Genomic DNA, 57,100 nt, shown 5'->3' with positions numbered 1-57,100 from the left:
GGGAGATCAAGGTCCTGGTGGACGATTCCCTCTTCCCGGGCCCCGCCCTGAACCCGGCGTGGGAGCCAGGGGACGTGGCCGCCGGTGAAGTCGCTCCCGTATATCCCCTGGCATTGAACTCCGCCCGCTACGATCCCGCCGTCACCACCGGCCCCCGCCCGCAGGACGCGGCAATGACGGCGGCGGAGGAATTCGCGGCCCGGCTGCGCACGGCAGGCGCCGGCGCGGGACTTACCGTGGCAGCCGCCGTCGAACGCCTGCCCCGGACGACAGCCGGCGCGACGGTCCCACCCGGCCCGGAGGGGAACAGCCAGCCGGCAGTGCTGGGCGAGGTTCATTCCGCCACTGTTGCGGAGCAGGTGGACCTGATGCTCCAGGACTCGGACAACTACCTGGCGGAGGCGCTGGGCCGGCTCACAGCGCTGGCTGACGGGCTGCCGGGAAGTAACGACGGCGCCACGGCGGCGGTGGGTGCGCAGCTGGCCGCTGCCGGACTGGCTGCGGAGGGGATGAAGCTGGTGGACGTGTGCGGCCTGGCCATGGGCAACCAGGTCCCGGCCCGGCAGTTTTCCGAGGTGGTGCGGGCCATCACGTCCGGCACGGACACCAGGCTCCGGGCGGCGCTGGACGGCTTCCCGGTGGCGGGCCTCTCCGGAACCCTGGATACCCGGTACGGTGATGCCGCCACCGCGCGGGGTGCGGGACTGGTGCGCGCCAAGACCGGCACCCTCAACACCGTGCTGGCACTGAGCGGCTACGTGGTGGACGCGGACGGCCGGCTCCTGGTCTTTTCCTTTATTGGTAACGGGCTGACCCCCGGTGCCGCGGGGAACAAGGAGGCGCTGGACCGCGCCGCCACCGCGCTCGCCGGTTGCGGCTGCCGCTAAGGGGGCCGGAAGGGCAGTCCTGCCCCGCAAGGGCGGCCCTGACACGCAGGGGGCCAGCACCGCCCATGCGGCGCCGGGCCGTTCATGGTGGGCAGATGGTTCGCCGGTGAGCGAACTTAAGGACTATCCCAAGCATGCTGTGTTCTGATGGGAACCATGGAGCCCACAGCACGCGAGTCGTCAGCCCAGACGTTGTCCGCCACGGCACAGTCCCTGATCAACTGGGACCTCGCCGCCTCCACCGCCGCGCGCCTGGCCCCGGCCGGGCCTGTGCTGGACCAGGCCGCCATCAGCGAGGCCGTGGACAGCCTGCGGCGCCTGGCGGATGTGTCCGTTGACCATGTCCACGAGATCACCGGGCTGGAAGCAGCGCGCGACCTCCGCGACTCCTCCGTGCTGGTGGTGGACCGCGCATCCTGGGCCAAAGCCAACACGCAGAGCTTCGCCGTGATGCTCAAACCCGCCATGGAAAAGATGCTGGAAAACAGGCAGGGCACGCTGAGCCCGGGCGCCGCCAGCGTCAGCGGGGCCATCACCGGAAGCCAGCTCGGCGCCGTCCTGGCTTTCCTGTCCAGCAAGGTCCTTGGCCAGTACGATCCCTTCGCCGCCCTCGCCGAAGGCTCCACCGCGCCTCCGGCCGGCAGGCTCCTGCTCGTGGCCCCGAACATTGTGGCCGTGGAACGCGAACTCAACGTCACCCCGGAGGATTTCCGGCTCTGGGTGTGCCTGCACGAACAGACCCACCGCGTGCAGTTCGCCGCGGCACCGTGGCTTCGGCACCACATGCTCGAGCAGATCGACCAGCTCAGCGTGCACCTGCTGGGCAACGTCGATTCCCTGATGGAGCGTGCCACCGCGGCTGCCCGCTCGCTTAAGGACCGTACCGCCTCGGGGAACACTCCCGGCCGGGGCGCCATCCTGGACCTCCTCCAGGACCCGGAGGAGAAGGCCGCCATCTCGCACCTCACGGCCGTGATGAGCCTCCTGGAAGGCCACGCCAACGTGGTGATGGACGCCGTGGACGCCAGCATCATCCCGTCCGTGAAGACCATCCGGCAGCGGTTCAACGACCGCGGCAAGGACCGCGGCGTGATCGAAAAGTTCATCCGCAGCCTCCTGGGCCTGGACGCGAAGATGCGCCAGTACTCGGACGGCGCCAGGTTCGTCCGCGCCGTGGTGGACGCCGCCGGCATGGAAGGCTTCAACAGGGTCTGGGAGTCCGCGGACCACCTGCCCACCGAACCCGAGATCCACGACGCCAAGCTGTGGCTTGAGCGGATGGGACTCTGATTGCCGCGCAGCCAGCCACCTGAGGCCGCTTCCGACGTCGAAGCCACCGCCGGGAGCTCCACTGCGGGCTGTACTGCGGGCACCGCCGCGGGTGCCATGAGCGGCGGTTTCAGCAGCGGACGACGACGGCCCGGCAGGCTGGCGCCCGTCGTCGGCACAGCGCGCAAGGCGCTGGGGGACGCCCTGGCCCAGGCCGGCTATCCGCGCCATGTCCTGGTTGCCTGCAGCGGCGGCCCGGACTCCCTGGCCCTGGCAGCCGTGGCCGCGTACTTTGCCCGGCGCGGGCATGTGGACGGCCACCCGGTGACGGTCGGGGCGGCAGTGGTTGACCACCAGCTGCAGGAAGGGTCCGCGCAGGTCGCCGCCAGGACCGCGGAAATGCTGCAGGAGCTGGGCCTGTCCCCGGTGGAAGTCCGGCCCGTAACGGTGGACGGCACCGGCATGGGGCCCGAGGCCGCGGCCCGCGAGGCCCGGCACGCCGCACTGGAAGCGGCAGCGGCAAGCCAGGGAGCGGCGGCAATCCTGCTGGGCCACACCCTGGACGACCAGGCCGAACAGGTGCTCCTGGGCCTGGCGCGCGGCTCAGGCACGCGCTCGCTGGCCGGCATGAGGCCCGCGAAGGGTGCCCTGCTGCGGCCGTTCCTGGGGCTTCGCCGGGCCGACACGGAAGAGATCTGCGAGGTGGAGCAACTCCAGCCGTGGCACGACCCCACCAATTCGGACCCGTCCTATGCCCGCTCCCGGACGCGCGTGGAGGTACTGCCGCACCTGGAGGCAAGACTCGGTCCCGGCGTCGCGGAATCCCTCGCCCGCACAGCATCCATCCTGCAGCTTGACGCCGACTACCTCGAGGATGTGGCGGAAGCCACCTTCGCGTCCCTCGTGGAGCGGAACGGTCCCGAGGTGAGCCTTCCGGAGGAGGCGTTGCGCGCCCTCCCCCCTGCCATCAGGTACCGCGTGATCGCCAAGGCCGCGGCCGACGTCGGCGGGCAGCAGCCCAGCTACCAGCGCCTTTTGGCGGCGGAGGCGCTGCTGCGGCGGCACGGCTCGGCAGGGCCGGTGGAACTCCCCGGCGGAGTGAGCGCCTACCGCCTGTCCCTCGCGCAGCTGGCCGGCGCGGAAGCCGCGGACAGCCCGGCTGCCGGCGGTAAAGCCAAACCCGTTCCCCGCGAAGCCGCACGCTGTGGGAAGCTAGTACTCCGGCCTCAAAAGCCGCCCGCAAAATAGTCGCACCCCGCATCTACACAGGAGCCATTGGTGGATTCAAACGACGTCCAGGCAGACCTCAAGCACGTTCTCTACACCAAGGAACAGATCCAGCAGCGGATCACCGAACTCGCTGCCCAGATCGACAAGGACTACGAGGGCCGCGAAATCCTCATCGTGGGCGTGCTCAAGGGCGCGGTGATGGTCATGGCTGACCTGGCCCGGGCGCTGCACAGCCACATTTCCATGGACTGGATGGCTGTGTCCTCCTACGGTTCGGGCACCCAGTCCTCCGGGGTTGTCCGCATCCTTAAGGACCTGGACACGGACCTCATGGGCAAGGACGTGCTGATTGTCGAGGACATCATCGACTCCGGCCTCACCCTGTCCTGGCTGAAGACCAACCTGGAATCGCGCGGCACGGCCTCGGTGGAGATCTGCACCGCGTTCCGCAAGCCCACCGCCGCCAAGGTGGAGATCGACGTCAAGTACGTTGGCTACGACATCCCCAACGAATTCGTGGTTGGCTACGGCCTGGACTACGCCGAGAAGTACCGCAACCTGGACTTCGTGGGCACCCTGGCGCCGCACGTTTACGAGTAGGCTGCCCCGCCCGATACGCCGCCCGCGCCGGCGTCGGCATTGACCTGCACAACCCCGCCCTTTGACCAGGCCCGCCGCCGTCCTGGCAGCGCTACGCCCACAGGGAACTTTTGCCGTCAATCATGCGTGATCTACTCCGGACGGTGTATAGCTAGAAGCTGACGCAGCACCATCACGCGCGCAGACTATTCGCCGTGCAGCACTACCAGAAGGGACGGGGCCAGCCCCCGAACAGATGAAAGCTAAGAACTTCTTCAAAGGCCCGGGCATCTGGATCGTCGTCGTGGTCGGCCTGCTCCTGGTGGCCTTTGCAACGCTTGCCCCCGGTGGTGCGGCACGGATTGACACGGACAAGGGCCTTGAACTGCTCTCCGGGGACCAGGTGGAGCAGGCCAAGATCTTCGACGGAGAAAACCGCGTTGACCTGACTTTGAAGGACAACCTGCAGCTCGACGGGCAGGACAAGGGCAAGAGCGTCCAGTTCTTCTTCGTGGACGCCCGCGCCGAGGACGTGGTCAAGGCCGTCACGGACGCCAGGCCGGCCCAGGGCTACACGGACCAGCCGATTGAGAGCAACTGGTTCTCCGGCCTGCTCTCCCTGCTGATTCCCGTCATCCTCCTGGGCGCCCTTTTCTGGTTCCTCATGACCCGCATGCAGGGCGGCGGCTCCAAGATCATGCAGTTCGGCAAGTCCAAGGCCAAGATGGTCAGCAAGGACATGCCGCAGGTAACCTTCGCCGACGTCGCCGGATCCGACGAAGCCGTCGAAGAGCTCCAGGAGATCAAGGAATTCCTCCAGGAGCCCGCCAAGTTCCAGGCCGTGGGCGCCAAGATCCCCAAGGGCGTGCTGCTGTACGGCCCTCCGGGTACCGGTAAAACCCTCCTGGCCCGCGCCGTCGCAGGCGAGGCAGGCGTCCCGTTCTTCTCCATCTCCGGCTCCGACTTCGTGGAAATGTTCGTGGGTGTGGGTGCCTCACGCGTCCGCGACCTGTTCGAGCAGGCCAAGGCCAACTCCCCGGCCATCATCTTCGTGGACGAGATCGACGCCGTTGGCCGCCACCGCGGTGCCGGCATCGGCGGCGGCAACGACGAACGCGAGCAGACGCTCAACCAGCTCCTGGTGGAGATGGACGGCTTCGACGTCAAGACCAACGTCATCCTCATCGCCGCCACAAACCGCCCGGACGTGCTGGACCCCGCACTGCTCCGCCCCGGACGTTTCGACCGGCAGATCGGCGTGGAAGCACCGGACCTGATCGGGCGCGACCAGATCCTGCAGGTCCATTCAAAGGGCAAGCCGATGGCACCCGGAGTGGACCTCAAGGCCGTGGCCAAGAAGACTCCCGGGTACACCGGCGCAGACCTGGCCAACGTCCTGAACGAGGCCGCGCTGCTCACCGCGCGCTCCAACGCGAACCTCATCGACGACCGTGCGCTGGACGAGGCCATTGACCGTGTCATGGCCGGACCCCAGAAGCGCAGCCGCGTGATGAAGGAGCACGAACGCAAGATCACCGCCTACCACGAAGGCGGCCACGCCCTGGTGGCGGCAGCGCTGCGGAACTCCAGCCCGGTCACCAAGATCACCATCCTGCCCCGCGGCCGCGCCCTGGGCTACACCATGGTGGTCCCGGACAACGACAAGTACTCCGTGACCCGCAACGAACTGCTGGACCAGATGGCCTACGCCATGGGCGGCCGCGTTGCGGAAGAAATCGTGTTCCACGACCCGTCCACCGGCGCGTCCAACGACATCGAAAAGGCCACCGGCACCGCACGCAAGATGGTCACCGAGTACGGCATGAGCGAACGCGTCGGCGCAGTCCGGCTGGGCCAGGGCGGCGGTGAGCCCTTCCTGGGCCGCGACGCCGGTCACGAGCGCAACTACTCGGACCAGATCGCCTACGTGGTGGACGAGGAAGTGCGCCGGCTCATCGACCAGGCCCACGACGAGGCCTATGCCATCCTCACCGAAAACCGCGACGTCCTGGACCGGCTGGCCCTCGAGCTTCTGGAACGCGAAACCCTGAACCAGGCCGAGATCGCCGACATCTTCCGTGACATCCGCAAACGCGATTTCCGCGAAGTGTGGCTGTCCAAGGAGTCCCGTCCAGTCCAGATGGCGGGCCCGGTGGAGTCGCGCCAGGAAAGGGCGGAGCGCGAGGCCCAGGAGGAGGCAAAGCAGGCGCGCCTGGATGAGCCGCTGGACGCCCAGCCGCCGCACCCGCAGGGTGTTCCGGAGGATGCTCCGTTCCAGGGCGGCGTCACCGACGCGGGCCCGGACACCCTTCGCGGCTAAGCTTTCTACGTGACCCACTTCGACGACGACGACGTTCCCGCCTCCGCCGGATATCCGGCGGAGGGCGGATCCCACCACTCAAAGCACCACAAGGTGGACCGGCCCCGGATTGAGGCGGCCGTCCGTGAGATTCTCATTGCCATCGGAGAGGACCCGGACCGCGGCGGCCTCATCGACACCCCCAAGCGCGTGGCCAAGGCCTACGCAGAGGTGTTTGCCGGGCTGCACCACGACCCCGCGGACGTCCTGTCCACCACCTTCGACCTTGACCATGAGGAACTCGTCCTGGTCAAGGACATCCCGTTCTATTCCACCTGCGAGCACCACCTGGTGCCGTTCCACGGGGTGGCCCACGTGGGTTACATCCCGTCTCACGAGGGCAAGGTGACGGGCCTGAGCAAACTGGCCCGGCTCGTGGACATTTACGCCCGCCGCCCGCAGGTGCAGGAGCGGCTCACCACTGAGATCGTCGAGGCGATGGTCCGCTACCTCAAACCCCGTGGCGCCATCGTCGTTGTTGAATGCGAACACATGTGCATGTCAATGCGCGGTATCCGCAAGCCCGGAGCGAAGACCGTCACCAGCGCGGTCCGCGGGCAGCTCCATGACCCGGCCACCCGTGCCGAAGCCATGAGCCTCATCCTCGGAAGGTAAACCCCAGACCATGGACTCACTCGCTGCAGCGCCGGGAACCGGCCCCGCAACATCCCCCCTGCCCATCCTTCGCAAACCGCGGCCGGCGGCCCGGTTCGAAGACCTCCCCACGGACCGCACGCTGGTCATGGGCATCCTGAACGTCACCCCGGATTCGTTCAGCGACGGCGGCCGCCACGTCACCGCGGACACCGCCATCGCGGCGGGGCTGCGGATGTTCTACGCCGGTGCGGACATCATTGACGTCGGCGGTGAATCCACCCGGCCCGGTGCCGAGGACGTCAGCCCGGAAGAAGAACAGCAGCGTGTGGTCCCCGTCATCCAGGCACTGGTGAAGGCAGGGGCGCTCGTCAGCATCGACACCACGCACGCCTCCACCGCCGCCGCCGCGGTGGAAGCCGGTGCTGCCATTGTCAATGACATCTCAGGCCTCAGCATCGAACCGGAAATGGCGGAGTTCGTGGCGGCCGCCAAGGTTCCGTACATCCTTACCCACCGCCGCGGGGACGCGCGCACCATGAATTCGCTCGCCGACTACAAGGATGTGGCGGGGGAAGTGGTGGCCGAACTCGCAGGCGTGCGGGACAAGCTGTACGCCGCCGGTGTCACCGCGGAAAAGATCATCGTGGACCCGGGCCTGGGGTTCGCCAAGAACGACGCCCAGAACTGGGAGCTCCTGCAGAACCTGGACCAGCTGGACAGCCTGGGCCACCGCATCCTGGTGGGCGCCTCACGCAAGCGGTTCCTCGGCACCCTGCTCACGGTGGCCGGCAAGGCCGCCGCCCCGGAGGAGCGCGACGCCGCCACCGCCGCCATCACCGCCATCAGCGCCTACCGCGGCGCCTGGGCCGTCCGCGTGCACGACGTCGGCCCCAGCCTTGACGCCGTCAAGGTTGCCGCGCGCATGGCCGCACCCCGCGCCGACAGCTAAGCCGCGCACCATGGACAGGATTACGCTGAGCGGGGTGACCGCCGTCGGCCATCACGGCGTGTTTGATTTCGAACGCCGCGAGGGCCAGCCTTTTGTTGTGGACGCAGTGCTGTACCTGGATTTCGCCAAGGCGGCGGAGTCCGACGACGTCCGGGACACCGCGCACTACGGCGAGGTGGCGCAGCGTATTACCGAGTGGATCTCCGGCGAGCCGCTGAACCTGATTGAAGCCCTGGCTGTTCGGATCGCTGACGGCCTGCTGTCCGAGTTCCAGCTGGAGGCCGTGGACATCACCGTCCACAAGCCGCAGGCGCCCATCGAGGTGCCCTTCGGCGACGTGGCGGTCAGCGTCCACCGCGCCCGGCGCGTTGGGGAAATGCGCGATGGGGAAATGCGCGATGGGGAAATGCGCCATGGGGATAAGCAAGCCCAGGGGGAGGGGCCATGAACAGCGGCTATACCAAGGCAGTCCTGGCGCTCGGCAGCAACCTGGGCGAGCGCAACGACACCCTGTCCGAGGCTGTGGCGGACCTCGTTGATCCGCCGGAGGTGCGGCTGCTCGCCGTGTCGCCGGTTGTGCAGACGAAGGCGGTGGGCGGTCCCCCCAACCAGCCGGACTTCCTCAACATGGTCATCACGGTGGAAACCAGCCTGGCTCCGCACGAGCTGCTGGACCACTGCCAGGCCGTGGAGAACAAGCACCACCGCGTGCGGGAGGTGCGCTGGGGGCCGCGGACGCTCGACGTCGACATCATCACCTACGGCGACCTCCGCAGCGACGACCCGACCCTGACCCTGCCCCACCCCCGCGCCGCCGTCCGCGCCTTTGTCCTCTACCCGTGGTCGCTCATCGAGCCTGCTGCCACCCTGGACGGGGAACGGATCAGCGCCCTGGCCGCCCGGGCTGACGATTTTGGCGACCTCGCACCGTTCGACGGCTTCGGTGACTTCGACGGCGTGCCCACGGCCGGGGCGGTGGAAGAACGATGAAACCCATCAATCCGCTGCGCCTCCTGCTGATCGGCTTCATCCTGGCCGTGGCGGGCTGGTCCGCCACGGTAGTGACCAGCCGGTTCAGCATGTCCACCCCCGTCCTCCCGGCCACCGCCCTGGCCACCATGGGCGTGATCGTTGCCATCACCTTGATCCTGGGCATCCGGGTGCTGAAGTGGCGCAACAGCCTCAACGGCACCGGTGCCAGGACGGGCGCAAAGAACGGAACCCGGAAAAGGCCCGTGCTTGACCCGCTCCTGGCCGCGCGGACCCTGGTCCTGGCACAGGCCTGCGCCTACGCCGGAACCGTGCTCCTGGGCTGGCATGTGGGCATCTTCCTGGACCAGCTCCGCATCTGGAGCCTGCGCAGCAACCAGGGCATCACCTGGCTGGCACTTGCCATGGCCGGCGGGGGACTGGTGATGATCGTGGTGGGCCTGCTGGTGGAGCGGTTCTGCAAGATTCCGCCGGAGGACGGCGACACCAAGGGCATCGAGGGAAAACCCGGCCGTACCGTGCATGGTGAAGCCGCCGGGGAAGGCGAATATGCGTACCGAGGCGATTGACCCTCCCGGCATCACCTGGCAGCGCGTGTCCCCGAAGTACGTCACCGTCAGGATGGTGCAGTGGGCCCTGGCCAACGTGGCCACCGTGCTGGTGCTGGCCCTTCCGCTGGTGCTTGTCCTGGCGGGCGTGTGGGCCTGGCCGCCGCTGTGGCTTGCAGTTGCCGTGCCCGCGGTGGCATTGGTGTCAGCCCTCTGGCGGCTGGCGCTCATCCCGCGGCAGGTCCGTGCCATCGGTTATGCCGAACGCGATGACGACCTCCTGATCAGGACCGGCATCTTCTTCCAGCGCACCATGGCCGTCCCCTACGGGCGCATGCAGTATGTGGACATCGGCGTGGGCCCGGTGGAGCGCGGACTGGGCCTGTGCACGCTCAAGCTCCACACCGCATCACCCGGCACCAACGCCCAGATCCCGGGCCTGCCCGCCGCAGAAGGTGCCCGGCTGCGCGAGCAGCTGGCGGCGCGGGGCGAAGCCAGGCTGGCAGGGCTGTGACTGCGGAGGAACCGCGTCCCGGGCCCGCCGCCTCCCTCCCTGATGCAGGCGGCGCCGCGGCTGCAGCGCAGCCGGACACCGCGCAGCCAGCCATCTCGTCCGACGGCGAGTGGCTGCGCGTGCACCCGGCCTCGCCCTTTATCCGCGGCTGGGTAGCCCTGGCCGCCATAGCTTTCTTCTTCGGCCGTGACATCTTCGAACGCTCGCTGCAGGGCAGGCCGGTCTTCGAGGAAGAGCTCGCCGGCCGGGCTTCCTGGCTGCTGGCGGGCGGCGGCACGGTGCTGCTGGTTTCGGTGCTGGGCTTCCTCCTCACCTGGTACTTCACCAAGTACCAGGTGTCCGGCGGCTACGTGAGGGTCAATACCGGTTTCCTTTTCCGGCAGCAGCGCCAGGCGAGGCTGGACCGGGTCCAGGCCATCGACATCGTGCAGCCCCTGCTTGCCCGGATCTTCGGCCTCGCCGAACTCAAGTTCGAGGTGGCCGACGCAGGAGAGTCGGCGGTGCGCCTGGCCTACCTGAAAATCGACGACGCCCGGCAGCTCCGCGCCACCATCCTGGCCCGTGCCGCGGGCGTGGCCGTTGACCCCGCCAACCCGGAGCAGCCGTCACCCGAGGCGCCCGAATTCCAGGTCCTGTCCGTGCCGCCGCAGCGCCTTGTGGGTTCCCTGCTGCTCAGCGAGCAGAGCTTCTTCGTGGTGGCGGGCGGCATTGCCTCCGTGGTGCTCGCAGCCGCCACGGACAGCCAGGCGTTCTACCTCTACCTCATTCCTGCGGGCCTTGGCCTGGCAGCCAGTTACTGGGGACTGTTCAACAAGGGCTACAACTTCACGGCCGCGATCTCCCCGGACGGCATCCGGCTCCGCTACGGCCTGCTGGACACCCAGGCGCAGACCCTTCCGCCCGGGCGGATCCAGGCCCTGAAGGTCACCCAGCCGCCGCTGTGGCGTCCGCTGGGCTGGTACCGGATGCAGGTCAACGTGGCAGGCTACGGTGTGGTGGAGAACGCGGGAGAAGGCTCCGCCCGGACCACCCTCCTGCCCGTCGGCACGCTGGCGGACGTGATGGGCATGCTCGCACTGGTGCTGCCGGACCCTGGAACCCCGCAGCCCGCCGTCGTCTTCGGTGCGGGGCTGACCGGACTGGATTCCGACGGCGGATTCGTCACCACGCCGCGGAGGGCCCGCTGGCTCGCCCCCCTGGGCTGGCGGCGGAACGGGTTCGCGGCCACGGACACCGCCCTGCTGCTCCGCTCGGGGCGCTGGTGGCGGCAGCTTGTGGTGGTTCCGCACCAGCGCACTCAGTCCATCGCCCTGCACCAGGGTCCGCTGGCACGCAGGTTCCGCGTTGCCGACCTGGTGCTCCACACCACCCCCGGACCCGTGGTGCCGCGGCTGGCCCAGGCCACTACGGAGGTGGCCCTGTCCTTGTTCGACGAACAGTCTGCGCGCGCACGGCTGGCCAGGAAGCGGCAAACAACCGAACAATGGCTCCGGCAGGTGGCGCCTGGTGACCCGGCGGCCGGCACCGGGCCAGTGGCCGGGCCCCTGGAAGTCCCAACCCCCTTGGAAACCCCAACCCCAACCCCACAGCAACAGGAAGGCGGGCAGCATGGCTAAGCCGGGACGCCTCGGCGTCGGAATCATCGGCGCGGGCAAAGTGGGGGCGGTCCTTGGCGCCGCCCTGCGCGCCGCGGAACACGCCGTCGTCGGTGTTTCGGCGGTGTCCGAGGCGAGCCGTGAGCGCGCAGAAACGTTGCTCCCCGGCGTGCCCGTCCTGGAAGTGCAGGAGATTGTTGAGCGGGCGGAGCTGGTCCTGCTGGCCGTCCCCGACGACGCCCTCCCGGGCTTGGTGGACGGGCTCGCGAAGCTGGGCGCATGGCAGCCGGGCCAGCTGGTTGCGCACACCTCCGGCCGGTTTGGCGTGGGCGTCCTGCACCCGGTCAGGGCCGCCGGAGCCGTCCCGCTGGCGCTGCACCCCGCCATGACGTTCACGGGGATGAGCCTGGACCTCACCCGGCTGCTGGACTGCACCTTCGGCGTCACGGCCGATGCCGCCATGCTTCCCATCGCGCAGGCGCTGGTGGTGGAGATGGGCGCCGAACCGGTGGCCATTGCTGAGGCGGACCGGACGCTGTACCACGCAGCCCTGGCGCACGGTTCCAACCACCTGGTCACCCTCGTTGCGCAGGCGTCCGAGCTCCTGCGCTCGGTGGGAGTGGAGTTGCCGGAACGCATGCTGGGCCCGCTCCTGCGGGCCACGATGGAGAATGCGCTGGCCTCAGGGGAGTCCGCCCTGACCGGTCCTGTGGCGCGCGGTGACGTTGGCACGGTCGCGGCGCACGCCGAGGCGCTGCGGGAGTTCGACGGCGGCGGGCACGGCGATGTGCTGGCCGCCTACCTTGCCATGGCACGCGCCACCGCCCTGCGGGCAGAGGGGCGCGGACTGCTGAAGCCGGACCAGCTGGAGGGGCTGCGCCACGCCCTCGATCCCAAGGAGGACTGACGATGCCCATCAAACTTGCCACCACGGTGGCCGGCCTTCGAACCGAAGGTGCCCGGCTGCTGGGCTCCGGGCAGGGCAGATCCCAGGGGCTCGTGCCCACCATGGGTGCGCTCCACGAGGGCCATGCCGCCCTGGCGCGTGCCGCCGTCGAACAGAACGATGTTGTGGTGGCCACCATTTTCGTCAACCCGCTGCAGTTCGGCGACGCCGTGGACCTGGACCGCTACCCGCGCACGCTGGACGCCGACCTTGCACTGCTGGAGGAGCAGGGCGTGGACCTGGTCTTCGCGCCGCCGGTAGAGGAGGTCTACCCCGGCGGGGAGCCGCTGGTGCGCATCACCTCTGGCCGGCTGGGCGAAAAATGGGAGGGCGCCTCCCGGCCGGGCCATTTTGACGGTGCCCTGACGGTGGTGGCCAAGCTCCTCCACTACGGCCTGCCCGCCGCGGGGCTGCCTGCCGCAGGTGCGGCACCGGGAGGCCTGCCCGCCTACCGGGGGTACTTCGGCCAGAAGGACGCGCAGCAGCTGGCCCTGGTCCGGCGCATGGTGGCGGACCTCAATTTCCCGGTGGAGATCGTGGGCGTACCAACGGTGCGTGCTGTCGACGGGCTGGCGCTGTCCAGCCGCAACCGTTTCTTGTCTGACGAAGAGCGGGAGGCTGCCCTGGTGCTGGCGCGGGCCCTCCGGCTGTTGGAGGAACGGGCAAACACCCGGAAACCGCTGGACCTTGACTCAGCCCGGGCCCTGGTGGAATCCCAGCCGCTGGTGGCGCTGGACTACTTCGACGTGGTGGACCCGGTCACCCTGGAGCCGCTCGCGGAGAACTGCCGGGAGACGCCGTTCAGCGGTGAGGCGCTGGCGCTCATTGCCGCCAAGGTGGGGCCGGTGCGGCTGATCGACAACGCACCGCTGAGTTCCTGACCCCGGGCTGCGCTACATGCACGGCTCTTCGCGGTTGGTCATCAGCTGTTCGAGCAACGCGCGCTCCGGCCTGCCGGGGTGCTTGGCAACGCAGCGGCGCAGCCGGGCCCTGGCCAGCTCTTCGCCGGGTTCGCGGCTGCAGAGAACTTCATCGATGATTTCCTGGGCCTGCCACCGGAGGGACTCAATGGCGAACTCCCGGATCTCGGACGGGGTGTCATCGGCCATCCACGGATCAGGGTCTGAGGGAACGCTCTGGAACATCCGCTCTGCTGACATCGGGGCCTCCTTGCACCTGTCCGAAGCGGCCTGTGTGGGGGCCTCCACGGCGTCGAAGCACTGCGCTACGGGAAACATTACAGGTGGGAAGACCGGTCTGTCTTCCCCCGGAGTAGACTGATTTTGCGATGAATCCAGAGGCTAAAGTCCCGGCGTTCCCCGAAGCTGCCGCGGTGGCGGAATCCGGTCCTGCCCATTCGGTGGACAGGATCCTGGCTGTTGCCTACGAGCTGTTTTCCACGCGCGGCGTGCGGGACGTTGGCGTCAACGAGCTCATTGAGCGGTCCGGGGTTGCCAAAGCCACTTTTTACCGGCATTTTCCGTCCAAGGACTCGCTGGTCTTCGCATTCCTGGAGCAGCGGGACAAACAGTGGACCATGGACGGGATCCTCGCCGAGGCGCGCCGCCGGGGCACCACTCCCGAGGAGCAGCTGCTGGCGATCTTCGACGTGTTCGGGGACTGGTTCCTGCGGGAGGACTTCGAGGCCTGTTCGTTTGTGAGGGTCATGCTGGAGATGGGGCCGGCCCATCCGCTGGGGCAGGCCAGCATCGATTACCTGGCAAAGATCCGCGGCCATGTCCAGGCCGTGGCGGAAGAGGCCGGGCTGGTGCGCCCCGAAGAGTTTGCCCGCTCGCTGCTGATCCTGATGAAGGGGTCCGTCATCCAGGCCGTCGAGGGTGACACGCTGGCCGCCGACCGTGCCCGGCAGATGGCGGTCTGGCTGATCGGACACCACAGCGGCTGACTCCCCGCTGCTCTCAAACGAACCGTTGTCCGGGGGCCAACCGCTGTCAGGCGCTGGGCTGCCCGGCGGGGATGCGGGGTGCGGAGGTGCTGGAGCGGACCACCAGCCGGGTCTCCATCAGCTCATCCGCCGGCCCTGCGGCGGCGGCGTCCCCGTCATCCTGCACCAGCGCCAGCAGGCGCTCCACCGCCCGCGTACCTTGGCTCCGCGGAAACTGGTCGATGGTGGTCAGTCCCAGGATCTCGCCCATTTCGTGGCCGTCCACCCCGATGACGGACAGCTCCTCGGGGATCCGCAACCCGAGGTCGCGGGCCGCCAGCATTGCGCCGAAGGCCATCTCGTCGGATGCGCAGAAGATGGCGGTGGGCCGTTCCTCTGCATCCGCCAGCAGCTGCTTCGTTTCCTTGTACGCATCGTTCGCCGAGTAATCGGAAATGAGGGACCAGGCTTCGCGCAGGGGCAGGCCTGCCGCCGCCATCGCGTCCTCATACCCGGCACGGCGGCCGCTGGAGATCTCGAAGTTCCTGCCGTATTCGTGCTCGCCGCCGAGGTGCGCCACCCGCGTATGCCCCAGGCTGATCAGGTGGTTGGTGGCGCGCCGGCCCACCTCCACGTCGTCAATCCGGAGGGTGGGGATCCCAGGCAGCGGACCGCCCACGCCGACCACCGGGATTCCGGCCGCGAGGATCTGTTCGGTCTCGTGCGCGTTGAGCTGGAGCGAAACTGCCAAAACGCCGTCGAGCCGCTTGCGCAGGAGGAAATCCCCCAGCACCGATTCCCGGTACCGGTCGCCTTGGAAGTCGTACAGGGTGAGGTCGTAGCCGGCGTCCATCAGCGCTGAATTGGCGCCCTCGAGCAGCGTGGCGAAGTACCACCTGTTGACGAAGGGGAGGACCACCCCGATGTTGTGGCTGCGCCCGCTCGCCAGGCTGGAGGCGTGGTAGGACATGACGAAGCCGAGTTCGCTGGCGGCGGCGGTCACGGCCTCCCTGGACCGGGCGGACACACTGCCCTTCCCGCTCAGAGCCCGCGACGCCGTCGCCTGCGAAACACCCGCCAAACGGGCTACATCCCTGATTCCTGCCACTGACCCTCTGATGTTCCGCTTGGCCCCATGCGCAGCCAGATGCACTGCGCAGGACCCAGTTTACGCTGGGCGGCTGCGTCCCCGTCCGTGCTGAGCAGGATCTCCAGGCCGGGCAGGCCAACCGGCGCCTCACCCATGTTCATCATCACCAGGACTCCGTTGTTCACGAACGTCACGCAATCCGAAGCCGAGGACCCTTCAAACCAGTCCAGGGAGCCGGCTCCGAGCTTCATGGAGCGGCGGAGCCCCAGCGCCCGGCGGTACAGGGACAGGACAGAGGATCCGTCCCGGTCCTGCACATCCCGGGACAGCGCTGCCCATTCCTCCGGCTGCGGCAGCCAGGACTCGCCGGTGCTGTTGAAGCCGAAAGCTGGTGCGGCCGCCTCCCAGGGCAGGGGCACCCGGCAGCCGTCCCGGCCGATGCGTTCTCCCGCGGTGCGCTTGAATGACGGGTCCTGGCGGAACGTGTGGTCCATCGTGGTGTGATCGGGCAGCCCCAGTTCTTCGCCCTGGTACAGGTACACGCCGCCCGGCAGCGCGAGCATCAGCATCGAGGCCGCGGCGGCCCGTTGCAGGCCAAGCTCCGCGTCGGGCTGGACATCCTCGGCACCCAGGCCGTCGCCGGGGCGGGCCGCAGGCTCCACGATGCCGAAGCGCGTTGCGTGCCGGACGACGTCGTGGTTTGAAAGTACCCAGGTGGTGGGCGCCCCGACCGAATCGAACATCCGCAGCGAGCTTTCGATCACGGCACGCAGCCGGGCCGGGTCCCATGGGGTGCCAAGGTAGGCGAAGTTGAACGCCTGGTGCATCTGGTCCGGCAGGACCCAGTTCGTCAGCCGGGACAGGGGATCGATGCTGGCTTCGGCGCAGAGGATGCGGTCGCCGTCGAACTCGGCCAGGACCTCGCGCCACCTGCGGTAGATGTCGTGGATTTCAGGCTGCCCGAACATCGGCGCAAGGTTGCCAGGGAAATCGTCGGTGCTGATGCCGTCGGGCCGGCCATGCCAGTCCGGCAGGCCTTCGGCTTTGACCAGGGCGTGGGCCACGTCCACGCGGAAGCCCGCAACGCCACGCTGGAGCCAGAAGCGGAGGACGCGTTCGAACTCGGCGTGCACGGCCGGGTTGTCCCAGTTGAAGTCCGGCTGGGAGGAATCGAAAAGGTGCACGTACCACTGGCCGGGCTCGCCGGAGGGCTCGGTAATGCGGGTCCAGGCCGGGCCGCCAAAGTGCGACTGCCAGTTGTTGGGCGGGAGCTCCCCGGAGGCCCCGCGGCCGTCCCGGAAGATGAACATCTCCCGTTCGGGGCTTCCCGGCCCTGCCTGGAGTGCGGCCTGGAACAGGGCGTGGTCCGAGGAGCAGTGGTTCGGCACCAGATCGATGATTACCCGGATGCCCAGCGAATCTGCCCGGGCAACCAGTGCGTCAAAGTCCGCCAGGGTGCCGAACACGGGATCGACGTCGCAGTAATCGGCGACGTCGTACCCGCCGTCCCGCTGCGGCGAAACATAGAAGGGTGAGAGCCAGACGGCGTCGACGTCAAGCGCCGCCAGCTGGTGCAGCTCGGCCGTGATGCCGGGCAGGTCGCCCTGGCCGTCGCCGTTGAGGTCCCGGAACGAGCGGGGATAGATCTGGTAAATCACCGAGGACCGCCACCATTCCGTGCCGTGGTCGGCGGGGTGGACCGGCACCAGCCGGAGTGCGGATACGTCGGACTCATCGAGGGTGAGTGTGTTGGTCATCCGGTTATGCTAGCGGTATTTGCGGTAGAAATGGAACAGCTTCCATTCAGTATCCACGCGGAAAACTTTAATTCGCGGATCGTGTGGACGTTCTCAATGGAATCGCTTACAGTTGTGACTTGTCTCACCGCCAGGGTTGGCATCTGACAGCCGACATCTCACAGGGCGGGCATTTCTTACACCGGGCAGTTGCCCAAATTCATGAAGGAGGCGCATCGGTGCGCACAGCTCTTACCAAGCCCTTGGCCCGCAAGGCCAGGCTTTCACTCACGACGGCGGCCGCCGTCTCCCTGATGCTTCTCGCCTCAGGCTGCTCCGGCGGACAGGCCCCGGCAGGCGGCGCATCAGGCGCTGCCTCCGAAAGTGCGGCAGCTTCCTCCCAAGCTGGAGAAGCAGCCACCGGCGAGGCACCCGCACGCGGGGACGCCGATCTCGTCATCTGGGCCAACGGCCCCGTGGTCCAGGCACTGCAGCCCATCGCCGACAAGTTCGGCGAAGAGAACGGCATCACGGTGGAAGTCCAGACCGTCGCCACGGAGCTGCAGACCAACTTCGTCACGGCCAACGCCTCAGGCAACGGCCCGGACATTGTCATGGGTGCGCACGACTGGATCGGGAACCTGGTCCAGAACGGCGCCATCGATCCCGTCCAGATCACCGCCGAGCAGAAGGCCGACCTCCTGCCTGTGGCCACGGACGCCGTGACCTACAACGGCCAGACCTACGGCATGCCCGCTTCCGTTGAATCCCTGGTCCTCATCCGTAACAAGGCCCTTGCCCCCGAGGCGCCTGCTTCCTTCGAGGACCTGCTGGCGGCCGGCAACGCGGCAGTGGCCGCCGGGACCGCCGAGCGGGCGCTGAACCTGCAGGTGGGCCCCAAGGGCGACGCCTACTTCATGCAGCCCCTGTACTCGTCCGCGGGAGGCTACCTCTTCGGCAAGAAGGCCGACGGCAGCTTCGACACCGCAGACCTCGGTGTTGGCAAGGAAGGCTCCATCGCGGCTGCCGGGAAGATCGCTGAGCTCGGCGAAAAGGGCTCCAAGGTCCTCAGCACCTCCGTCAGCGCCGACAACTCCATCGCACTGTTCAACCAGGGCAAGACCGCCTTCATGGTGAACGGCCCATGGGCGCTCGGCGACGTGAAGAAAGCCGGGATTGACTACGGCCTGAGCGCCGTCCCGGGCTTCGCGGGCATGGAGCCCGCGCAGCCCTTCACCGGCGTGCAGTCGTTCTACGTCGCGTCCAAGGGCAAGAACAAGTCCTTCGCCGAAACCTTCGTCCAGACCGCCGCATCGCAGAAGGAAACCCAGCGCGCGCTGTACGAGGCAGTCCGCATCCCGCCGGCGATCGCATCCCTGGTGGAAGAGGTGGCACAGACCGATCCTGACACCAAGATCGCTGCCGATGCCGCTGCTGCAGGCATCCCCATGCCTTCGCTGCCCCAGATGGCTGCCGTGTGGGCCCCGCTGGGCCAGGCAGAGGCCGCCATCGCCGGTGGCGCAGACCCCGCGGCCACCATGGAGCAGGCCGGCCAGACAATCGCCGGTGCACTGAAGTAACACCCCGATGACCACCCGAACTAAGAACTCCTCGGGGAAGGCGGTGGGGCCCGGACTTTCGCTGGGCTCCACCGCGTCGGTCCCCGCCCTGCTGGCCAAGATCCTTGGACTGGGGGCCGTGCTCGGCGCCGCCGTATCCCTGACGCCGCTGCTGCTTGCCGGCGGCGAATGGGCCATGCTCATAGGACTGTGGGCCGGTGCCACAGGGCTCCTGGCCGTCTATTCCACCAAGCGCCTGGTGCCGCTGAAGTACCTGCTGCCGGGCACCCTGCTCCTCACCGTCTTTGTCCTCCTGCCGATTCTTTCCACCGTGCAGTTGTCCTTCACCAACTCAGGCGACGGAACCCGCGGATCCAAGGAGGACGCGGTTTCCACCATTGTCCGGAACTCCGTGACCCAGCTGCCGGAGTCCAGGACCTTCAACCTCACAGTGGGCACCAAGGGGTCCGTTGCGGACGGGCCGTTCACGTTCTTCCTGGTGGAGGGGCCGGCCAACGGCATCTTCGCCGGCGACGAGCAGGGCCTGCGCCCGCTTGCCGGGGAGGACGTGACGGTCGACGGCGGCTACGTCCGCGGTGCCGACGGCTACCAGATCCTCACGGGCAAGGAAGTCAACGCCGCAGGGCCGAAGATCAGCGGACTGACTGTCCCCACGGACAAGGGCGCGATCCGCGCCCAGGGCATCAACCGCGCCTTCGAAGGCGTCCAGACACTGACCTACGACGCCGGAACGGACAGCATCACCGATTCGGTGTCCGGGAAGGTCTTCACAGTCCAGCAGTTCGGCGACCGGGAATACTTCGCGGACGCGAACGGCAGCAAGGGGTTCGACCAAAGCTGGGAACGGAACGTCGGCCTCGCCAACTACGTCCGTCTCTTCACCGACCCCCAGGTCCGTGAAGCCCTGCTCGGCTCCTTCGTGTGGACGCTCGTCTTCGCCGTCGGCTCGGTGGCCACCACCTTCGTCGTCGGACTCCTCCTCGCCACCGCCCTTAACGATCCCCGCATCCGCGGACTCAAGCTCTACCGGGCCGTCATCATCGTTCCCTACGCCATCCCGGTGTTCATCTCCTTCATCGTCTGGCAAAGCTTCTACAACAAGGACTTTGGGCTCATCAACTCGATGCTCGGCGGAGCCAAGATCGACTGGCTTGGCGACCCTTTCCTTGCCAAGGTCGCCGTGCTGCTGACCAACCTCTGGGTGGGCTTCCCCTACATGTTCCTGATTGCCACAGGTGCGCTGCAGGCACTGCCGCAGGACATCGCGGAGGCCGCGAAAATCGACGGCGCCAGCTCGTGGACCACCTTCACCAAGGTCCAGTTCCCGCTGCTGCTGGTGGCCGTTGCGCCGCTGCTGGTGTCCTCGTTCGCGTTCAACTTCAACAACTTCAACGTCATCCAGCTGGTCACCGGAGGCGGTCCCTTCCCCGCCAGCGGCGGACAGATCGGCGCCACCGACATCCTGATCAGCGGCGCCTACCGCATCGCATTCGGCGGTGCCGGCGCCGAGTTCGGTTTCGCCTCGGCAATCTCCGTAGTCCTGTTCATTGTCACGGCCGTGCTTGCAGGCATCCAGTTCCGCTACACCAAAGCCTTGGAGGATGTGCGATGACCAATCTGCTCACGGAAGCGCCGGCAGAAAAAGGCGCACCGGCCCGGCGGACGAACATGCTGGTCCGCAAGGACGGGCTCGAGCTGCCCCGCGGCAAGCGGTGGTGGCGGGAAGTGGGCTGGCGGCACATGGTGGGCCTGGCCGGCGTCGCTTTCGCAGGTTTCCCTGTCCTTTACATCATTTCCGCGGCGTTCAATCCGCTCGGAAGCGTGGCCACAACGGAACTGATTCCCACCACCTTCAGCCTGGTCAACTTCGAGACCCTGCTGGGCGGTTCCAAGGGCCCGTTTGGAACCTGGTACCTGAACACCCTGGTCCTGTGCACTGCGGTTTCCGTGGCCCAGGTCCTGCTGAGCACGCTTGCGGCCTACGCCTTCTCCCGCTTCCGCTTCTACGGGCGGCGCGGCGGGCTGCTGGCGCTGCTCCTGGTCCAGATGTTCCCGCAGTTCCTGGCCGTCGTGGCACTCTTCCTCATGATCGCGAAATTCGGCGAGCTGGTTCCGGCTATCGGACTGAACACCCTCGCAGGCTATGCGCTGGTCCTGATGGGCGGGGCGCTGGGCCAGGTCTGGCTGATCAAGGGGTTCTTCGATTCCATTCCGCACGAGCTGGACGAGGCCGCCCGGATTGACGGGGCGGGACACTTCCGGACGTTCACCAGCGTGATCCTCCCGCTGATCAGGCCCGTGCTGGCCGTGACTGGGCTCCTGGCATTCGTGGCCGTCATCGGCGAGTACATCCTGGCGAGCATCTTCCTGACGGACAACGGCGTCAAGACGCTGGCGGTGGGCATGTTCGGCATCATCGCCGGGGACCGCAGCAACAACCTTGGCGTCTTCGCTGCCGGCTCGGTGATGATCGCGCTTCCCGTGCTCATCCTGTTCCTCTACCTGCAGAAGTTCATTGTGGGCGGGCTGACGGCCGGCTCCGTCAAGTAGGGGAGGACGCCCCCGAATAGTCAGCTTGCTTATGACTTTTCTTCTTCCTAGGCTGGAAGCTGTCCGGCAAGCAAAGTTTCGAGCGGCGGCCGGCGCCTTGTACCAGGTGCCGGCCCCCGCTCAGGCCAGGAGGAAAAAATGTCAGAACACAGCATCGCAGGCAAGAAGGTCGCATTCCTGCTGACGGACGGCGTGGAGCAGGTTGAGCTCACCAGTCCCTGGCAGGCAGTGAAGGACGCCGGCGGCCAGCCCACCCTGGTGGCACCCAAGAGCGGCAAGCTGCAGGGTTATAACGGCACGGAAAAAGGCGACACGTTCGACGTCGACCTCACCGTCGCAGAGGCGGACGCCTCGGACTACGACGCCCTGGTCCTTCCCGGCGGCGTGGTCAATGCCGACCACCTTCGCGTGGACAAGGACGCCCAAAGCTTCACCCGGAGCTTCTTCGAGCAGCACAAGCCGGTGGCCTCCATCTGCCACGGACCATGGCTCCTCATCGAGGCCGGTGTGCTGACGGGAAGGAGCGTCACGTCCTACCACACCCTGGCGACCGACCTGAAGAACGCGGGCGCCAACTGGTCAGATGAGGAAGTGGTGGTGGACCAGGGACTGGTGACCAGCCGCACCCCGGACGACCTCCCTGCCTTCAACAGCAAGCTGGTGGAGGAAATCTCGGAAGGCCGGCACGCAGGCCAGACGGCGTAGCGCGGACGCGCCGGGCAGGCTGTCCGGCAGCACCGCCCCCAGGTGTTCCCTCAGGGTTTGGGAAAAGTTCCGGTGCCGGGGAATTAGTCCAACCGGTAGAGTGTTGGCATCTGCAGCGGCCACGTTCCGCGCACCCACTCATCGCACTCCCTGAGGGAACACCCATGTCTACCGAAGTCTCTCCGAACGCCAGCGGCCAGTCCGTCCGCACCGAAGGAACCACACCCGCCGCGCCGGAGAAGATGTCCCGCGAGTCGGTGACCATCATCAGCACGCTGCTGGTGGCGACCTTCGTGGTGATCCTCAACGAGACCATCATGAATGTCGCCCTGCAGCGGCTCATGGTGGACCTGCAGGTGGACGCGCCCACCGTCCAGTGGCTTTCCACCGGATTCATGCTCACCATGGCCGTGGTCATCCCCACCACCGGATTCATCCTGCAGAGCCTGTCCACCCGGGCCGTCTTTATGCTCGCCATGGGCCTTTTCGCCGGCGGAACGGCCCTTGCCGCCGTGGCTCCCGGGTTCGAGCTGCTCCTGCTGGCCCGCATCATCCAGGCAGGCGGCACCGCGATTATGCTGCCGCTGCTGATGACCACCATCCTCACCCTGGTCCCGCTGGCCAGGCGCGGCGCCGTGATGGGCAACGTCAGCATCGCCATCTCCGTCGCACCCGCCATGGGGCCCACCGTCTCCGGGCTGATCCTTGAGCACTTCACCTGGCGCTTCATGTTCGTGTTCGTCCTTCCGGTCGCCCTTGCGGCCCTGGCGATCGGCGCCAAGTACCTGACCAACATCGGCCAGGCGGAGAAAACCAGGCTCGACTTCCCCTCGGTCATCCTCACCGTCCCGGCCTTCGGCGGACTGGTCTACGGCCTCAGCCAGATCGGCGGCGGCCACGGCGGCCAGGCCGGCCCCGGAACCACGGCTATCGCGGCACTGGTGATCGGCGTGGCCAGCCTCGCGGTCTTCGTCCTCCGGCAGGTGCGGCTGCAGAAGGCCGAAGCTCCGCTGCTGGACCTGCGCGCCTTCAACTTCCGGATGTTCACGGTCTCCGTGCTGCTGATGGTGGTGGCCATGATGGCGCTGTTCGGCGGCGTCATCCTGCTCCCGCTCTACCTGCAGGAGGTCCGCGGCCTGGGCTCCCTCGAAACCGGCCTCGCGCTGCTCCCGGGCGGCCTGGCCATGGGCCTGCTGGGTCCGGTCATCGGCCGGCTGTTCGACAAGGTGGGGCCGCTGCCGCTCACCGTCTCCGGGTCCGTCTTGATGGTGCTGTCCCTCTGGCAGTTTTCAATGCTCGACGCCGGCACGTCCGTGGCATGGATCGTCACCCTGCACGTGGGGCTGAGTTTCGGCCTGGCGCTGCTGTTCACCCCGGCGTTCACCACCGGCCTGAACCCGTTGCCGCCGCACCTGTATTCCCACGGTTCGGCCATCATGAGCACCGCCCAGCAGGTGGCCGGCGCGGCCGGCACCGCGCTGCTGGTGTCCATCTTCGCTGTGGTGTCCGCGTCGTCGGGACTCGTTGCGGGGATGAGCGCCGCCTTCCTGACGGCAACCGTGATCTCCCTTGCCGCCGTCGTACTCTCCGCGATGATGCGCAAGACAGAAGGTGCCGTCCCGGCCCACGCCGCCCACTAGCCCAACTGGGTAGCAGCAGATGTCGGAATGAGCCGTCAAAACGACATCTGCTGCTACTTACCTGGGGTCAGCCGGCGTAGAAGTCAGCCAGTTCCTTGATCAGCTTGTCCGGGGCCTTGATCACGCCGTCGTGGCCGTAGCCGGGGAGGATGGTGTAGCTGGATCCCGAGAGGACATCGTGGATCTGGCCGCAGGCAATCCCGAAGTACGCCGGGCTCTTCTCGCCCACCACAATCAGTGTCTCCAGCGGCAGCGCCAGGAACGGTTCGGCCGGCATGTCCGCGGCGATGATTGCCTTGATCTCGCGGACGCCGGTGCGCATCATCTCCCGCTGCTGCTTGCCCTCTGAGGTGCCGGCGGTCAGCTTGTTGGCCAGGGTCAGCATGGAGAGCGGCATGCGGGACGAAAATGCGCCACCGGCTTCGAGCCCGCGCTGCAGGACGGCCAGGGCGCGGTCGTCGTCGCCGGCAGCGGCGGCGCGCTCGTACTCCGCCGTCCAGTCCGCCTTGACGCTGTGGTTCACGGAGACGGCGGGATCGTACACGGCCAGCCGCTCAACGGGCAGCGTCCGGGCCGCATGCAGCGCAACGGCGCCGCCGAAGCTGTGGCCGAATACGTCCGTGCTGGACGTATGCTTCATGACGGTATGCAGGTCGCGGATGTCCACATCCAGCGTGTAATCCTCCGGCTGGGGCGACGACGAGCCGCGGCCCCGCCTGTTGAACGTGTGCACCGGACGGCCCAGGGCCGCGCTGAGCTTCTGCGCGAACTTGGTGTAATCCGCAGCGGTCACCATGGAGGGCGGCACAATAACAACGCCCGAACCGGCGGAAGCGAGCTCGGCACCCGTGGAGAAGAGCTCCAGCGTGCCGCCGTCGGGGGTCCTGATGTTCTCACGCGTCATGTTCCGAGCCTAGCTGAGCAACCTGATTGCGGGCACCATGGACGCTGCGCCCCAGGAAAACAGAGGCTGCGGCCCTGCGGTGGTGGTCAGCCCAGGCGTGCGATGAGCGCCGCGCCCTGCTCCCGAATGGCAGGCAGTTCAGCGTCCAGTCCGCACAGGATGAGTCCTGCGTCCGCAGCCTGCAGCGGCGATTCGGGGGTTGCCATGCCGTCCGCGCGCAGGTTGATCAGCGATTCCACCAAGCGGAACGCCAAATCTCCCGGGCTGGATTGCCACGTGGCGGCCGTGCCGGCAGGAGGCAGGTCCGCGCCCAGCTCCCGGTACAGATTGCGCAGTTCCTGACGGTCGGCCAGGAAACGGGCAAAGCGGCCGCTGCGCGCCTCCGGCAGGTGGTAAAGGATTCCGAGGTTCCAGCGGGCGCTGCACAGTTGCGTTCCGTCGTAAAGCGCGACGGCGTGAAGCCTGCCGGCTGCCGCCCCTTCGGCCGGCGGCAGGGCAGCCACTGCACGCGCAAACTCCAGCCCTGCCAGGACGGTGCCCTCCAACAGGTCCCCGAGGATGTCGTCCTTGGTCTTGAAGTGGTGGTACAGCGAGGACTGCCTGATCCCCACCGCATCCGCAATGGACCGGGTGGACGTGGTGGCGAACCCCTGCGTGGTGAACAGCTCGGCGGCTGCATCCAGGATTTCGTCCCGGGCTGTGGCCCCTGGCCTGGAGGGTTCTTGGCTGCGAGGTCGTCCCGGTCCGGCTGAAGTCACCGCATCATTCTTGCATTGCCTCACCACGGATGCGGAGCGGCCTCGCGCGCCCGCGTTCGCGGTGAGGGAACGGAAATACTGCCGAAACAAGATGTCAATCCGCCTTTTACCGAGGTGAAACTCCCCGGGGACATCCCGCTGGAAAACTATCAAGTGACCGGTATTCCGCAGCTTTCGGCCGAGTGCTGCAGTACCGGCGGCCCCCGCCACGCATCCCAGCCCCCGGAGAATCTGATGACCTCAACCGTTCTTCCCACCGTCCATGCGGACGATGCGGACCTGACGTCCCTGGGCTACCAGCCCACCCTCCACCGCAAACTCGGCCGCTACGCCTCCTTCGCGGCCGGCTTTTCCTTCGTGTCCATCCTGACCACCATCTTCCAGCTGTTCGCTTTCGGCTACTCGTTTGCCGGTCCGGCCTTCTTCTGGACGTGGCCGGTGGTCCTGGTGGGCCAGCTGCTCGTGGCCCTGAACTTCGCGGAGCTCGCTGCCCGCTACCCGCTGTCAGGAGCGGTGTACCAGTGGGCGCGCCGGGTCGGCGGGGAAGGCGTGGGCTGGTTCGCAGGCTGGTTCATGGCCATCGCCCAGGTGGTGACCGCCGCAGCCGCCGCCATCGCCCTCCAGGTTGTACTGCCCCAGCTCTGGGACGGCTTCCAGGTGGTGGGCGGCGATCCTGCCTTGAACACCGTCACCGGCGCCGCCAATGCAGTGATCCTCGGAGCCGTCCTCCTGGTGGCCACCACCGTCATCAACTCGCTCGGCGTCAAGCTCATGGCCCACGTGAACTCGGTTGGTGTCACCTGCGAGATCGTCGGCGTCGTGGCCGTGATCCTGGCCCTCATCAGCGCCGCCCAGCGCGGACCGGACGTGGTGGCGGACACCACCGTGCTCCAGACGTCCGACCTCGGCGCGGTGGGAGCCTTCCTGGTCTCGGGCCTGATGGCCGCCTACGTGATGGTGGGCTTCAACTCCGCCGGGGAACTTTCGGAAGAAACCAAGGACCCCCGCCGTACCGCCCCGCGCACTATCCTTTCCGCCCTGCTCATCTCGGGCATCGGCGGGGCGCTCATGATCATTACGGCCCTGATGGCAGCGCCGAGCCTCGACGACGGCCGGCTCGCCACCGAGGGCCTGCCTTACGTCCTCACCGCCGTCCTCGGCACCTTCTGGGGCAAGGTCCTGCTGGTGGATGTTGCCATCGCCATCTTCGTCTGCACCCTGGCCATCCAGACCGCCGGCTCGCGCCTGGTGTTCTCCATGGCAAGGGACGGCAAGCTCCCCGCGTCCGCCCTGCTCTCCACGGTCCACCCCACGCGCGGCACCCCCATGTGGCCGTCGATCGTCATCGGCGCCCTGGCCGTGGGCGTCCTCGCCATCAACGTGGGTAACGCGGCGCTGTTCACCACCCTCTGCAGCGTCTGCATCGTGATGGTCTACCTGGCCTACCTCCTGGTCACCGTGCCGCAGCTCATCAACCGCCTTCGCGGCGACTGGAACCGGGTGGGGCAGACCCTGCCGGCCGGCCTCTTCTCCCTGGGCCGCTGGGGACTCCCCGTCAACATCCTCGCCGTCCTTTACGGTGCCGTAATGGTGGTCAACCTCGCCTGGCCGCGGCCCGAGGTCTACGACCCCTCCGGTGAAAACGGGATCCTCCTCTACTCGGCACCGCTGATGGTCACCGTGGTCCTGCTCCTGGGCATCTGGGTGCGGCGCCGGAACCTCGCGGCGAGCGCCTGAGCACGTCCCGCACAGTCCAACAGCCCCTCTCCAGAACCAGCACAGGATTGACATGACACAACTTACCGAAAGCCCGGCAACGGGCACCGCCACCACCGCAGGCGCCCGCACCCACGCCAGGGAGCAGCACGGCAGGACCGCCGAAACCATGCGTTTCGTTCCCGCCTCCTCAGCCCCGGCACGCCTGACGGAAGGACTGCCCGACGGCGCGTCCCCCACTTGGGCGGAATCCCTGGCCTTTGGCCGCTACACCACGCTGAGCCTGGCCCGCGGAACAAGGATCCGGCTCACCGATACCTCCGGTGACGCCTGCGTCCACACCCTTCTCTACCGCGCGGGAGCCCTTCACGAGCGCCTCAACGTGGCGGACACCGTCAAGGTCCCCTGGCAGGCGTACCCCGGCACGGGCCACCCGCTGCTCTCCGACGCCGGGCGCCTGATGGCCACCATCGTGGCGGACACCTCCTCCCGGCACGACGCCCTGACCGGCGCCACCACCCTGGAAGGAAACACGGCCCGGTACGGTGCCGGAACCGCCCACAGTACATCCCCCGCAGCCCGCGAACTGCTCACCCTGGGCGCACTCAAGAGCGGGCTGGGACCCGCCGACGTGGCCCCGTCGCTGTCCTTCTTCAAGGGCATCAGCGTGGACCCTGCCGGCAGCATCACCTTCACCGGAAGCGCCGGCCCGGGAGCCGCCGTCGAACTCCTGCTCCAGATGGACGCAGTCCTGGTGCTGGCCAACACCGCGCACCCGCTGGACCCCCGCCCGGACTTCACCGGCACGGCAGTGGACATCGCCGCCTGGCACGCACCGCAGGACCTCGCGGCCCTTGCGGCGGGCACCCTCACCGGCGCGCTGCCCCCTGAACACCTGCAGGCACTGCAGAACACCGAACACGACCTGACCGCGAGGAATGCCCGATGAACACCGCCACCTACGCCGCCGACGCCCGTGAAGCAGCCCTGGCCGCCGGAGCCGTTGTCCTTGACGGATACGTCGAGGCACGCGGCCCCTGGTCCGCCGTCGTGGCCGCCGGAGACGTGCTGACCATCGTTGACCTGGAAGGCAACCAGGCAGTGGACTGCCTGCTGTACGCCGCCCGGGACACCACCGTGCGCTACTCGGCAGCCGTCACCATCGCCCGGCAGCAGTCGATCGTCCTCACCACGGGGTCGGTCCTGCGGGCTGCAACCGGCGCGCCGCTCATGACCGTGGTGGCCGACGAAGTGGGCGTGCACGACACCATCGGCGGCGCCTGCTCGCAGGAGTCCAACACCCTCCGCTACGGCCAGCACACCCGGGAACAGCACGCCTGCGTGGAGAACTTCCTGATCGAGGGCTCGCGCTGGGGCCTCGGGAAGCGGGACGTGGTGTCCAACATCAACTGGTTCATGAACGTGCCCGTGGACCCGGACGGCGCCCTGGGCATTGTGGACGGCCTCTCCGCTCCCGGGAAGCGCGTGGCTCTCAGGGCAGAGGTGGACACCCTGGTCCTGGTGTCCAACTGCCCGCAGATCAACAACCCGTGCAACGGCTTCAACCCCACCCCTGTCCGCATGATCGTCACCCGGCCGGAGGCTGCACTGTGAGTACTTTCGACACCCTTCTAGTTGCCAACCGCGGCGAAATCGCCTGCCGCATCATCGAATCCGCCCGGAAGCTGGGGCTGCGGACCGTTGCCGTCTTCTCCGAGGCGGACAGGGGAGCAAAACACGTCCGGCTGGCCGACGAAGCCGTGCTCCTGGGTCCGGCCCCCGCGAAGGAGTCCTACCTTCGCGTGGACGCGCTGCTGGACGCGGCCCGGTCCACCGGGGCCGGCGCCATCCACCCGGGCTACGGCTTCCTCTCCGAGGACGCCGCGTTCGCCGAAGCCGTTGAGGCGGCCGGCCTGGTGTTTGTGGGACCCACCGCTGAACAGCTGCGCATCTTCGGCACCAAGCACACTGCGCGCGACGCCGCCAAAGCCGCGGGGGTGCCCATGATCGCCGGATCCGGCCTGCTCGCCGACGTGGAGCAGGCCGTTGCCGCGGGCGCCGCCATCGGTTTCCCGCTCATGCTCAAGGCCACCGGCGGCGGCGGGGGCATCGGCATGACGGTGTGCCGTGACGAGGCCGAACTTGCGGAGAGCTTCCCGCGCGTGGCCCGCCTGGCCGGGGCGAGCTTCGGCACCGCCGGTGTGTTCGCTGAGCGGTACGTTGAAAACGCCCGGCACATCGAGGTGCAGGTCTTTGGCGACGGCGCAGGCCGGGTGGTCAGCCTGGGCGACCGGGACTGCTCCCTCCAGCGCCGCCACCAGAAGGTCCTCGAAGAGGCACCCGCGCCGGACCTGCCGGACGCACTGCGCGAAGAACTGCACCGCAGCTCCCGTGCACTGTGCGCCTCCCTTAACTACCGTTCCGCCGGGACCGTGGAGTTCGTCTACGACTCCGCCCGCCGCGAAGCGTCCTTCCTTGAGGTCAACGCCCGCCTCCAGGTGGAGCACCCGGTCACCGAGGCGGTCACCGGCGTGGACCTGGTGGAATGGATGCTCCGCCTGGCCCAGGGCGGCACTGAAGCGGAAGCGGTCCTGGCGGACCGGCCGGACAGCCTGCCCGTGTCCGGCCATGCCGTTGAGGCGCGCGTTTACGCCGAGGACCCGGCCCGCGGTTTCCAGCCCAGCGCCGGCACCGTGACCAACGCCGTCTACCCCTCCTCCGGGGATGTCCGCGTGGACGCCTGGGCCGAAACCGGCACCGAAGTTTCCACCAATTACGATCCCCTCCTGGGCAAGGTCATCACGTCCGGCCGGGACCGGACCGAGGCCTTCGACCGGCTGGCCGCCGCGCTCGCCGGCACCCGGATCGACGGGATCGAGACCAACCTCGGGATGCTCCGTGCGGCTACCGGCCTGGACGTGGTCCGCACGGTGCAGCACTCCACCAGCACGCTGGACAACGTGGGCGACCCCGAACCCCGCATCACCGTGGGCAGGCCGGGCCTGCAGACCAGCGTCCAGGACTGGCCGGGCCGCACCGGCCTGTGGCAGATCGGCGTGCCGCCGAGCGGCCCCATGGACGACCTGTCCTTCAGGCTCGGAAACACCGCGCTGGGCAACCCCGAGGGCGCGCCCGGCCTGGAATTCACCATGACCGGCCCCTCCCTGACCTTCACGCACCCCACCACGGTCTGCGTCACCGGCGCGGAGGTAACCGTCACCGTGGACGGACAAGAGGTGCCCGCGTGGACGCCGGTGACCGTGCCGGCAGGCGGAACACTCGACGCCGGCACGGCCTCCGGCGCCGGGCTCAGGGGATACATCCTGTTCCAGGGCGGCCTGGACATCCCGCAGTACCTGGGCAGCGCCTCCACCTTCACCCTGGGCCAGTTCGGCGGCCACGCCGGGCGGGTCCTGCGCGCCGTCGACGTCCTCCGCACAGCAGCGCCTGCCGCTGGCGGCGGCAGTGAAAAAATGACGGCGGCGGCAGTCCCCGTGGACAGCCGGCCCGCCCTGGCCTCGACCTGGGAGCTTGCCGTGACGGAGGGGCCGCACGGTGCCCCCGAGTTTTTCCGGCGCGAGGATATCGACGAGCTCTACGCGTCCGAGTACGAGGTCCACTTCAACTCCGCCCGCACCGGTGTGCGGCTCATCGGCCCCAAGCCGCGCTGGGCCCGCACAGACGGCGGCGAGGCTGGACTGCACCCGTCCAACATCCACGACACCGCCTATTCGGTTGGCGCGCTGGACTTCACCGGTGACACGCCCATCCTGCTCGGACCGGACGGTCCCAGCCTCGGCGGGTTCGTCTGCCCGGTCACCGTGGTGACGGCCGAGCGCTGGAAACTGGGCCAGCTTCGGCCAGGCGACAAAATCAGGTTCGTTCCCGTTAGCGTCAGCCAGGCGCCGTCGGCCAGTGACCTTGGCCCGGGACGCCAGCTGGTCCTGCCCGGCGACCCCGGATGGTCCGGCAATTTCCCAACGAGCCTTCCAGCAGCCGCGCCTGCACCGGGCGCCGGCCGTCCCGAACGTACGGCGCGGGGAGACGGCGACGACGGCGTGCTGGGCCGGGTGCCGGAAGGCCCAGGAAGGCCTGCGGTCACCTACCGGCGGTCCGGCGATGACAACCTGCTGGTGGAATACGGGGAGATGGTCCTGGACCTCGGCCTCCGTGCCAGGGTGCACGCCCTGCACCAGCACATTGAGCAGCTCCGCGTGCCCGGGATCGTGGACCTGACCCCGGGAATCCGTTCCCTGCAGATCAAGGTGGACCCGTCGGTCCTCGCCACGAGGAAACTGCTGGGACTCGTCCAGGAGATCGAGGCAGCCCTGCCAGCGAGCTCGGAGCTCGTGGTTCCGAGCCGCACCGTCCGCCTGCCGCTGTCCTGGGACGACCCCGCCACCCGGGAAGCAATTGAGCGCTACATGGCGGGTGTCCGGGATGATGCCCCGTGGTGCCCCTGGAACATCGAGTTCATCCGGCGGATCAACGGCCTTGATTCGGTCAACGACGTGTTCGACACCGTCTTCAACGCCGAATACCTGGTCCTCGGGCTGGGTGACGTGTACCTTGGCGCCCCCGTGGCAACCCCGCTGGATCCGCGCCACCGGCTGGTCACCACCAAATACAACCCCGCCCGCACCTGGACACCCGAGAACGCGGTGGGCATTGGCGGCGCGTACATGTGCATTTACGGCATGGAGGGCCCGGGCGGCTACCAGTTCGTTGGCCGCACCACGCAGGTATGGTCGCGCTACGCGGACTCCGCCCCGTTCGAACCGGGTTCGCCGTGGCTGCTGCGCTTCTTCGACCGCATCTCCTGGTACCCGGTCAGCCCGGAGGAACTCCTGGACCTGCGGGCGGACATGGCCGCCGGGAGGGGCCGCGGTGTCGAGGTCGAGGACGGCACCTTCTCGCTGGCCGAGCACGAGGTGTTCCTCGAGGAAAACCGCGAATCGATTGCCGCCTTCCGGGAAAAGCAGGGTGCGGCGTTCGCGGTGGAGCGGCAGGCATGGGCAGACGCCGGCGAGTTCGACCGCGCGGAGGCTCTTGCCGCCGTCGTGTCGCCGGTTGTGGACGACGTGGCGGTCCCGGACGGCGGATCCCTGGTGGCCGCACCGTTCGCGGCGAGCGTCTGGAAGGTCGACGTCAAGGCCGGGGACCGGGTGGTGCAGGGCCAGCCGCTGGTGTCCCTCGAAGCGATGAAGATGGAAACCGTGCTCGAAGCGCCGTGTGACGGCGTGGTGCTCCGGGTCCTGCCGGCCGCTGGCTCGCAGGTAGTTGCGGGCGAGGCCGTGGTGGTTCTCGGCGCCGGGGACGCGGAAACACAGTACCCGGAAACACAGTACCCGGAAACACAGAACCCGGAAACGCAGGAAGTGGAAGCCCCTGAACTGGAAGAGGCAACAGTATGACCGGCACAACTACGGGTAAGGCCGCCGCACGGGTACGGGCCGCCCTTGCCGCAGTGGACGCGGTGGACCGTCCGGAAATCTGGATCACCCTCCGCGGGGCGGATGAGCTGCTCACCGAAGCCGCTGCCATCGACACCGCCGTTGCAGGGGGCGCAAACCTGCCCCTCGCCGGGCTCCTGCTCGCCGTCAAGAACAACGTTGACGTGGCTGGCATCCCCACCACGGCGGCGTGCCCCGGCTTTGCGTACACGCCGGAACAGGACGCGGAAGCCGTGGCCCGGCTCCGTGCCGCCGGCGCGCTGGTCCTGGGCGCCACCAACCTTGACCAGTTCGCCACGGGCCTGGTGGGCACGCGGAGCCCGCACGGCGCGGTCCGCGATTCCCGCCGCCGGGACTTCATTTCCGGGGGCTCCAGCTCCGGCTCCGCGGTTGCCGTGGCACTGGGCCTGGTGGACATCGCCATCGGCACGGACACCGCCGGCTCGGGCCGCGTGCCCGCCGGACTGCAGGGAATCGTGGGCATCAAACCGACGCTGGACGTTGTGTCCACGGCCGGGGTAGTGCCGGCCTGCCGGTCCTGGGACGCCGTCACCATCTTTGCCCGCCACCTTTCCACCGCAGAGCTGGCCATGGGCGTCATGGCCGGGGGAGCGCGGGCCTGGCCGGCCGGCATCCGCTTGGCCGCGCCGGAGAAGCCGCGGGTAGCGTACCCGGCAAGCCTGCCGGCGCTGCCCGAATCCTGGGCTGCGGAGTTCCACCGGAACATCGGCCGCCTGCAGGAGCTGGGCGTGGAAGCGGAAGCCATCGACTTCGATGCCTTCCTCGACGCTGCCCGGCTGCTGTACGACGGCGGCCTGGTGGCCGAGCGCTACGCCGCCGTCGGCGCATTCCTTGACAGCGGATTCCTTGAAGAGGCCGACGGCGGCGCTGGCACCCCGGCGGGCGTCGATCCCACGGTGGAGGGCATCATCCGGGCAGCGGGCAGGGTGCCTGCCCACCGGTACGTGGCTGATTTGGCCAGGCTGGAAGCTCTGAAGGACACGGCGATGGCACAGCTGGAAGGGTTTGATGCGCTGCTGATCCCCACCGCCCCGTTCCACCCCACCCTTGCCGAGGTGGCCGCGGACCCGGTGGGAGTGAACTCGCTGATGGGGACCTACACCAACTTCTGCAACCTGTTCGACCTGTGCGCGGTGGCGGTGCCCGCCGGTGAAGTGGAGGGTGCCCAGTTCGGCCTGACCGTGGTGGGCCGGACCTTCGACGACGCCGTCGCCGCCGATATTGCGCGCCGGCTCGAATCAACCCCGGACGTTCCGGCGCTCTTTGCCGGCGGCGCCGCACCGGCAGCGGCGGATGAAGCCGCCCACCCGCCGTCGTCCGCTCCCTGGCCGCTGGCCGCAGGCGCTGACGCTGTGCCGCTCGTTGTGGTGGGCGCGCACCGCAAGGGGCAGCCGCTGGCGCCCCAGCTCGAGGAACTGGGCGCCGCCTGGGACGGCCCGGTGCGGACAGCGGCGCGCTACCGCATGGTGTCCCTCGACACCGTGCCGCCCAAGCCGGGGGTATACCGCTCGGACCGCGGCGGCGCGGAGCTGGTGGGTGAACGGTGGCTGGTGTCCCCGGCGGGACTCGGCGCGTTCCTGGCTGCCCTGCCCGAACCCATGCTGCTCGGATCCATCGAACTCGCGGACGGGTCGACGGCGGTCGGGTTCGCCTGCGACGCTGTTGCTGCTGCAGGCGGGGAGGACATCACGCGCTACGGTGACTGGCTGGCAGACCGCAGCGGGGGGCGCGCGCCCAGGAGCGTCTGGCAGAACCTGGGAGAGGCGGCCCTGGCCGGATTCAGCCGTGGCCGTGACTAGCCCTTGAAGTACTCCGAGATGTCCGCCACCAGCTCATTCACGGCTGCCGGGATGGAGCCGTGGAACCCTTTGGGGGAGAGCTCGAACGTGCTGCCGGGGACGGCGGCGTGCAGCCGCTCCGCAGTCGCCTTGTAGTAGCTCGGGCTCTTGCCGCCCGCCATGAAGTGGGTGTTGGCAGGCAGCACACTGAAGTCCCTGGCGTGGTCCGCCTCTTTGTACGCGGCACGCAGCTCGCCCACGCCGCTGGGCATGACCTCGCGGAACATCCTGTTGACCTTGGTCCGGGACAGCAAGGCCATGAGCCCGGCAAGGACCGGCTCAGGGATCCGCGCCATCGGCGAACCCGGGCTCGTGGCACGCTTCATGTGTGCCAGGGCGTGGCCCACCCGGCCGTTGTTGACGGCGTCCTCGAATCCGGACAGCCAGGAGGTGTCGATGCTGCCGTCAATGTTCACGGCGGCGTCGTATACCGCGAGCTTGTCCGGCACGTAGGTGGTCCCGGTGAACTCCTGGACGGCGTTCAGGGCCACGGACCCGCCCAGGCTGTGGCCCAGGATGTTCCGTGCACCTGTGGCGTCCAGGACGGTGCGCACGTCTGCGATCTCGGTGGCCATGGAGTAGTCGGCCGGCTGCCCGGACGAGCTGCCGCGGCCCCGGCGGTCGTAGACGTCCACGGCCCAGCCTTCGCCCAGGCCCTTTGCCAGCGCCACGGAAAACGGCCGGTAGATCAGGGCAGTCAGGAAGGCCCCGCCGATCAGCAGCACACGGCGTTCTCCCGGCGCATCCTCGGTGCCGTAGCTGTACAAAGCCAGCCGGCCGCCGTCGTGCGTTGGAAGTACCTGTTCTTTCACCACCCCATCCTAGGCAGGACAGCGAAGGTACCCGGGGCACGCCCGGGGCCGGGCGGTTTGCGTCCGAATCCGGGGTCCCCGAAGTCCCGGTAAACTTGGGGATTGTGACTTCCCAAAACACCCCCGCGCCCAAGAACGCCCCAGAGCCGCTCGACGCCAGCGAGCAGATGCGGATCCGCATGGAGAAGCGCGCCAAACTCATCGAGCGCGGCTCCGAGGCGTACCCGGTAGGTGTGGAGCGGACGCACTCCCTCGCCGAGGTCCGCGAAAAGTACGCCCACCTCGAGGCGGACGACACCACCGGCGACATTGTCGGCGTCACCGGACGCGTCGTTTTTGTCCGCAACACCGGAAAGCTGTGCTTCGCCACCCTCCAGGAAGGCGGAACCGACGGCAAGGGCACCCGGCTCCAGGCCATGCTCAGCCTCGCCAACGTGGGTGAGGAAGCGCTCGCCGACTGGAAGGCCCTGGTTGACCTGGGCGACCACGTGTTCATCAAGGGCGAGGTCATCTCCTCCCGCCGCGGCGAGCTCTCCGTCATGGCGGACTCCTGGTCCATGGCCTCCAAGGCCCTCCGCCCGCTGCCGGTGCTGCACGCGGAACTGAACGAGGAGACGCGCGTCCGCCAGCGCTACGTGGACCTGATGGTCCGCGATGAAGCCCGCGAAATGGTTTACACCCGCGCAGCCATCACCCGCTCCATCCGCGAAACCCTCTTCCGCCACAGCTACGTGGAGGTGGAAACCCCCATCCTGAACCTGGTCCACGGCGGTGCCCTGGCGCGCCCGTTCGAGACCCACATGAACGCCTTCGACCAGAAGATGACCCTGCGCATCGCCACCGAGCTCTACCTCAAGCGTGCCGTGGTGGGTGGGATCGACCGCGTCTACGACATGGGCCGCGTGTTCCGCAACGAGGGCGTGGACTCCACCCACAGCCCCGAGTTCACCACCCTTGAGTGCTACGAGGCGTGGGCTGACCAGTTCGTCATGGCCGAGCGCATCAAGGAGATCATCCTCGACGCCGCTGACGCCGTGGGAGCCGGACGCGTCCTCCAGACCGAGGCGGGGGAGATCAACCTCGACGGCGACTGGGCCTGGCTTGCGGTGTACCCGGGTCTTTCCGACGCCGTTGGCCAGGAAGTCACGCCGGAGACGCCGCTTGAGGTGCTTCGCGGGATCGCCGAAAAGCACGAGGTCAAGGTGGACCCCAAGTGGGACGCCGAGAAGCTGGCAGTTGAGCTGTTCGGCGAGATCGTGGAGCCAACGCTGCTGAACCCCACGTTCGTTTACGACTACCCGCCCTCCGCCCAGCCGCTGGCCCGCCCGCACCGGGAGGACGGCCGGCTGATCGAGGCCTGGGACCTCATCATCGGGGGCATGGAACGCGGCACTGCATTCTCCGAGCTGATCGACCCCGTCATCCAGCGTGAACGGCTTACCGAGCAGTCGCGCCACGCCGCGGCCGGTGACGACGAGGCCATGCAGCTGGACGAGGACTTCCTGCGCGCGCTCGAGTACGGCGCTCCTCCCATGGGTGGAATCGGCCTGGGCATCGACCGCCTGGTCATGCTGTTCACCGGCGCCGGAATCCGCGAAACCATCCTCTTCCCGCTCCTCAAGCCGGAAGGGCACTGACCATGGAATACGTGGCCGTCCTTCTCCCGTCCATTGTGGTGGGCCTGCTTTTCTGGTTTGCCATGAAATCGATCTTCAACGCGGACAAGGCCGAGCGCCAGGCCGAGGCCCAGGCCCAGGCCGAAGCTGATGGCCGGACTGCGGGACCCGTCGACCGGACTGACCCGGAATCGAATAGATAAACCCCACACTTTTCCCCCAATATCCACAGGAACCATTCAGTACTTTGACGCGTTGCCATAAAAAGAGTCATACTTTTTAGGAAACATCCTGCTTTTCTGAAAACCGAACCCTTTCCATAAGGAAGTCTTTTAAATGGCACAGAAAGTAAACATCATCCTCGTTGATGATCTGGATGGGGGATCCGCAGACGAGAATGTGAAGTTTGGCCTTGACGGGGTCAACTACGAGATTGACCTTTCGGCGTCAAACGCCGCCGAGCTCCGCTCTTCGCTTGAGCGGTTTGTTGCAGCCGCACGGAAATCCTCCGGTGGCGGCCGGGCCGTCCGAACCAAAGCAGCAGCCAGTGGCCGCAGCCACGATTCTGCCCAAATACGGCAGTGGGCGCGTGAAAACGGCTACACGGTTAACAGCCGCGGCCGAATTCAGGCCGAAATCCAGGAAGCCTACCAAAAGGCAAATTCCTAGTTCCGGCTCACCTGCTGCCTTTTTTGGCCCTGCCTCCGCTTGAGTGCGAAGGCAGGGCTTTTTCGTGCGAGCGGAGCACGGACCGCCACAGCTAAGGCGAATCCGTCCCGAATGGTTCAGCGGCCCTTCCAACTCTGCAATGTCAAATCTTCAGGCTGGTTTTCCCGGAGCCGGATTGAAACGTTATATACCGATTCTTTGCCAGGGCACTTGACGGCGCTCCTGCAGCCCTGGTGTTGCCGTCACCACTGCCCAAGAGCGGCCCATGCGACGCTGAGTGCAGCAAGGGCTGCCAGCGACAACCACGTCCTGTGCAGATTCCAGCGCGTCCACCGGATTTCATACGAACGTCTCGCTGCTGCAGCGCCTCCGGAGCTGGCGGCACTCGCAAGCTGGTTGTTCAGCGGAATGTTCACCCGGAAGGTTATGGCCATGGTTGCTGTGTAGCAGGCCAGGGACACGGAGGCGGGTGCGGCGCTGCCAAGCCCATTGCCCCACGAAAACACCGATGCGGCAGCCAGGGTAAGGAATGCGCCGAAGAAGCTCAGCGCGAATATGGGGTTCTGGATCGCCGTATTGATCCGGGACATGGCGCTGACGAACGTCTCATCATCCGTAGAGTGCAGGCCCGGCATCACGGAGCACGCATAGGAATAGTAGAGCCCGCCGATTCCGGCGAGGGCAACGGTCGCAGCGCTGAGAAGCAGCGTGATGGTAAGCATGGCTCCGGTCCTGTGCTGGTGGCCTGCCCGGTTATGTCATCGGGCCGGGAGGGAGAACGCAGACTCGAGGCTACCTCTGTTGCGGCAAGCAGCCGGCATAAAAGGCCCGCCGGATACGGGAGCGCATGAAGGTGAGCGGTCCGCGTATGTTGGGAAGTGCGCGTTGTTGCTTCGATTGAACAATGGAAATCAACCAGCTCATCGAGGCAAACACACAGGAAGACAACAGCGCCGTCCTGGTCGTCGGCGGCACCGGCAAGACCGGCCGCAGGGTGGCCGAGCGGCTGGCAGCTCGGGGCATCCCGGTCCGTATAGGTTCCCGTTCCGGGTTCCCCGCCTTTGACTGGGACGACGACGGCACCTGGGACGCCGCGCTGCAGGGAATCGACAAGGCTTATCTGACTTACTATCCCGATCTTGCCTTCCCCGGAGTGTCGGAGCTCATTGCGCGCTTCGCCAAGACGGCTGCCGATCGTGGCGTCAGGAAGATCGTGCTGCTGTCGGGCCGGGGCGAGGACGGTGCCGTGGCCAGCGAGGAGTCGGTTCAAAACTCCGGCGTCGCCTGGACCATCGTCCGCTGCAACTGGTTCAACCAGAACTTCAATGAGAGCTTCTTCCTCGGTCCGGTGCTCGACGGCGTCATCTCCATCCCCGCCGGTGACGCAGTGGAGCCTTTCGTGGACGCCGAGGACATTGCCGACGTCGCGGTTGCCGCCCTGACTGAGCCGGGCCACGACGGCCAGGTTTATGAGCTGTCCGGCCCCCGGCTCCTTGGATTCCACGAAGTCGCCCGCGAGATCAGCGCCGCCACCGGTCGGGACATCGTGTACAGCCCGGTGACGGCGGTGGAGTACGAAGCCATCCTTGCCAATGATGGGCTGCCCCGTGACTTTGTTGACCTCTTTACCCTGATCCTTGACGGGCGCAACGCGTCGCTGAAGGACGGCGTTCACCGGGCGCTGGGCCGCAATCCCAAGGACTTCAGTGAATTCGCCCGCGAAGCCGCTGCAACGGGCATTTGGGACGTGGCCGGGTAGGCCGTGGCGGCGGCCCTAGACTCACCGTATGGATCCCCTCACAGACTTCCATGACGGGCCGCGGGCCCGCAACGCTTTTCTGGTCCGGGTCACAATGTCCCCGCCGTGGTCCATCAAGGTGGAGGATGACGGCCCACTGACGGTTGTAGCCATGCTGACGGGTTCAGCGTATTTCCGCCAGCGCAACGGCAAACCACTCGTGCTGGAGCCCGGGTCGCTGCTGCTGATCCGTGATCCATCGGCTTACGTGCTGGCTGATCAGCCGGACGGGAAGCCCTCCTACTTTATCGGCGTCGGCCAGACCTGTTCAGGGTCCAACGGTGAAGACCTTGAACAGGACCTGCGCGCGGGGCTGCGGACGTGGGGAAATGATGCTGAGGGACAGGACGTCATGCTGGTGGGCACCTATTGCGGCAGTGGTGAAGTGGGTGACATCCTGCTCTCGTCCTTGCCGCCCCACATCCTGGTCCAGCAGGCAGAAAACCCCATTGCCGCCATCCTGATGGAGGAGATCAACCGGAACGGCATCGCCCAGTCCAGCGTTCTTGACCGGCTCCTCGACCTGCTGCTGATCGGCGCCATCCGGGCCTGGACAGCGCAGATTGCAAATGTTGACCACAACATGCTGACCGCGGAGCGGGACCCTGCCATCCAGCAGGCCATCCGGCTCATCCACAATTCGCCCCACAAGCGTTGGACTGTCGAGATGCTCGCAGGCAAGGTCGGAGTGTCCAGGGCTTCGCTGGCACGCCGTTTCCATGACCGTGTGGGCAAACCTCCCATGGCGTACCTGATGCACTGGCGGCTGGCGAAGGCAGCGGATCTCATGACCAATGAAAGGCTCACGCTCAGCGCCATCTCGCGCAAGGTGGGATATGCCAGCCCCTTCAGCTTCAGCAACGCGTTCAAGAAGAGGTATGGAGTCAGCCCCCAGGAATACCGGCGTCGCAAACGAGCAACCGCGGTCCTCGCTCTTCCAGCTGGCGGCCACCCTGTCCAGCGGTGGGAGGTGGCTCCGGTTTCCCCTGTGGCGAACACGCTCCACAACCAGAGGCCAGCCACGTAGCATCAAAGTACGTCGTAGCTAGGAGTGTGGCGAAATGTTTGAGCGATTTACGGACCGTGCCCGTCGCGTAGTTGTGCTTGCCCAAGAAGAGGCACGCATGCTGAACCACAATTACATCGGTACCGAACACATCCTCTTGGGTCTGATCCATGAGGGTGAGGGTGTTGCCGCCAAAGCTCTTGAGTCCTTGAGCATTTCGCTCGACGGCGTTCGCGAGCAGGTGCAGGAGATCATCGGGCAGGGCCAGCAGGCGCCGTCCGGCCACATCCCCTTCACCCCCCGTGCCAAGAAGGTGCTGGAGCTCTCGCTGCGCGAAGCCCTCCAGCTGGGCCATAACTACATCGGCACGGAGCACATCCTGCTGGGCCTCATCCGCGAGGGTGAGGGCGTTGCCGCCCAGGTGCTGGTCAAGCTCGGCGCCGACCTGAACAGGGTCCGCCAGCAGGTGATCCAGCTCCTTTCGGGCTACCAGGGCAAGGAGACCACCGGCGCAGGCGTCGGCTCCGGCCAGCCCGAGGGCGCGCCCGCAGGATCCGTGGTCCTAGACCAGTTTGGCCGCAACCTGACCCAGGCTGCGCGCGAAAACAAGCTGGACCCGGTCATCGGGCGCGAGCAGGAGATGGAACGCGTCATGCAGGTTCTCTCCCGCCGCACCAAGAACAACCCGGTCCTGATCGGCGAGCCGGGCGTCGGCAAGACGGCCGTCGTCGAGGGCCTTGCCCAGGCGATCGTCCGCGGCGACGTCCCCGAGACCATCAAGGACAAGCAGCTCTACACCCTGGACCTCGGTTCGCTGGTGGCAGGCTCGCGCTACCGCGGTGACTTCGAAGAGCGCCTGAAGAAGGTCCTCAAGGAAATCCGCACCCGCGGCGATATCATCCTCTTCATCGACGAGATCCACACCCTGGTGGGTGCGGGTGCCGCCGAGGGAGCCATCGACGCTGCCTCGATCCTGAAGCCCATGCTGGCCCGTGGCGAGCTGCAGACCATCGGTGCCACCACGCTGGATGAGTACCGCAAGCACATCGAAAAGGATGCCGCCCTGGAGCGCCGCTTCCAGCCGATCCAGGTCAAGGAACCCTCCGTGGCGCACGCCATCGAGATCCTCAAGGGCCTGCGTGACCGCTACGAGGCGCACCACCGCGTCACCATCACCGACGGCGCCCTGGCATCTGCTGCCAGCCTCGCCGAGCGCTACATCTCTGACCGCTTCCTGCCGGACAAGGCGATCGACCTGATCGACGAAGCCGGCGCCCGGCTGCGCATCCGCCGCATGACCGCTCCGCCGGAGCTCAAGGCCATGGACGAGCGCATCGCCAAGCTGAAGATGGAAAAGGAGTCCGCGATTGACGCGCAGGACTTCGAAGGTGCAGCTGCGCTCCGTGACAAGGAGCAGAAGATGATCACAGAGCGCGCTGAGAAGGAACGCCACTGGAAGTCCGGCGGCATGGACGACATCTCCGAGGTGGATGAGGACCTCATCGCTGAGGTGCTGGCCAACTCCACCGGCATCCCCGTGTTCAAGCTGACCGAGGAAGAATCCTCGCGCCTGCTGAAGATGGAAGACGAACTGCACAAGCGCGTCGTCGGCCAGAACGAGGCCATCAAGGCCCTGTCCCAGGCCATCCGCCGCACCCGTGCAGGGCTCAAGGACCCCAAGCGTCCCGGCGGCTCGTTCATTTTCGCCGGCCCCACCGGCGTCGGCAAGACCGAACTCGCCAAGGCTCTCGCGGAGTTCCTGTTCGGTGAAGAGGACGCCCTCATCACGCTGGACATGTCCGAGTACTCCGAGAAGCACACCGTCTCGCGGCTCTTCGGTGCCCCTCCGGGCTACGTCGGCTACGAGGAAGGCGGCCAGCTGACCGAGAAGGTCCGGCGCCGTCCGTTCTCCGTGGTGCTGTTCGACGAAGTGGAGAAGGCCCACGCGGACCTCTTCAACTCACTACTGCAGATCCTGGAAGACGGCCGCCTGACCGACTCCCAGGGCCGCGTGGTGGACTTCAAGAACACCGTGATCATCATGACCACCAACCTCGGCACCCGGGACATCTCCAAGAGCGTGGCCACCGGCTTCCAGTCCGGCACCGACACGCAGACCGGCTACAACCGCATGCGCGCCCGTGTCACAGAGGAACTCAAGCAGCACTTCCGCCCCGAGTTCCTGAACCGTGTGGATGACGTTGTGGTGTTCCCGCAGCTCACCCAGGACGAGATCATCGAGATCGTGGACCTGTTCGTCACCCGGCTGGAGAAGCGCCTCAAGGACAAGGACATGGGCATCGAGCTCACGCCCGCGGCCAAGGTGCTCCTCGCAACCCGCGGCTACGATCCCGCCATGGGTGCCCGGCCGCTGCGCCGCACCATCCAGCGCGAGATCGAGGACCAGCTCTCCGAGAAGATCCTGTTCGGCGAGATCCACGCCGGCGACATCGTCGTCGTGGACGTGGAAGGCGAAGGCGACGACGCGAAGTTCACGTTCGCCGGAAACGCCAAGCCGCGCATCCCGGAAATCGCCCCGAGCGTCTAGTTTCCGCAGCCAAAGCCCCGTCACTCCGCAAGGAGCGGCGGGGTTTTCGCGTTGCCCTCCGTCCCGTCAAAGCGTTGGCATCCGGCGGTCACGGGTTACCACGCTGCGGCACCGGAGTCATTTGCCGCTTGCTGCTCCTCCGTCGCTTTGACGCAAGCTACACAAATGACCCCGGCCCCTCCGCTTCACGTGGGGCGCGCCTATGCACGAGGCGACGGACATCAGGCATTTATGTAGGCGCCGTCAAAGCGAGGTACGAGCAGGCGCCGGGAAATGTCTGATGGTCGTCGCCGGACTGGACCCGGGCGTCTTGCCCCCATTGAACTTGAGCGCCGGCGTCGGTCCGTGGATAAGCAGAGGTTGTGACGGGGGGCACAACTCGGGTTGAATCGGGGGCATGGCTAACTTGGAACCGGCGATCCCGGATGAGCAACCTTTGACCCCTTTTCATGATCTGGACCATTACCTGTCCATCCCGCGGGTAAGCGGGCTGGCTTTGAGCCCCGACGGCCGGCGGCTGGTCACTACCGTGTCCACCCTGAACGGCAAGGGCACCGAATTCGCCACGGCGCTGTGGGAGCTGGACCCCGCCGGGCAGAAGCAGGCGCGCCGGATTACCCGCAGTGCCAAAGGCGAAGCCGGGGCGGCGTACGCGGCCAACGGTGATATCTACTTCACGTCGGCCCGGCCGGACCCGGACAGCCCGGAAGGCGACCCCGTAAACGCCCTGTGGCTGCTTCCTGCGGATGGCGGCGAAGCCCGGGTGGTGCTGAACCGGCCCGGCGGGGTGGGCGCCGTGATGACCGCCAAAGCGGCGGACGCCACGTTTGTTGTTGCGGAGGTCCTGGCAGGCTCGGCCGATGAAGACGACGACGCCGAACGCCGCAAGTCCCGCAAGGACAACAAAGTCTCCGCCATCCTGCACAGCGAGTACCCGGTCCGTTACTGGGATGCGGACCTTGGCCCCGGCCAGCCGCGTATTTTCGCCGTCGAACAGGGACCCGACAAAGCGCACGGCAAGCCCGCCACCGTGGACGCCGCGGCGCCGCTGGTCCTGCGGAACCTCACCCCGGACGCCGGGCCCAGGCTCCGCGAAGCGGAAACCGCCTTCAGCCCCGACGGCAAGACCATCTACGCGAGCTACACCAGACCCCTGGCCAGGGCGGACAGCCGGTCCATCCTGGTGGCCGTGGACGTGGCGTCCGGCAGCACCAAGGTGCTCCTGGATGAGGAAGGCATGAGCTACTTCCCCGGGCCCGTCAGCCCGGACGGCGGCACCCTGGCAGTGGTCAGCGAAAGCGACTCCACGCCGCACCAGGCACCGCAGGTCAAGCTCCATCTGCTGGATGTCTCCGGGGCTGACGGCGACACTCCGGGCGGCCTTACCCCCGTAGTGCACGACTGGGACCGGTGGCTTAGGCCCGCCGCCTGGCTTCCTGACGGGTCCGCCCTCCTGGCAACAGCGGACGACGACGGTGCGTCGCCGGTTTTCCGGATCAGTGTCCCCGCCGCTTCGGCTGAAGTTGGCGTCACCCGGGTGACGGAGGACGCCGCGGCCTACACCGACGTCGTGGTCTCTCCGGACGGACGCAGCGCCTACGCGCTCCGGAGTTCGTATGAGTTCCCGCCCGAACCGGTCCGCATCGACCTCCAGACCGGCGAGACCACGCGCCTGCCCGCCCCGGCGGAGCGTCCCGTCCGCCCCGGCAGGCTGGAACGCATCGCGGCGACGGCGGCTGACGGGCCCCGGGTCCCGGCCTACCTTGCGCTGCCGGAGGGCGCATCCGCGGAGTCCCCGGCCCCGATGCTGCTGTGGATCCACGGCGGGCCGCTGGGCTCGTGGAATGCCTGGACCTGGCGCTGGAACCCCTGGCTGCTGACGGCCAAGGGCTACGCGGTGCTGCTCCCTGACCCGGCCCTCTCCACCGGCTACGGCCAGGCCCACATCCAGCGCGGCTGGGGTACATGGGGCAAGGCTCCGTTCACCGACCTCATGGCGGTGACCGACGCCGCCGTCGAACGCCCTGACATTGACGCTGGCCGCACCGCTGCCATGGGAGGCTCCTTTGGCGGCTACATGGCCAACTGGGTGGCAGGGCAGACGGACAGGTTCAAAGCCATCGTGACCCATGCCAGCCTGTGGGCCCTGGACCAGTTCGGCCCCACGACGGATGCCTCGCAGTACTGGCTTAAGGAAATGACCGAGGACATGGCGCTGGAGAACTCGCCGCACCGCCATGTGGAAAACATCAGCACGCCCATGCTGGTGATCCACGGGGACAAGGACTACCGGGTACCCATCGGTGAGGGATTGCGTCTCTGGTACGAGCTGCTGTCCAAATCGAAACTGGCCGCGGACCAGGACGGGCAGACGCCGCACCGGTTCCTGTACTTCCCGGACGAGAACCACTGGGTGCTGCAGCCGCAGCATGCAAAAGTCTGGTACCAGGTGGTGGAGCAGTTCCTGGCCAAGAATGTCCTGGACCAGGAGCTGCCCCTGCCGGCTGAACTGGGACTCTGAGTTCCCGGCCACCTCGTAGGATGGCTCTGTGACTGAGTCCTTCCATATCCGCCCTGCCCGCACCAGCGATGTGTCCGCCATCAAGAAACTGGTGGCGCCGCTGGCGGACCAGCGGATATTGATGGCCAAGGAAACTGTGGCCTACTACGAAAGCCTGCAGGAATTCCGCATCGCAGAGTCCAGCGACGGCGAGGTCATCGGCTGTGGAGCGCTGCACGTGATGTGGGAGGACCTCGCGGAAGTCCGCACCCTGGCCGCGTCCGAGGACTGGCGCGGCAAGGGCGTGGGGCACGTGCTGGTGGAGAGCCTGCTCGAGGAAGCGCGCGCCCTGGGCGTGGCCCGCGTCTTCTGCCTGACGTTCGAGGTGGACTTTTTCAGGCGCCACGGCTTCGAAGTGATGGCTGACCAGTCCGCAGTGGACCCCGTGGTGTACTCCGAGCTCCTGCGCTCGCATGACGAGGGCGTCGCCGAGTTCCTGGACCTTGCCAGGGTCAAGCCCAACACGCTTGGCAACACCCGGATGATCCGGGCGCTCTAGGACCCGCCCCAAGAATCGGCTGCAGCCGCCTGACCTGCGCATACTTGTTTTATTCGAATTGATGGATAAACTATGTGTGGCCGGGTTGGGGGGCCCAGGGGAAGGGACAGTCATTGGGGGCTGTCCCTTTTCTGCGTCTAAAGGACGGACCGCCGGGCGGCCTCCGGGAACCTACCGCTGCCGGGCCTGCCGGTAGTAGGGTCAAGGTGACATTCTCCAGGAAGCAGAGCCAGGAGCACCGCCATGAAAAAACTCATCAATGATCCCCGGGCCGTAGTCGAAGAATCAGTACAGGGCTTCGGCCTGGCCTACCCCAATCTGGTTACCGTCAGCACAGACCCCACCTTTATCACCCGCAAGGATGCGCCGGTGGGCGGCAAGGTGGGGCTGGTCTCCGGAGGAGGCAGCGGGCATGAACCGCTGCACGCCGGCTTCGTGGGGCTGGGAATGCTCGACGCCGCTGTGCCGGGGGCGGTGTTCACCTCACCGACGCCGGACCAGATCCTTCCGGCGACCCTCGCGGCCAACTCAGGAGCCGGCGTCGTCCATATCGTGAAGAACTACACCGGTGACGTTTTGAACTTTGAAACGGCGGCCGAACTCGCGGAGGCTGAGGGCGTCAGCATCCGCACCGTCCTTGTCAATGACGACGTCGCCGTTGAGGACTCCCTGTACACGGCCGGGCGCCGCGGCGTGGGCGGAACCGTGCTGGTGGAGAAGCTTGCCGGCGCCGCCGCGGAGAGGGGCGATGACCTGGACGCGGTGGCGGCGGTCGGTGACCGCGTCAACGCCAACGTCCGCACCATGGGTGTGGCGCTGTCCGCATGCACCGTCCCGCACGCGGGCACCCCCAGCTTCGACCTGGCCGAGGACGAGATCGAGATCGGCATCGGCATCCACGGTGAGCCCGGCCGGCACCGGATCCCCATGGAGAACGCCGACGGCATCACGGACCGCCTGCTGGAACCTGTCCTTTCCGATCTGGGAATCACGTCGGGGGACAGGGTCCTCCTGTTCGTCAACGGCATGGGCGGCACGCCGCTGAGCGAGCTGTACATCGTCTACCGGCGGGCGGCGCAGGTCCTCGCGGACCGTGGTGCCACGGTGGACCGTTCTCTGGTGGGCAACTACATCACCGCCCTGGAAATGCAGGGCTGCTCCATCTCGGTCCTGAGGCTGGACGATGAGCTCACCGAACTGTGGGACGCGCCGGTGCACACGGCCGCGCTCCGCTGGGGCGCGTAACCGTGGCGCTTGATGTCACCTGGGCGGTGAAGTGGCTGACCCTGTCCGCCCAGGCTATGGCCGAGCACCGGGTGGAGCTGATCGAACTGGACCGGGCGATCGGGGATTCGGACCACGGGGAAAACATGGACCGGGGCTTCCAGGCTGTCCTGGACAAGCTGGCTGAGGCCCCGCCGCAGACCCCCGGTGCCGCCCTGAAGCTGACAGCCATGACCCTGATGTCAAAGGTCGGCGGGGCGGCCGGGCCGCTCTACGGCACAGCTTTCCTCCGTGCGGCAACATCCCTGGGTGACGCGGCCGAAATAGAACCCGCAGCCTGGGCGGGCGCCCTTGCCGCTGCCCGTGACGGCATCGTGGCACGCGGGAAGGCCGAGTCCGGGGACAAGACGATGGTGGATGCGTGGACGCCGGCCGTGGAAGCCGCCCGGAAAGCCGCGCTGGACGGAAACGGGGATGTCCTCGCCGTCCTGGTGGCGGCGGCCGAGGCAGCCGAAGCGGGCGCCGTTGCCACCGACCCCATGGTGGCGCGGAAAGGCCGCGCAAGCTACCTCGGGGAACGAAGCGCAGGGCACAGGGACCCCGGCGCAGCCTCTTCCGCCCTGATCCTCCGCGCAGCCGTGGGGGCCGCTGCGTGACCGTCAGCCTCGTGGTGGTATCCCATAGCGAAAAAATTGCCGACGGCGCCGCGGAGCTTGCCGCGCAAATGGCGCCTGACGTCCAGATCCTGACAGCCGGTGGCACCACCGACGGAAGGATCGGCACCAGCCTGGAGAAAGTCCTGGCCGCCCTGGACAAGGCGGGCAGCGGCGGCACCGTCATCCTCACTGACCTGGGGTCGGCCGTGATGACCGCCGAATCCGCGCTCGAGTTCGCTGAAGACCCGGAGGCCATGGTGCTGGCGGACGCGCCGCTGGTGGAGGGGCTCGTGGCAGCTGCGGTCGCAGCGCAGGGCGGCGCGGACATGCAGGCGGTGAAGCGGGCAGCCGAGTCCGTGGGCGGTCCCGTCCGCCATCCGGATGACTCCCCGCTGAGTGCTGTTGGCGCAGGGCCGGCCACCGGAAAGGGGCCGGACTTCACGGGCGACTTTGAACTGGTCAACCAGGCCGGGATGCACGCCCGCCCGGCTGCGAAGATAGCCGGCGGGCTGTCCGCGCTGGATGCGGAAGTGACGGTCAACGGGGTGGACGGCGCGTCCATGACGGGACTCATGACGCTGGCCGCCGGCAAGGGGTCCGTGCTGCATGTGGAAGCCTGGGGCGCCGACGCGGAACGGGCAGTGAACTACGTGGGCGGGCTGGTGCAGGCAGGATTCGGGGAGCCGTAGCCTCCGTTCGGTGTCCGGCCGGTGTGTTCCCGCAGGCAGCGGCCCATCCTGCGAATAAGCTCGATGCCATGGAACGGCCCCAGCTCGAAGACAGCCCCGCAGAAATTGAAGTACTGGAAGGTCAAACGTCCGTGGAGGAGCTGCTGGCTGATCTTGGGTTCGAATGGCGGCACAGCACTCCGGCACACGATGCTGCACCCGCGACCGCCGGCGGCGAAGCGTTCGGGCAGCCTGCGCTGTTCTGAGCCACACTGTCCTGAACCGCACTGTCCTGAACCGCACCGCGGCTCAGTCCTGCTGGCGCAGCCCTTCGGCGTCCAGTACCACCGTAGCGGTGATGAACCGGCCGCACTGTTCGCCAAACGGATAGTCCCCCCGAGGACGGAACTCGACACTGCGGACGGGCAGTGCCGTCCCGTCCGGTGCGGTTCCCGACGCCGTGACCGTCATGGGGGATTCGGTGAGCGCCTGCAGCATCAGCACCGCGTCCTTGCTGCCGTTCGGAGATGCGGTGGCTGAGCAGACGCCGTTGGTGCAGCCCTGGTCGATGGACGAGTTTCCCGGCCTGAGTTCCACGCTGTCCTCCGTGCACTCGCCGTCCTGGCAGGCCTCAAGGTGCAGGCCTGCCACCTGCTCCGCGTAGCTGGCAGGGATCGTGACCGAGACGGCCGTGGCCTGGGCGATGGCAGGGCAGGGCACCGCGCCGGGGCCGGGACCGCAGGCCGTGGCGAGTCCCGCCGTCGTCATCAAAGCCAAAAGCAGCCCGTGCCTGCGCATACTTCAGCGTAGGACGCCGTGGCCGGAGCATCCCGGGCCCAACCCAAGTGATGCCCGCATTGTTATGCCCGGGGCAGCTGTGACGGCCAAACGGAGACCGGTATAAAAATACACAAGGCCCCGCGTCAGTCCACAGGGAAAATGCTGATGAACCACAGGGAAGCGAGGGCGAAAACCGCGAAGAAGGGGACGATGCATCCCAGCGTGGACCGGGGCTTGGAGGAAACCTGCCGCGACTCGTTGGGATTGGCGGGGTTGTAGGCCACCTCGATTGGGGCGCCCGGCACCGGTTGGCTGGCAACGGGGACCTCCGATTCGCCGGCAAACAATGTTCCCTGCGGGTCCGTGAACTGGTACATGGGAAAGAAGCGCCGGCTCCGGCTGGATCCGCCGCCGCCATTGGTCCAGCCCGCCACGCTGCCGGTGACGGTGGCCTGCACCTTCGTCCATGATGCGGCCTGCTCCTCGTCCCGCTTCGTGGTGCGCACGGCCCGGAGCACCGCGAACACCGCTGCGATGACGAACAGCACCCACACGATGTACAGGATCATCTTCATGGCTTCCCCCTGGTTCCCGTCTAAGAAAAGTATGCCAGCCAGCGCATACTTTCTGCTCACCCAGGAAGCCGGTAGCCGCCGTCGTGCATCTCCGCCAAACCGTCGGCAAGCAGGCCCGCCAGCACCCGCTCCAGCTGTTCCGGCGCCGAGTTGAGCCGGTGCAGGGCGGCCAGCGGCACGCCGATTCCCGTCGGTGCAAAACCCAGGTCCGCTGGCTCGCGGAAGAACATGTCCGGCGGCACCGGAGTGTCGGCCTGCCGCAGCACGGCTACCACGGCGCCCCGGACTTGGCGGTCCGTGCCGTGCCACGCCTGCCCCTTGGGGACGTACGACGGCGGCGGCTCGCCTGCAGCGCGCCAGGCGCAGAGGTCGCTGACCGGACAGGCGGCGCACTTGGGTGCCCGGGCAGTGCACACGAGCGCCCCAAGCTCCATGACCGCAGCGTTCCACCGCACCGAAGAACCGTCGTCGGCCGGAAGGAGAGAAGCGGCCAGCTGCATCTCCGCCGCGGTGAGGGCAGGGGCCGGCAGCGCAGTACCGGAAACCAGGCGGGCATGGACCCGCCTGATATTGGTGTCCACCACGGTCTCCCGCCGGCCGTAGGCGAAGGAAGCCACGGCGGCCGCCGTATAGCCGCCCACGCCGGGGAGCGCCAGCAGTTCGGGGTACGTGTCCGGGACCTTGCCGTTATGGTCCTGGGTAATGGCTGCTGCAGCAGCGTGCAGCCTCAGTGCCCTGCGCGGATATCCCAGCCGGCCCCAGGCGCGCACTGCTTCCCCTGCGGGTTCTCCAGCCAGGTCCGCGGGGGTGGGCCAGCGTTTCAGCCATTCGTGCCACACCGGCAGCACCCGGACAACGGGCGTCTGCTGCAGCATAATCTCGCTGACCAGAATGCCCCAGGGCGAACACGCGGGCTCGCGCCAGGGCAGGTCGCGGGCGGTTTCGCTGAACCAGCCGTTGATTCGCTCGTGCAGGCGGTTAAGATTGGCTGCGGTCCCGGCAGCACCCGCAGGACACGCTGGATCGGCAGGGTGCGGGGAAACGGCGGTGGAGGATTCAGTGTCGATGCCAACACTGTAATGGATGTGTTTGGGAGGGCTGAAACGGGATGTGACCAGAGCGTCGGCGGCACGGCGGCGTGGTGGGTGAACAGAAACGGGCCTGTTCTCTAGCCTAGGAGGATGGGCAGGCAAGGCGAATCATCACCACATGGCAGGGCACCGGCATCCGGGTCCACTGCCGTCCGCAAGCCGAGCGCGGCAGTCTACCGCCGTCGTCGGCTGTTCCTTGGCGGGGCGCTCCTGTTGATCATTGCGCTGGTCAGCAGCTTCGCCGTCGCCGGCGCCTTCAGCGGCAAGCCGGAGCAGGCCTCGTCCACGGCGAACACGGCATCTGCAGAACCTACGGCAGGGGCTTCACCGTCGCCGTCTGAACCTGCGCCGACGCCCACACCGTCAGCCACCCCCGGCTGCAACCAGAACCTGGTGACCGTTTCCGGGTCCACTGACAAGGCGGCGTATGGGCCTGGCGAAAGCCCTATGCTGACGCTCAAGGTGACCAACGGCGGCACCATGCCCTGCGAAGTCAACATCGGAACATCTCAGATGGAGTTCCTGGTGACGAGCGGCGCGGACCGGATCTTCTCCTCACGGGACTGCCAGGCCAAGAGCGAGGACCTGGTGAAGGTCATTGCGCCCGGAGCCAGCGAGACCGCCAACTTCCCCTGGTCCCGCACCCGGAGCGTGGAGGGCTGCCAGCCCATCGAAGCCAAACCGGGCGGTGGCGGTGCGTACTACATTTTCACGGCGAAGCTCGGGTCCAAGGCCAGCCCCAAGGCTGTCTTCCAGCTCAATTAGCATCGATTGCTCCGTAAACGTCGTTTTCAGCCTCCAAAACGACGTTTACGGAGCAATGGATGGGGCTAGAGGAAGCGGTCCAGCAGGCTTGCTTCCGCCATCCTGCTCAGGCCCTCACGGACGGTGCGGGCGCGCTGGTCGCCGATCCCGTCAACCGTCATCAGGTCATCGATGGTGGCGGCCATCAGGAACTGCAGCCCGCCAAAGTGGTCCACCAGGCGGTCCGCAACGGCCTTGGGGACTGCCTTCAGCCCGGACAGCAGGCGGTAGCCGCGCGGCTGCACCACCGCGTCGAGATTGGCCTCACCGCCTGCGAACCCGACAATTCCGGAAATCTTGCCAAGGTCGATCAGCTCCGTGGGGCCAAGGCTGACCAGTGCGCTGACGGCGTTCTCGATGTCCTCCGGGGTGGCGTCCGGGGCGCCGTAATCGCGGATGATGACGTCGCTGCCGGGACCCCGGCCAACGGTGAGCTCATCGAGCTGGAGGGAGAGGAGGCGGCCGTCCTCACCGAGTTCCAGGACGTACTGGGCTATTTCCTCGGAGATCCGGCGGACCATTTCCTGCCGCTGCAGGGTCACGGCCACGTCCCGCACGGTCACCATGGCCTCGATTTCCAGGGCCGAGAGTGAACTGGTGACCTGGTCCAGGCGCGAGCGGTAGCGCTCCAGCGTTGCGAGGGCCTGGTTGGCGCGAGCAAGGACTTTCTCCGAGCCCTCCAGGACGTGCCTCAAACCGTTGACGTACAGGGCGATGATCTGCATGGACTGGCTGACTGAAATGACCGGCACCCCGGTCTGGATGGCAACGCGCTCGGCGGTGCGGTGCCGGGTGCCGGACTCCTGGGTTTCAATGCTGGAGTCCGGGACAAGCTGGACGGCCGCGCGGAGGATGTTGCCGGCGTCCTTGTCGCAGATGATGGCGCCGTCCATCTTGGCGAGTTCGCGGAGCCGGGTGGGGGAGAAGTCGATGCCGATGTCGAAGCCGCCGGAGCAGATGGAATCGATGGTCCGGTCCGAGCCAAGGACGATCAGCGCGCCGGTGCGGCCCCGCAGGATCCGCTCCAGGCCGTCACGAAGCGGGGTTCCGGGAGCCACTCTGCCCAGGGTAGCCCTGAGTGATTCTTCGGGGCTCCGCGCCATAGTGTTCCCTTCAAAGGTGCGGACCGCCGCCCGCAGGATTGCCGGCTTCAGCAGGTTGCCGGCAGGACCAGAAAATGCTCTGTTTCCCGCAAGCTCAATGATAGGGGCAAGAAACAGCGTCTTCCGCACGGGCAAGCCCTAAAGTGCCTCATTAGGGAGTGTAGGAACAGGGGTCCGGAACGCGTCCGACGACGGGCGGCAGGGTGGGCATTTCGGCCCGCCTGCCGGCGGGCTGATACGGCGGTTTGATCCTGGCTGCCCTAGGCCGGGTTCGACAGCGAAGCCAGCGTCCTGGTGTTGCTGTCCCAGAGGCGGGCTTCCGTGCAGCGCCCCGCCAAACGCAGGTCCAGCAGGTCCATGGCCGCCCCGAGCTGGTGCGCTGGGACGCGGCGGGCAAGGGTGACATGCGGTGTCCAGGCGTCCGGCCGGGTAAGCGGCAGGGCCCCGGAGATGCCCGCGTGGAGGAGGCCGTGCAGTTCAAGGAGCCGGCGGGTCACCACCACGGAGCGGGCCAGGACGTACGTTCCCGTCCGCGCGGGGAAGATGTGGACGCCCGAAAAGCTGATGTCCAGGGGCAGCCGCTGCCACAAGTTCCGGAGGGTGTCCGGCAGTTGCATGTCCGCGCCGGCCGCAAGGGTGATGTGGGGGCTGTTGCTGGGCGAGGTGTGGCCTGCCAGGCTGGGAATCCCGGCTTCCGCGAGCCTCGCCCAGTCAGCCCTGATAGCGGAATCAGTGGAGTCACCGAAGGTCAGCTCTATGCTCTGCATCCACCCATCATGCCGCCCACCACGGCCCAGGCTGCGCCCGGACGGCGGGAGCGGGGTCAGCGCATCCGCTCCCGCAGCATCCGTTCCAAGTCCCTGCTGACTTTCGTCAGCGACGCCGCCCTGAGCGCTTTCTGTTCGGCAGGTGTCTGGGTTCCCCGGCGGTTGTGCTCGGCCGCCGGACGGGACTGGTCACGGTCCCCGGCTGCAGCCAGTCCCGTGGCCAGGGGATCGAAGAAGAGGTTGCCGGAAAAGGAGATGCCCTGCACCGTTCAGGTCCTTTCCGGGCGCCGGCAGAAGCCGTCCCGCGCCGGGTTGTCTTTGGTCATCATGCGGCCACGCTAACGGGAGGTCGTTTCACGGCCTTGAACGTCCGGTTTCGCGGGTGTTAAGCGGGCGCCGCCGCCGGTTTGCCGCCCTGCGATAAACTGGAACTTGGCCGTTTGCCAGCCCGTTTCCCCCGGCCCCAACGCCGCAGTGCCTCACAGGCAGCGCCCGGGTAGTCCCAACCGCAGCGAAAGTAGCACCGTGTCCCAAGATGTCCTGACCCCCGCCCGGATCTCCGGTATTCACAAAGAGGCGGGCCGGCGTCGGACCTTTGCTGTCATTTCACACCCTGACGCAGGCAAGTCCACCCTGACCGAAGCGCTCGCCTTGCACGCCAAGGTGATCGGCACTGCCGGTGCCTCCAGCGGCAAGGCCAACCGCAAGGAAACCGTGTCCGACTGGATGCAGATGGAGAAGGACCGCGGCATTTCCATCAGCTCCGCGGCGCTCCAGTTCTCCTATCGGGACACCGTCATCAACCTGCTGGACACACCCGGCCACGCCGACTTCTCCGAGGACACCTACCGGGTGCTGGCCGCCGTCGACTGCGCCGTGATGCTCGTGGACGCGGCCAAGGGCCTGGAAACGCAGACCATGAAGCTGTTCGAGGTCTGCAAGCAGCGCAACCTGCCCATCATCACCGTCATCAACAAGTGGGACCGTCCCGGCCTGGACGCGCTGGCCCTGATGGACGAAATCACCGAACGCACCGGCCTGCAGCCCATGCCCCTGACCTGGGCCGTGGGCATCTCCGGCGATTTCCGCGGCGTCTGGGACCTCCGCAACGACCGTTTCGCCCGGTTCCAGCGCAACAACGCCGGCGCGCAGATCGCCCTCACCGAGTACTTCACGCCCGAGGAAGCAGCCGAGAGCCAGGGCAGCAACTGGACGGACGCCGTGGACGAGGCCGGACTGGTGATCGAATCTAACCTGGAGTTCGACGTCGAGGCGTTCCATGCAGGCAAGGCCACCCCCATCCTGTTCAGCTCCGCCGCGCTCAACTTCGGCGTCAAGGAACTGCTGGACGCACTGGTGGATTTCGCTCCGCCGGCAGCCCCGCGCCCTGACGTGGACGGCAACCCGCGTCCGGTGGAATCCCCCTTCTCCGGCTTCGTGTTCAAGGTGCAGGCCGGCATGAACAAGGCCCACCGCGACCATGTGGCCTTCATCCGGGTGTGTTCCGGCGTCTTTGAGCGCGGCATGGTGGTCACGCAGACCCGCACCGGGAAGTCGTTCGCCACAAAGTACGCCCAGCAGGTGTTCGGCCGGGAACGCGAAGTGATCGACGAGGCCTATCCCGGAGATGTCGTGGGCCTGGTCAACGCGTCCTCCCTGCGCGTGGGGGACAGCCTCTTCCTCGAAGGGCCTGTCGAATACCCCGCCATCCCGCTGTTCGCCCCCGAGCACTTCCAGGTGGCCCGCTCCAAGGACCCCAGCAAGTTCAAGCAGTTCCGCCGGGGCATCGAACAGCTCGAACACGAGGGCGTCATCCAGGTGCTCCGCTCCGACGTCCGCGGCGACCAGGCGCCGGTGCTTGCCGCCGTCGGGCCCATGCAGTTCGAGGTGGTGGAGGACCGCATGGCGCATGACTTCAGCGCCCCCATGCGGCTGGAACGCCTGCCCTACTCCCTCGCCAGGATCTCGACGGCGGACGCCATGCCGGCACTCGCCAACGTCATCGGCGCCGAGGTGCTTTTGCGGTCCGACGGCGAGTACCTCGCCCTGTTCAACGACGTCTGGGCCCTGCGCCGCATTGAGAAGAACCACCCGGACCTCACCCTCATGCCCATCGGCACCCACAACCCCGCAAAGTAGGAACCGTGAACGCAGGCCCCAACAGCGCAGTTCAGCCCCGCGCCATCATCACCGGCGCCGGAACCATCAACCCTGTGGGTTCCACGGTCTCCGAGACCTGGGCCGGCCTGGTCGCGGGGAAATCCGGCATCGCCGCCCTTGATGATGCCTGGACCGAACAGCTGCCCGTGAAGATCGCCGGGCAGGTCACTGCGGATCTTTCGGAGCACCTGAGCACCCGCGAGATGAAGCGGATGGACCGGTGCGGGCAGCTGGCGCTCATCGCTGCCCGGGAGGCGTGGGCCCAGGCCGGCGCCCCGGACGTGGATCCCGAGCGCTTCGCCGTGGTGATCGGATCAGCCTACGGAGGCCTGGGTTCCATGCTGGAGCAGGACCGGACCCTGGCAGCCTCGGGCCCCCGCAAGGTCTCGCCGCACACGCTGACCCGGCTGATGGTCAACGGCCCCGCGGCCTGGGTGTCCATCGACCTCGGCGCCCGCGGCGGTGCGCGGACGCCTGTCAGCGCGTGCGCCTCCGGGGCTGAGGCGATTGTCCAGGCAGCCGAGATGATCCGCTCAGGAGCGGCCGACGTCGTTATTGCCGGCGGCGTTGACGCCTCCGTAAATGACCTGGTAATCACGGGTTTCTCCCAGATCCGCGCGCTGTCCACCCGCAACGATGATCCGCAGCGCGCATCACGTCCGTTCGACGGCGGCCGCGACGGCTTTGTCCTCGCCGAAGGCGCTGCCGTGGTGGTGCTGGAGAGCGAAGAGCACGCCCGCGCCCGCGGCGCCGCAATGCTGGGGGCCGTTGCCGGCGGGGCGGTAACGTCCGACGCCAACGACATCGTGGCAGCCGACCCCGCCATGCAGCGGCGGGTCATGCAGAAGGCCCTCGAATCCGCGGGCCTGGCTGCGGAAAACATCGGCTTTATCCACGCCCACGCCACCTCCACACCGGTGGGGGACAAGCTTGAAGGCCAGGCCATCAACGCGATCTTTGGAGCGGACGTGCCGGTCACGTCCACCAAGGGCCACACCGGCCACCTGCTCGGCGGCGCCGGCTCCCTAGCGGCCGTGGTGGTTGTCGAGGCGCTGCGGACCGGCCTGCTGCCCGGGACCCTGAACGTCCAGGAGCTGGACCCCGAGGTGGACCTCAACGTTGTTACCGAAGACGCCCACCGGCTCCAGCCGGGCTACAGCCCGGCCGGGCTTGTGAACGCCTTCGGCTTCGGCGGGCACAGTGTTGCCCTGGTGATCACCGGCGCCTAGGCCCTGCAAGTCGGCCGATCACCCCGTCGCGCCCTACATCGCACCCGCATGTGGACAACGCACCCCGGCGTGCGGGGGTGCACTGACCATTTACGGGTGCCCGACGTGCGGCTAACCGGGGAGGAAGTAAGTCCTAGGAGACTGCTGAACTAAGTGCTTTATGGGGCTGGTCCGGGGCGTTCACGTGTCGGGGCCC

General features: G+C 67.4%; 53 protein-coding genes (1 of these 53 cut by a window edge). 40 read left to right on the top strand and 13 right to left on the bottom strand.

Translation table 11 applies throughout. The features are described from left to right. The 14 genes from dacB to panC form a co-directional block, all read left to right on the top strand. Positions 1-887: the 3' portion of a D-alanyl-D-alanine carboxypeptidase/D-alanyl-D-alanine endopeptidase gene (gene dacB, locus AC6CHP_RS15630; protein WP_188728869.1), read on the top strand. It extends 643 nt beyond the left edge of the window; only the last 887 of its 1,530 coding nucleotides appear in the window; the start codon falls outside the window, past its left edge; its stop codon occupies positions 885-887. A 156-nt stretch (positions 888-1,043) separates the two neighbouring features. Then, positions 1,044-2,177, top strand: coding sequence for a zinc-dependent metalloprotease (locus tag AC6CHP_RS15625; RefSeq protein ID WP_377195021.1), 1,134 nt, complete (start codon positions 1,044-1,046; stop codon positions 2,175-2,177). Between the two features lie 171 nt (positions 2,178-2,348). Then, on the top strand, positions 2,349-3,404 hold the full coding sequence (tilS, locus tag AC6CHP_RS15620) for a tRNA lysidine(34) synthetase TilS (RefSeq protein ID WP_498230957.1): 1,056 nt from the start codon (positions 2,349-2,351) through the stop codon (positions 3,402-3,404). Between the two features lie 30 nt (positions 3,405-3,434). Then, positions 3,435-3,986, top strand: a complete 552-nt coding sequence (hpt, locus tag AC6CHP_RS15615) for a hypoxanthine phosphoribosyltransferase (RefSeq protein ID WP_041651844.1) — start codon at positions 3,435-3,437, stop codon at positions 3,984-3,986. Between the two features lie 235 nt (positions 3,987-4,221). Continuing rightward, positions 4,222-6,285, top strand: a complete 2,064-nt coding sequence (ftsH, locus tag AC6CHP_RS15610; RefSeq protein WP_188728870.1) for an ATP-dependent zinc metalloprotease FtsH — start codon at positions 4,222-4,224, stop codon at positions 6,283-6,285. Positions 6,286-6,294: 9 nt separating this feature from the next. Beyond that, on the top strand, positions 6,295-6,939 hold the full coding sequence (folE, locus tag AC6CHP_RS15605; protein ID WP_188728873.1) for a GTP cyclohydrolase I FolE: 645 nt from the start codon (positions 6,295-6,297) through the stop codon (positions 6,937-6,939). Between the two features lie 10 nt (positions 6,940-6,949). Then, a complete protein-coding gene (folP, locus tag AC6CHP_RS15600; RefSeq protein WP_498230851.1) occupies positions 6,950-7,870 on the top strand; it encodes a dihydropteroate synthase in 921 nt (306 codons plus the stop codon). A gap of 10 nt (positions 7,871-7,880) precedes the next feature. After that, positions 7,881-8,318: a dihydroneopterin aldolase gene (folB, locus tag AC6CHP_RS15595; protein ID WP_498230850.1), complete on the top strand. Its 438-nt coding sequence runs from the start codon at positions 7,881-7,883 to the stop codon at positions 8,316-8,318. Next, complete coding sequence (folK, locus tag AC6CHP_RS15590; RefSeq protein ID WP_427117589.1) at positions 8,315-8,860, top strand: 2-amino-4-hydroxy-6-hydroxymethyldihydropteridine diphosphokinase; 546 nt, start codon at positions 8,315-8,317, stop codon at positions 8,858-8,860. The genes folB and folK overlap by 4 nt, the downstream gene beginning before the upstream one ends. Beyond that, positions 8,857-9,429: a DUF3180 domain-containing protein gene (locus AC6CHP_RS15585; RefSeq protein WP_188728880.1), complete on the top strand. Its 573-nt coding sequence runs from the start codon at positions 8,857-8,859 to the stop codon at positions 9,427-9,429. The genes folK and AC6CHP_RS15585 overlap by 4 nt, the downstream gene beginning before the upstream one ends. Further along, a complete protein-coding gene (locus AC6CHP_RS15580; protein ID WP_188728882.1) occupies positions 9,410-9,922 on the top strand; it encodes a PH domain-containing protein in 513 nt (170 codons plus the stop codon). The genes AC6CHP_RS15585 and AC6CHP_RS15580 overlap by 20 nt, the downstream gene beginning before the upstream one ends. Further along, positions 9,919-11,538 carry a PH domain-containing protein gene (locus AC6CHP_RS15575; protein ID WP_377090341.1) on the top strand — a complete coding sequence of 540 codons (1,620 nt, stop codon included), beginning with the start codon at positions 9,919-9,921 and terminating at the stop codon, positions 11,536-11,538. The genes AC6CHP_RS15580 and AC6CHP_RS15575 overlap by 4 nt, the downstream gene beginning before the upstream one ends. Beyond that, positions 11,531-12,424, top strand: coding sequence for a Rossmann-like and DUF2520 domain-containing protein (locus AC6CHP_RS15570; RefSeq protein WP_498230847.1), 894 nt, complete (start codon positions 11,531-11,533; stop codon positions 12,422-12,424). The genes AC6CHP_RS15575 and AC6CHP_RS15570 overlap by 8 nt, the downstream gene beginning before the upstream one ends. 2 nt (positions 12,425-12,426) lie before the next feature. After that, complete coding sequence (gene panC / locus AC6CHP_RS15565; protein WP_498230845.1) at positions 12,427-13,344, top strand: pantoate--beta-alanine ligase; 918 nt, start codon at positions 12,427-12,429, stop codon at positions 13,342-13,344. A 12-nt stretch (positions 13,345-13,356) separates the two neighbouring features. On the opposite strand, the gene AC6CHP_RS15560 is transcribed toward panC, so the two are convergent. Beyond that, complete coding sequence (locus AC6CHP_RS15560; RefSeq protein WP_377195013.1) at positions 13,357-13,623, bottom strand: hypothetical protein; 267 nt, start codon at positions 13,621-13,623, stop codon at positions 13,357-13,359. A 128-nt stretch (positions 13,624-13,751) separates the two neighbouring features. Here AC6CHP_RS15560 and AC6CHP_RS15555 point away from each other — a divergent pair, with 128 nt between their 5' ends. After that, positions 13,752-14,369 carry a TetR/AcrR family transcriptional regulator gene (locus tag AC6CHP_RS15555; RefSeq protein WP_498230842.1) on the top strand — a complete coding sequence of 206 codons (618 nt, stop codon included), beginning with the start codon at positions 13,752-13,754 and terminating at the stop codon, positions 14,367-14,369. A 46-nt stretch (positions 14,370-14,415) separates the two neighbouring features. Here AC6CHP_RS15555 and AC6CHP_RS15550 read toward each other — a convergent pair whose 3' ends face one another. Both AC6CHP_RS15550 and AC6CHP_RS15545 read right to left on the bottom strand, forming a co-directional pair. Continuing rightward, positions 14,416-15,456, bottom strand: coding sequence for a LacI family DNA-binding transcriptional regulator (locus tag AC6CHP_RS15550; RefSeq protein ID WP_498230840.1), 1,041 nt, complete (start codon positions 15,454-15,456; stop codon positions 14,416-14,418). Further along, positions 15,435-17,195: a glycoside hydrolase family 13 protein gene (locus tag AC6CHP_RS15545; RefSeq protein WP_498230838.1), complete on the bottom strand. Its 1,761-nt coding sequence runs from the start codon at positions 17,193-17,195 to the stop codon at positions 15,435-15,437. The genes AC6CHP_RS15550 and AC6CHP_RS15545 overlap by 22 nt, the downstream gene beginning before the upstream one ends. Positions 17,196-17,413: 218 nt before the next feature. Here AC6CHP_RS15545 and AC6CHP_RS15540 point away from each other — a divergent pair, with 218 nt between their 5' ends. The 5 genes from AC6CHP_RS15540 to AC6CHP_RS15520 all read left to right on the top strand — a co-directional run bounded on the left by AC6CHP_RS15540 (position 17,414) and on the right by AC6CHP_RS15520 (position 23,649). Continuing rightward, positions 17,414-18,754, top strand: a complete 1,341-nt coding sequence (locus AC6CHP_RS15540; RefSeq protein ID WP_498230836.1) for a sugar ABC transporter substrate-binding protein — start codon at positions 17,414-17,416, stop codon at positions 18,752-18,754. A gap of 7 nt (positions 18,755-18,761) precedes the next feature. Further along, positions 18,762-20,366 carry an ABC transporter permease subunit gene (locus tag AC6CHP_RS15535; protein WP_498230834.1) on the top strand — a complete coding sequence of 535 codons (1,605 nt, stop codon included), beginning with the start codon at positions 18,762-18,764 and terminating at the stop codon, positions 20,364-20,366. Beyond that, positions 20,363-21,304 carry a sugar ABC transporter permease gene (locus AC6CHP_RS15530; RefSeq protein ID WP_498230832.1) on the top strand — a complete coding sequence of 314 codons (942 nt, stop codon included), beginning with the start codon at positions 20,363-20,365 and terminating at the stop codon, positions 21,302-21,304. The genes AC6CHP_RS15535 and AC6CHP_RS15530 overlap by 4 nt, the downstream gene beginning before the upstream one ends. Positions 21,305-21,442: 138 nt before the next feature. Next, positions 21,443-22,009: a type 1 glutamine amidotransferase domain-containing protein gene (locus tag AC6CHP_RS15525; RefSeq protein ID WP_188728901.1), complete on the top strand. Its 567-nt coding sequence runs from the start codon at positions 21,443-21,445 to the stop codon at positions 22,007-22,009. A gap of 164 nt (positions 22,010-22,173) precedes the next feature. After that, complete coding sequence (locus AC6CHP_RS15520) at positions 22,174-23,649, top strand: MDR family MFS transporter (protein WP_377195008.1); 1,476 nt, start codon at positions 22,174-22,176, stop codon at positions 23,647-23,649. A 67-nt stretch (positions 23,650-23,716) separates the two neighbouring features. Here the strand turns inward: AC6CHP_RS15520 and AC6CHP_RS15515 are convergent, their stop codons facing one another. Together AC6CHP_RS15515 and AC6CHP_RS15510 are read right to left on the bottom strand one after the other, a co-directional pair. Then, positions 23,717-24,553, bottom strand: a complete 837-nt coding sequence (locus tag AC6CHP_RS15515) for an alpha/beta fold hydrolase (RefSeq protein WP_104185690.1) — start codon at positions 24,551-24,553, stop codon at positions 23,717-23,719. 86 nt (positions 24,554-24,639) lie between these two features. Continuing rightward, positions 24,640-25,311, bottom strand: a complete 672-nt coding sequence (locus AC6CHP_RS15510) for a TetR/AcrR family transcriptional regulator (protein WP_498230829.1) — start codon at positions 25,309-25,311, stop codon at positions 24,640-24,642. Between the two features lie 234 nt (positions 25,312-25,545). Between AC6CHP_RS15510 and AC6CHP_RS15505 the strand changes: the two genes are divergently transcribed. The 5 genes from AC6CHP_RS15505 to atzF are packed head-to-tail and all read left to right on the top strand — an operon-like array spanning position 25,546 to position 34,300. Then, complete coding sequence (locus AC6CHP_RS15505) at positions 25,546-27,048, top strand: amino acid permease (protein WP_498230827.1); 1,503 nt, start codon at positions 25,546-25,548, stop codon at positions 27,046-27,048. A 52-nt stretch (positions 27,049-27,100) separates the two neighbouring features. Then, positions 27,101-27,976: an urea amidolyase associated protein UAAP1 gene (locus AC6CHP_RS15500; RefSeq protein ID WP_498230825.1), complete on the top strand. Its 876-nt coding sequence runs from the start codon at positions 27,101-27,103 to the stop codon at positions 27,974-27,976. Continuing rightward, a complete protein-coding gene (locus AC6CHP_RS15495) occupies positions 27,973-28,641 on the top strand; it encodes an urea amidolyase associated protein UAAP2 (RefSeq protein WP_498230823.1) in 669 nt (222 codons plus the stop codon). The genes AC6CHP_RS15500 and AC6CHP_RS15495 overlap by 4 nt, the downstream gene beginning before the upstream one ends. Beyond that, a complete protein-coding gene (gene uca, locus AC6CHP_RS15490; RefSeq protein WP_498230821.1) occupies positions 28,638-32,441 on the top strand; it encodes an urea carboxylase in 3,804 nt (1,267 codons plus the stop codon). The genes AC6CHP_RS15495 and uca overlap by 4 nt, the downstream gene beginning before the upstream one ends. Continuing rightward, entirely contained in the window at positions 32,438-34,300 is a 1,863-nt protein-coding gene (gene atzF / locus AC6CHP_RS15485; RefSeq protein WP_498230819.1) for an allophanate hydrolase, read from the top strand. The genes uca and atzF overlap by 4 nt, the downstream gene beginning before the upstream one ends. On the opposite strand, the gene AC6CHP_RS15480 is transcribed toward atzF, so the two are convergent. Next, on the bottom strand, positions 34,297-35,151 hold the full coding sequence (locus AC6CHP_RS15480) for an alpha/beta fold hydrolase (RefSeq protein ID WP_188728913.1): 855 nt from the start codon (positions 35,149-35,151) through the stop codon (positions 34,297-34,299). The genes atzF and AC6CHP_RS15480 overlap by 4 nt on opposite strands. Before the next feature lie 104 nt (positions 35,152-35,255). Here AC6CHP_RS15480 and lysS point away from each other — a divergent pair, with 104 nt between their 5' ends. The 3 genes from lysS (at position 35,256) to AC6CHP_RS15465 (ending at position 37,436) form a co-directional block, all read left to right on the top strand. Next, complete coding sequence (lysS, locus tag AC6CHP_RS15475; protein WP_188728915.1) at positions 35,256-36,788, top strand: lysine--tRNA ligase; 1,533 nt, start codon at positions 35,256-35,258, stop codon at positions 36,786-36,788. Between the two features lie 2 nt (positions 36,789-36,790). Further along, complete coding sequence (locus AC6CHP_RS15470) at positions 36,791-36,970, top strand: hypothetical protein (protein WP_188728917.1); 180 nt, start codon at positions 36,791-36,793, stop codon at positions 36,968-36,970. 133 nt (positions 36,971-37,103) lie between these two features. After that, positions 37,104-37,436, top strand: a complete 333-nt coding sequence (locus AC6CHP_RS15465) for a histone-like nucleoid-structuring protein Lsr2 (RefSeq protein WP_066273149.1) — start codon at positions 37,104-37,106, stop codon at positions 37,434-37,436. A 242-nt stretch (positions 37,437-37,678) separates the two neighbouring features. Here AC6CHP_RS15465 and AC6CHP_RS15460 read toward each other — a convergent pair whose 3' ends face one another. Further along, positions 37,679-38,158, bottom strand: a complete 480-nt coding sequence (locus AC6CHP_RS15460) for an anthrone oxygenase family protein (protein ID WP_498230815.1) — start codon at positions 38,156-38,158, stop codon at positions 37,679-37,681. Between the two features lie 182 nt (positions 38,159-38,340). Between AC6CHP_RS15460 and AC6CHP_RS15455 the strand changes: the two genes are divergently transcribed. From AC6CHP_RS15455 to AC6CHP_RS15415, 9 genes are all read left to right on the top strand, one after another. Further along, positions 38,341-39,195 (top strand): NAD(P)H-binding protein, encoded by an 855-nt coding sequence (locus AC6CHP_RS15455; protein ID WP_498230813.1) that lies wholly within the window; start codon positions 38,341-38,343, stop codon positions 39,193-39,195. Positions 39,196-39,223: 28 nt separating this feature from the next. Further along, entirely contained in the window at positions 39,224-40,261 is a 1,038-nt protein-coding gene (locus AC6CHP_RS15450; protein WP_498230811.1) for an AraC family transcriptional regulator, read from the top strand. Between the two features lie 34 nt (positions 40,262-40,295). Continuing rightward, a complete protein-coding gene (locus AC6CHP_RS15445) occupies positions 40,296-42,788 on the top strand; it encodes an ATP-dependent Clp protease ATP-binding subunit (protein WP_104185679.1) in 2,493 nt (830 codons plus the stop codon). A 397-nt stretch (positions 42,789-43,185) separates the two neighbouring features. Continuing rightward, positions 43,186-45,309: a S9 family peptidase gene (locus tag AC6CHP_RS15440; RefSeq protein ID WP_498230809.1), complete on the top strand. Its 2,124-nt coding sequence runs from the start codon at positions 43,186-43,188 to the stop codon at positions 45,307-45,309. A gap of 28 nt (positions 45,310-45,337) precedes the next feature. Next, the gene (locus AC6CHP_RS15435; RefSeq protein ID WP_188728920.1) at positions 45,338-45,847 is read left to right on the top strand and encodes an amino-acid N-acetyltransferase; all 510 of its coding nucleotides are present in this window, start codon (positions 45,338-45,340) and stop codon (positions 45,845-45,847) included. Positions 45,848-46,090: 243 nt separating this feature from the next. Continuing rightward, on the top strand, positions 46,091-47,092 hold the full coding sequence (gene dhaK / locus AC6CHP_RS15430) for a dihydroxyacetone kinase subunit DhaK (RefSeq protein WP_498230806.1): 1,002 nt from the start codon (positions 46,091-46,093) through the stop codon (positions 47,090-47,092). A 2-nt stretch (positions 47,093-47,094) separates the two neighbouring features. After that, complete coding sequence (gene dhaL, locus AC6CHP_RS15425) at positions 47,095-47,727, top strand: dihydroxyacetone kinase subunit DhaL (protein ID WP_498230804.1); 633 nt, start codon at positions 47,095-47,097, stop codon at positions 47,725-47,727. Continuing rightward, a complete protein-coding gene (dhaM, locus tag AC6CHP_RS15420) occupies positions 47,724-48,416 on the top strand; it encodes a dihydroxyacetone kinase phosphoryl donor subunit DhaM (RefSeq protein WP_498230802.1) in 693 nt (230 codons plus the stop codon). Before dhaL ends, dhaM begins: the two co-directional genes overlap by 4 nt. Before the next feature lie 68 nt (positions 48,417-48,484). Continuing rightward, positions 48,485-48,661 (top strand): hypothetical protein, encoded by a 177-nt coding sequence (locus tag AC6CHP_RS15415; RefSeq protein WP_188728928.1) that lies wholly within the window; start codon positions 48,485-48,487, stop codon positions 48,659-48,661. Positions 48,662-48,704: 43 nt separating this feature from the next. Here the strand turns inward: AC6CHP_RS15415 and AC6CHP_RS15410 are convergent, their stop codons facing one another. From AC6CHP_RS15410 to AC6CHP_RS15400, 3 genes are all read right to left on the bottom strand, one after another. After that, positions 48,705-49,193 (bottom strand): hypothetical protein, encoded by a 489-nt coding sequence (locus AC6CHP_RS15410; RefSeq protein ID WP_498230800.1) that lies wholly within the window; start codon positions 49,191-49,193, stop codon positions 48,705-48,707. A 125-nt stretch (positions 49,194-49,318) separates the two neighbouring features. Then, positions 49,319-49,750, bottom strand: coding sequence for a DUF3592 domain-containing protein (locus AC6CHP_RS15405; RefSeq protein ID WP_498230798.1), 432 nt, complete (start codon positions 49,748-49,750; stop codon positions 49,319-49,321). Between the two features lie 56 nt (positions 49,751-49,806). Then, a complete protein-coding gene (locus tag AC6CHP_RS15400) occupies positions 49,807-50,724 on the bottom strand; it encodes an iron-sulfur binding domain-containing protein (RefSeq protein WP_498230955.1) in 918 nt (305 codons plus the stop codon). Between the two features lie 207 nt (positions 50,725-50,931). Here AC6CHP_RS15400 and AC6CHP_RS15395 point away from each other — a divergent pair, with 207 nt between their 5' ends. Beyond that, the gene (locus AC6CHP_RS15395) at positions 50,932-51,606 is read left to right on the top strand and encodes a hypothetical protein (protein WP_498230796.1); all 675 of its coding nucleotides are present in this window, start codon (positions 50,932-50,934) and stop codon (positions 51,604-51,606) included. 65 nt (positions 51,607-51,671) lie between these two features. On the opposite strand, the gene disA is transcribed toward AC6CHP_RS15395, so the two are convergent. The 3 genes from disA to AC6CHP_RS15380 form a co-directional block, all read right to left on the bottom strand. After that, positions 51,672-52,748 carry a DNA integrity scanning diadenylate cyclase DisA gene (gene disA, locus AC6CHP_RS15390; protein ID WP_066280172.1) on the bottom strand — a complete coding sequence of 359 codons (1,077 nt, stop codon included), beginning with the start codon at positions 52,746-52,748 and terminating at the stop codon, positions 51,672-51,674. A 260-nt stretch (positions 52,749-53,008) separates the two neighbouring features. Continuing rightward, entirely contained in the window at positions 53,009-53,515 is a 507-nt protein-coding gene (locus AC6CHP_RS15385) for a 2'-5' RNA ligase family protein (protein ID WP_498230794.1), read from the bottom strand. Between the two features lie 56 nt (positions 53,516-53,571). Then, the gene (locus AC6CHP_RS15380; RefSeq protein WP_498230792.1) at positions 53,572-53,781 is read right to left on the bottom strand and encodes a hypothetical protein; all 210 of its coding nucleotides are present in this window, start codon (positions 53,779-53,781) and stop codon (positions 53,572-53,574) included. 259 nt (positions 53,782-54,040) lie between these two features. On the opposite strand from AC6CHP_RS15380, the gene AC6CHP_RS15375 reads away from it, so the two are divergent. Next, complete coding sequence (locus tag AC6CHP_RS15375; RefSeq protein ID WP_377194992.1) at positions 54,041-55,654, top strand: peptide chain release factor 3; 1,614 nt, start codon at positions 54,041-54,043, stop codon at positions 55,652-55,654. A 5-nt stretch (positions 55,655-55,659) separates the two neighbouring features. Then, on the top strand, positions 55,660-56,904 hold the full coding sequence (locus AC6CHP_RS15370) for a beta-ketoacyl-[acyl-carrier-protein] synthase family protein (RefSeq protein WP_498230790.1): 1,245 nt from the start codon (positions 55,660-55,662) through the stop codon (positions 56,902-56,904). Positions 56,905-57,100: the final 196 nt, after the last annotated feature.

The organism is Pseudarthrobacter sp. GQ63 (genome assembly GCF_059758765.1).
This window is presented reverse-complemented; position numbering and strand designations above follow the sequence as displayed.

Coding starts and splice junctions, on each gene's coding strand:
- AC6CHP_RS15580 (WP_188728882.1), top strand. CDS start 9,410: ATGCGTACCGAGGCGATTGACCCTCCCGGCATCACCTGGCAGCGCGTG.
- folK (WP_427117589.1), top strand. CDS start 8,315: ATGAACAGCGGCTATACCAAGGCAGTCCTGGCGCTCGGCAGCAACCTG.
- AC6CHP_RS15560 (WP_377195013.1), bottom strand. CDS start 13,623: ATGTCAGCAGAGCGGATGTTCCAGAGCGTTCCCTCAGACCCTGATCCG.
- AC6CHP_RS15535 (WP_498230834.1), top strand. CDS start 18,762: ATGACCACCCGAACTAAGAACTCCTCGGGGAAGGCGGTGGGGCCCGGA.
- AC6CHP_RS15570 (WP_498230847.1), top strand. CDS start 11,531: ATGGCTAAGCCGGGACGCCTCGGCGTCGGAATCATCGGCGCGGGCAAA.
- AC6CHP_RS15495 (WP_498230823.1), top strand. CDS start 27,973: ATGAACACCGCCACCTACGCCGCCGACGCCCGTGAAGCAGCCCTGGCC.
- AC6CHP_RS15415 (WP_188728928.1), top strand. CDS start 48,485: ATGGAACGGCCCCAGCTCGAAGACAGCCCCGCAGAAATTGAAGTACTG.
- AC6CHP_RS15545 (WP_498230838.1), bottom strand. CDS start 17,195: ATGACCAACACACTCACCCTCGATGAGTCCGACGTATCCGCACTCCGG.
- AC6CHP_RS15405 (WP_498230798.1), bottom strand. CDS start 49,750: ATGAAGATGATCCTGTACATCGTGTGGGTGCTGTTCGTCATCGCAGCG.
- AC6CHP_RS15465 (WP_066273149.1), top strand. CDS start 37,104: ATGGCACAGAAAGTAAACATCATCCTCGTTGATGATCTGGATGGGGGA.
- AC6CHP_RS15505 (WP_498230827.1), top strand. CDS start 25,546: ATGACCTCAACCGTTCTTCCCACCGTCCATGCGGACGATGCGGACCTG.
- folP (WP_498230851.1), top strand. CDS start 6,950: ATGGACTCACTCGCTGCAGCGCCGGGAACCGGCCCCGCAACATCCCCC.
- AC6CHP_RS15410 (WP_498230800.1), bottom strand. CDS start 49,193: ATGCGCAGGCACGGGCTGCTTTTGGCTTTGATGACGACGGCGGGACTC.
- ftsH (WP_188728870.1), top strand. CDS start 4,222: ATGAAAGCTAAGAACTTCTTCAAAGGCCCGGGCATCTGGATCGTCGTC.
- AC6CHP_RS15625 (WP_377195021.1), top strand. CDS start 1,044: ATGGAGCCCACAGCACGCGAGTCGTCAGCCCAGACGTTGTCCGCCACG.
- folB (WP_498230850.1), top strand. CDS start 7,881: ATGGACAGGATTACGCTGAGCGGGGTGACCGCCGTCGGCCATCACGGC.
- AC6CHP_RS15385 (WP_498230794.1), bottom strand. CDS start 53,515: ATGCAGAGCATAGAGCTGACCTTCGGTGACTCCACTGATTCCGCTATC.
- AC6CHP_RS15445 (WP_104185679.1), top strand. CDS start 40,296: ATGTTTGAGCGATTTACGGACCGTGCCCGTCGCGTAGTTGTGCTTGCC.
- AC6CHP_RS15555 (WP_498230842.1), top strand. CDS start 13,752: ATGAATCCAGAGGCTAAAGTCCCGGCGTTCCCCGAAGCTGCCGCGGTG.
- AC6CHP_RS15525 (WP_188728901.1), top strand. CDS start 21,443: ATGTCAGAACACAGCATCGCAGGCAAGAAGGTCGCATTCCTGCTGACG.
- AC6CHP_RS15530 (WP_498230832.1), top strand. CDS start 20,363: ATGACCAATCTGCTCACGGAAGCGCCGGCAGAAAAAGGCGCACCGGCC.
- AC6CHP_RS15455 (WP_498230813.1), top strand. CDS start 38,341: ATGGAAATCAACCAGCTCATCGAGGCAAACACACAGGAAGACAACAGC.
- AC6CHP_RS15520 (WP_377195008.1), top strand. CDS start 22,174: ATGTCTACCGAAGTCTCTCCGAACGCCAGCGGCCAGTCCGTCCGCACC.
- AC6CHP_RS15470 (WP_188728917.1), top strand. CDS start 36,791: ATGGAATACGTGGCCGTCCTTCTCCCGTCCATTGTGGTGGGCCTGCTT.
- AC6CHP_RS15440 (WP_498230809.1), top strand. CDS start 43,186: ATGGCTAACTTGGAACCGGCGATCCCGGATGAGCAACCTTTGACCCCT.
- AC6CHP_RS15585 (WP_188728880.1), top strand. CDS start 8,857: ATGAAACCCATCAATCCGCTGCGCCTCCTGCTGATCGGCTTCATCCTG.
- AC6CHP_RS15460 (WP_498230815.1), bottom strand. CDS start 38,158: ATGCTTACCATCACGCTGCTTCTCAGCGCTGCGACCGTTGCCCTCGCC.
- disA (WP_066280172.1), bottom strand. CDS start 52,748: ATGGCGCGGAGCCCCGAAGAATCACTCAGGGCTACCCTGGGCAGAGTG.
- AC6CHP_RS15515 (WP_104185690.1), bottom strand. CDS start 24,553: ATGACGCGTGAGAACATCAGGACCCCCGACGGCGGCACGCTGGAGCTC.
- dhaK (WP_498230806.1), top strand. CDS start 46,091: ATGAAAAAACTCATCAATGATCCCCGGGCCGTAGTCGAAGAATCAGTA.
- panC (WP_498230845.1), top strand. CDS start 12,427: ATGCCCATCAAACTTGCCACCACGGTGGCCGGCCTTCGAACCGAAGGT.
- AC6CHP_RS15395 (WP_498230796.1), top strand. CDS start 50,932: ATGGGCAGGCAAGGCGAATCATCACCACATGGCAGGGCACCGGCATCC.
- AC6CHP_RS15500 (WP_498230825.1), top strand. CDS start 27,101: ATGACACAACTTACCGAAAGCCCGGCAACGGGCACCGCCACCACCGCA.
- atzF (WP_498230819.1), top strand. CDS start 32,438: ATGACCGGCACAACTACGGGTAAGGCCGCCGCACGGGTACGGGCCGCC.
- AC6CHP_RS15450 (WP_498230811.1), top strand. CDS start 39,224: ATGGATCCCCTCACAGACTTCCATGACGGGCCGCGGGCCCGCAACGCT.